The sequence below is a fragment of the Streptomyces sp. NPDC091416 genome (assembly GCF_044756845.1).
GTDB lineage: Bacteria > Actinomycetota > Actinomycetes > Streptomycetales > Streptomycetaceae > Streptomyces.
In genome coordinates this window covers 1-57,671 of record NZ_JBIVTU010000002.1, presented here as the reverse complement: position 1 = coordinate 57,671, position 57,671 = coordinate 1, and the positions used below count along the sequence as shown (strand labels likewise).

At 72.0% G+C, this 57,671-nt stretch carries 39 protein-coding genes and 1 other RNA gene (1 of these 40 running past the window's edge); 17 read left to right on the top strand and 23 right to left on the bottom strand.

The window, feature by feature from the left end:
• From ACIQMX_RS07210 to ACIQMX_RS07190, 5 genes are all read right to left on the bottom strand, one after another.
• Positions 1-717, bottom strand: partial view of an N-acetylmuramoyl-L-alanine amidase gene (locus tag ACIQMX_RS07210; protein ID WP_402475655.1) — the 5' portion only. Its footprint begins 231 nt before the window's first position; the window shows 717 of its 948 coding nt (coding positions 1-717); its start codon is at positions 715-717; its stop codon lies off the left edge, out of view.
• Between the two features lie 145 nt (positions 718-862).
• Positions 863-1,549, bottom strand: a complete 687-nt coding sequence (locus ACIQMX_RS07205) for a class I SAM-dependent methyltransferase (protein WP_402475653.1) — start codon at positions 1,547-1,549, stop codon at positions 863-865.
• A 57-nt stretch (positions 1,550-1,606) separates the two neighbouring features.
• Entirely contained in the window at positions 1,607-2,938 is a 1,332-nt protein-coding gene (locus ACIQMX_RS07200) for a M20/M25/M40 family metallo-hydrolase (protein WP_363074701.1), read from the bottom strand.
• Positions 2,935-4,332, bottom strand: coding sequence for a cytosine permease (locus ACIQMX_RS07195; protein WP_363074703.1), 1,398 nt, complete (start codon positions 4,330-4,332; stop codon positions 2,935-2,937). The genes ACIQMX_RS07200 and ACIQMX_RS07195 overlap by 4 nt, the downstream gene beginning before the upstream one ends.
• Positions 4,332-5,285 carry a DUF1177 domain-containing protein gene (locus ACIQMX_RS07190; RefSeq protein WP_363074705.1) on the bottom strand — a complete coding sequence of 318 codons (954 nt, stop codon included), beginning with the start codon at positions 5,283-5,285 and terminating at the stop codon, positions 4,332-4,334. The genes ACIQMX_RS07195 and ACIQMX_RS07190 overlap by 1 nt, the downstream gene beginning before the upstream one ends.
• A gap of 152 nt (positions 5,286-5,437) precedes the next feature.
• On the opposite strand from ACIQMX_RS07190, the gene ACIQMX_RS07185 reads away from it, so the two are divergent.
• Together ACIQMX_RS07185 and pepE are read left to right on the top strand one after the other, a co-directional pair.
• A complete protein-coding gene (locus ACIQMX_RS07185) occupies positions 5,438-6,265 on the top strand; it encodes an IclR family transcriptional regulator (protein WP_363074707.1) in 828 nt (275 codons plus the stop codon).
• Positions 6,266-6,364: 99 nt separating this feature from the next.
• Positions 6,365-7,093, top strand: coding sequence for a dipeptidase PepE (gene pepE, locus ACIQMX_RS07180; protein WP_402475651.1), 729 nt, complete (start codon positions 6,365-6,367; stop codon positions 7,091-7,093).
• On the opposite strand, the gene ACIQMX_RS07175 is transcribed toward pepE, so the two are convergent.
• A complete protein-coding gene (locus tag ACIQMX_RS07175) occupies positions 7,056-8,861 on the bottom strand; it encodes an MFS transporter (RefSeq protein ID WP_363074709.1) in 1,806 nt (601 codons plus the stop codon). The two genes, pepE and ACIQMX_RS07175, sit on opposite strands and share 38 nt — an antisense overlap.
• A gap of 251 nt (positions 8,862-9,112) precedes the next feature.
• Between ACIQMX_RS07175 and ACIQMX_RS07170 the strand changes: the two genes are divergently transcribed.
• The 3 genes from ACIQMX_RS07170 (at position 9,113) to ACIQMX_RS07160 (ending at position 14,069) form a co-directional block, all read left to right on the top strand.
• Positions 9,113-11,341: an acyl-CoA dehydrogenase gene (locus ACIQMX_RS07170; protein WP_402475649.1), complete on the top strand. Its 2,229-nt coding sequence runs from the start codon at positions 9,113-9,115 to the stop codon at positions 11,339-11,341.
• Between the two features lie 12 nt (positions 11,342-11,353).
• Positions 11,354-12,550 (top strand): lipid-transfer protein, encoded by a 1,197-nt coding sequence (locus tag ACIQMX_RS07165; protein WP_363074713.1) that lies wholly within the window; start codon positions 11,354-11,356, stop codon positions 12,548-12,550.
• Positions 12,551-12,638: 88 nt separating this feature from the next.
• The gene (locus tag ACIQMX_RS07160) at positions 12,639-14,069 is read left to right on the top strand and encodes an MFS transporter (RefSeq protein ID WP_402475647.1); all 1,431 of its coding nucleotides are present in this window, start codon (positions 12,639-12,641) and stop codon (positions 14,067-14,069) included.
• A gap of 16 nt (positions 14,070-14,085) precedes the next feature.
• On the opposite strand, the gene ACIQMX_RS07155 is transcribed toward ACIQMX_RS07160, so the two are convergent.
• The 8 genes from ACIQMX_RS07155 to ACIQMX_RS07120 all read right to left on the bottom strand — a co-directional run bounded on the left by ACIQMX_RS07155 (position 14,086) and on the right by ACIQMX_RS07120 (position 24,590).
• Positions 14,086-17,439, bottom strand: a complete 3,354-nt coding sequence (locus ACIQMX_RS07155; RefSeq protein ID WP_402475645.1) for an SAV_2336 N-terminal domain-related protein — start codon at positions 17,437-17,439, stop codon at positions 14,086-14,088.
• Positions 17,440-17,441: 2 nt separating this feature from the next.
• Entirely contained in the window at positions 17,442-18,392 is a 951-nt protein-coding gene (locus tag ACIQMX_RS07150; protein WP_363074719.1) for an ATP-binding protein, read from the bottom strand.
• Positions 18,389-20,554, bottom strand: coding sequence for a trypsin-like peptidase domain-containing protein (locus ACIQMX_RS07145; protein WP_402475644.1), 2,166 nt, complete (start codon positions 20,552-20,554; stop codon positions 18,389-18,391). Before ACIQMX_RS07145 ends, ACIQMX_RS07150 begins: the two co-directional genes overlap by 4 nt.
• 3 nt (positions 20,555-20,557) lie before the next feature.
• Entirely contained in the window at positions 20,558-20,971 is a 414-nt protein-coding gene (locus ACIQMX_RS07140; RefSeq protein ID WP_363074723.1) for a CU044_2847 family protein, read from the bottom strand.
• Positions 20,972-21,101: 130 nt separating this feature from the next.
• Complete coding sequence (locus ACIQMX_RS07135) at positions 21,102-21,734, bottom strand: response regulator transcription factor (RefSeq protein WP_148017812.1); 633 nt, start codon at positions 21,732-21,734, stop codon at positions 21,102-21,104.
• 5 nt (positions 21,735-21,739) lie between these two features.
• Entirely contained in the window at positions 21,740-22,942 is a 1,203-nt protein-coding gene (locus tag ACIQMX_RS07130; RefSeq protein WP_402475643.1) for a sensor histidine kinase, read from the bottom strand.
• Between the two features lie 11 nt (positions 22,943-22,953).
• On the bottom strand, positions 22,954-23,676 hold the full coding sequence (locus tag ACIQMX_RS07125; RefSeq protein WP_363074727.1) for an ABC transporter permease: 723 nt from the start codon (positions 23,674-23,676) through the stop codon (positions 22,954-22,956).
• Positions 23,676-24,590, bottom strand: a complete 915-nt coding sequence (locus ACIQMX_RS07120) for an ABC transporter ATP-binding protein (RefSeq protein WP_402476461.1) — start codon at positions 24,588-24,590, stop codon at positions 23,676-23,678. The genes ACIQMX_RS07125 and ACIQMX_RS07120 overlap by 1 nt, the downstream gene beginning before the upstream one ends.
• Positions 24,591-24,905: 315 nt before the next feature.
• On the opposite strand from ACIQMX_RS07120, the gene ACIQMX_RS07115 reads away from it, so the two are divergent.
• Genes ACIQMX_RS07115 through ACIQMX_RS07105 form a run of 3 tightly spaced genes read left to right on the top strand, consistent with a single transcriptional unit; the run spans position 24,906 to position 27,902 of the window.
• Positions 24,906-25,778, top strand: a complete 873-nt coding sequence (locus tag ACIQMX_RS07115) for a MaoC/PaaZ C-terminal domain-containing protein (protein WP_363074729.1) — start codon at positions 24,906-24,908, stop codon at positions 25,776-25,778.
• Positions 25,779-25,834: 56 nt separating this feature from the next.
• Positions 25,835-26,911, top strand: coding sequence for a Zn-dependent alcohol dehydrogenase (locus ACIQMX_RS07110; RefSeq protein ID WP_219575768.1), 1,077 nt, complete (start codon positions 25,835-25,837; stop codon positions 26,909-26,911).
• A gap of 49 nt (positions 26,912-26,960) precedes the next feature.
• The gene (locus ACIQMX_RS07105; RefSeq protein WP_402475642.1) at positions 26,961-27,902 is read left to right on the top strand and encodes a 3-oxoacyl-ACP reductase; all 942 of its coding nucleotides are present in this window, start codon (positions 26,961-26,963) and stop codon (positions 27,900-27,902) included.
• A gap of 390 nt (positions 27,903-28,292) precedes the next feature.
• Here the strand turns inward: ACIQMX_RS07105 and ACIQMX_RS07100 are convergent, their stop codons facing one another.
• Positions 28,293-29,594 (bottom strand): hypothetical protein, encoded by a 1,302-nt coding sequence (locus ACIQMX_RS07100; protein ID WP_402475641.1) that lies wholly within the window; start codon positions 29,592-29,594, stop codon positions 28,293-28,295.
• Between the two features lie 197 nt (positions 29,595-29,791).
• Here ACIQMX_RS07100 and ACIQMX_RS07095 point away from each other — a divergent pair, with 197 nt between their 5' ends.
• The 4 genes from ACIQMX_RS07095 (at position 29,792) to ACIQMX_RS07080 (ending at position 33,860) form a co-directional block, all read left to right on the top strand.
• Positions 29,792-30,826: an iron-siderophore ABC transporter substrate-binding protein gene (locus tag ACIQMX_RS07095; RefSeq protein WP_363074735.1), complete on the top strand. Its 1,035-nt coding sequence runs from the start codon at positions 29,792-29,794 to the stop codon at positions 30,824-30,826.
• Between the two features lie 207 nt (positions 30,827-31,033).
• Positions 31,034-31,870 (top strand): Nif3-like dinuclear metal center hexameric protein, encoded by an 837-nt coding sequence (locus ACIQMX_RS07090; protein WP_402475639.1) that lies wholly within the window; start codon positions 31,034-31,036, stop codon positions 31,868-31,870.
• The gene (locus ACIQMX_RS07085; RefSeq protein ID WP_402476459.1) at positions 31,867-32,610 is read left to right on the top strand and encodes a zinc ribbon domain-containing protein; all 744 of its coding nucleotides are present in this window, start codon (positions 31,867-31,869) and stop codon (positions 32,608-32,610) included. The genes ACIQMX_RS07090 and ACIQMX_RS07085 overlap by 4 nt, the downstream gene beginning before the upstream one ends.
• The gene (locus ACIQMX_RS07080; protein WP_402475638.1) at positions 32,610-33,860 is read left to right on the top strand and encodes a bifunctional RNase H/acid phosphatase; all 1,251 of its coding nucleotides are present in this window, start codon (positions 32,610-32,612) and stop codon (positions 33,858-33,860) included. The genes ACIQMX_RS07085 and ACIQMX_RS07080 overlap by 1 nt, the downstream gene beginning before the upstream one ends.
• A gap of 190 nt (positions 33,861-34,050) precedes the next feature.
• On the opposite strand, the gene eda is transcribed toward ACIQMX_RS07080, so the two are convergent.
• Together eda and yaaA are read right to left on the bottom strand one after the other, a co-directional pair.
• Positions 34,051-34,671 carry a bifunctional 4-hydroxy-2-oxoglutarate aldolase/2-dehydro-3-deoxy-phosphogluconate aldolase gene (gene eda / locus ACIQMX_RS07075; protein WP_402475637.1) on the bottom strand — a complete coding sequence of 207 codons (621 nt, stop codon included), beginning with the start codon at positions 34,669-34,671 and terminating at the stop codon, positions 34,051-34,053.
• A gap of 72 nt (positions 34,672-34,743) precedes the next feature.
• A complete protein-coding gene (yaaA, locus tag ACIQMX_RS07070; protein WP_363074743.1) occupies positions 34,744-35,544 on the bottom strand; it encodes a peroxide stress protein YaaA in 801 nt (266 codons plus the stop codon).
• A gap of 170 nt (positions 35,545-35,714) precedes the next feature.
• On the opposite strand from yaaA, the gene ACIQMX_RS07065 reads away from it, so the two are divergent.
• Positions 35,715-37,136, top strand: a complete 1,422-nt coding sequence (locus ACIQMX_RS07065; protein WP_402476456.1) for an RNB domain-containing ribonuclease — start codon at positions 35,715-35,717, stop codon at positions 37,134-37,136.
• On the opposite strand, the gene ACIQMX_RS07060 is transcribed toward ACIQMX_RS07065, so the two are convergent.
• Positions 37,087-37,950, bottom strand: a complete 864-nt coding sequence (locus tag ACIQMX_RS07060; protein WP_402475636.1) for a hypothetical protein — start codon at positions 37,948-37,950, stop codon at positions 37,087-37,089. The genes ACIQMX_RS07065 and ACIQMX_RS07060 overlap by 50 nt on opposite strands.
• Positions 37,947-38,690, bottom strand: coding sequence for a MerR family transcriptional regulator (locus tag ACIQMX_RS07055; RefSeq protein ID WP_402475634.1), 744 nt, complete (start codon positions 38,688-38,690; stop codon positions 37,947-37,949). The genes ACIQMX_RS07060 and ACIQMX_RS07055 overlap by 4 nt, the downstream gene beginning before the upstream one ends.
• Before the next feature lie 132 nt (positions 38,691-38,822).
• On the opposite strand from ACIQMX_RS07055, the gene ACIQMX_RS07050 reads away from it, so the two are divergent.
• The 3 genes from ACIQMX_RS07050 (at position 38,823) to rnpB (ending at position 40,499) form a co-directional block, all read left to right on the top strand.
• Positions 38,823-39,350: a TetR/AcrR family transcriptional regulator gene (locus tag ACIQMX_RS07050; protein WP_402475632.1), complete on the top strand. Its 528-nt coding sequence runs from the start codon at positions 38,823-38,825 to the stop codon at positions 39,348-39,350.
• A gap of 115 nt (positions 39,351-39,465) precedes the next feature.
• Positions 39,466-40,035: a Uma2 family endonuclease gene (locus ACIQMX_RS07045; protein ID WP_363074769.1), complete on the top strand. Its 570-nt coding sequence runs from the start codon at positions 39,466-39,468 to the stop codon at positions 40,033-40,035.
• Between the two features lie 62 nt (positions 40,036-40,097).
• An RNA gene (gene rnpB / locus ACIQMX_RS07040) (RNase P RNA component class A) lies at positions 40,098-40,499 on the top strand.
• A gap of 572 nt (positions 40,500-41,071) precedes the next feature.
• Here rnpB and ACIQMX_RS07035 read toward each other — a convergent pair.
• The 4 genes from ACIQMX_RS07035 to ACIQMX_RS07020 form a co-directional block, all read right to left on the bottom strand.
• The gene (locus ACIQMX_RS07035) at positions 41,072-42,109 is read right to left on the bottom strand and encodes an ArsR/SmtB family transcription factor (RefSeq protein ID WP_402475630.1); all 1,038 of its coding nucleotides are present in this window, start codon (positions 42,107-42,109) and stop codon (positions 41,072-41,074) included.
• A 305-nt stretch (positions 42,110-42,414) separates the two neighbouring features.
• Complete coding sequence (locus tag ACIQMX_RS07030) at positions 42,415-43,218, bottom strand: ABC transporter (protein ID WP_363074755.1); 804 nt, start codon at positions 43,216-43,218, stop codon at positions 42,415-42,417.
• Positions 43,219-43,236: 18 nt separating this feature from the next.
• Positions 43,237-44,205: an ABC transporter ATP-binding protein gene (locus tag ACIQMX_RS07025; RefSeq protein ID WP_363074757.1), complete on the bottom strand. Its 969-nt coding sequence runs from the start codon at positions 44,203-44,205 to the stop codon at positions 43,237-43,239.
• 470 nt (positions 44,206-44,675) lie between these two features.
• Positions 44,676-57,521 carry an amino acid adenylation domain-containing protein gene (locus ACIQMX_RS07020; RefSeq protein WP_402476452.1) on the bottom strand — a complete coding sequence of 4,282 codons (12,846 nt, stop codon included), beginning with the start codon at positions 57,519-57,521 and terminating at the stop codon, positions 44,676-44,678.
• Between ACIQMX_RS07020 and ACIQMX_RS07015 the strand changes: the two genes are divergently transcribed.
• A partial coding sequence (locus ACIQMX_RS07015) for a hypothetical protein (protein WP_402476533.1) occupies positions 57,475-57,671 on the top strand: 197 nt, incomplete at its 3' end. The two genes, ACIQMX_RS07020 and ACIQMX_RS07015, sit on opposite strands and share 47 nt — an antisense overlap.

Here is a 57,671-nt window from a genome sequence, read left to right as displayed (position 1 = left end):
CCCGGCGATCCGGGTGCCCAGATCGCGCGAGGGACCCACGATCTTCGAGGTGTCCGCGCCACCGCCGCGCACGGATGCGGGGAGAATCACATGGAAGCCGCGGTTCCCCGCCGCCGAACCGTCCGCGTGGACGGAGACGACCGCGTCGGCCCCGGCCTTGTTGCCGATCCGGGCCCGCTCGTCGACACAGGGCCCGAACGCCCGGTCGTCGTCGTACGTCAGGACCACCTTCGCGCCCTGAGCCTGGAGCAGGGCCCGCAGCCGGTGCGAGACGTCGAGCGTGAACCGGGCTTCCGCGTAACCGGAGTTGGTGGACGTGCCGGTGGTGTCGCATTCCTTGTGCGTGGTGCCGATGTCCACCTGGCGGTTGATCTCGGCGGTGTGGAGGTGGTTGTTCGGATTGTGCCCCGGATCGATGACGACCGTCTTCCCGGACAGCGGCCCGGATGAGGCCGCCGGCGTGGACGGCGAGGGCGATGCGGGCTTCCTCGACGGGGCCGGGCTCGTCCGCGCCGGTGACGGCGTCGCCGGGGAGGCCGCGGCGGACGCGGTCGCCGAGGAGGGGACCGGGGCGCCGCCCTGCCCGGGCTGCGCCTGCGCGCCGCTCTCGCCGCCGCAGCCGGAGACGCCGATGCCCAGACACAGCACGGTCAGCGCCGCCGCGGCGGCCGGCCCGGGACGGCGGGGGGTGGGGGGAGCACTCTCGTCGTGACGCACCCGGCGATGCTATCCGGGAGCCCGCGCGGTGTCCGGGGCGCTCGGATTCCCGTTCCGGCGCGCTCGGTGGGCCTGCCGCGGTGTGCGGAGCGCCCGGATGCCCGCCGCGGCGCGCTCGGCGAGCCTGCCGGGCGGTCCGGAGCGCTCAGATTCCGGCCCCGGTCCGTCGCAGCACCCGGAGCGAGTCCGTGACGGAGATCTCGGTGAACGCCCCCGACGCCAGCGCCCGCAGATACACCCGGTACGGGGCCTGGCCACCGTGCGCCGGGTCCGGGAACACGTCGTGGATCACCAGCAGCCCGCCCTCGGCGACCTGCGGGGCCCAGCCCTCGTAGTCGCCGTTCGCGTGCTCGTCCGTGTGGCCGCCGTCGATGAAGACCAGGCCGAGCCGGCCGCCCCAGACGGCCGCGACCTGCGGGGAGCGCCCGACGAGCGCCACCACGTGGTCCTCCAGACCGGCCGCGTGCAGCGTCCGGCGGAACGTGGGCAGCGTGTCCATCCGGCCCACCTCGGGGTCCACCACCGTCGGGTCGTGGTACTCCCAGCCGGGCTGCTGCTCCTCGCTGCCCCGGTGGTGGTCGACGGTGAGCGCCGTCACGCCCGCCGCGCGCGCCGCGTCGGCGAGCAGGATGGTGGAGCGCCCGCAGTACGTGCCCACCTCCAGCAGCGGCAGACCGAGCGCGGCCGCCTCGGCGGCGGCGGCGTACAGCGCGAGTCCCTCGACCACCGGCATGAAGCCCTTGGCGGCCTGGAACGCGGCGAGAATCTCCGGCTTGGGCTCGGCGGCCACGGGTTCCTCCTGGTGGGACGGGTCGTTTCGACGGCGCCCCATCGTGCCGCACACCCCCGTCGACGTGGTCGGCGGGGGTGTGCGGTGAGGGACGACGGTTCAGCAGCTCTGCCAGAGCCGGGTCATGACGCGGACCCCGAAGCGCAGGCCCTCCAGCGGGACGCGCTCGTCCACGCCGTGGAAGAGCCGGCCGTAGTCCAGGTCGTGCGGCAGCTTCAGGCCCTTGAAGCCGAAGCAGCGGATGCCCAGGTGCGTGAAGGCCTTGGCGTCCGTGCCGCCGGGGTTGCAGTACGGCACCGGGTGGCCGTCCGGGTCCTCGGCGCGTACCGCGTCGCACATGGCGTCGACGAGCGGGCCGTCGAACGTGGTCTCCATCGCGATGTCGTGGTTGACCCACTCCCGGCTGACCGAGGGCAGCAGCAGCCTGTCGATCGTGTCGATCAGCTCCTGCTCGTGGCCGGGCAGGAAGCGGCCGTCGACGCGGGCGGTCGCCTTCCCCGGGATCACGTTGGTCTGGTAGCCGGCGTTGAACATGGTGGGGTTCGCCGAGTTGCGGAGGACCACCTGCATGAAGTCGGAGACCGGGCCGAGCTTCGCGAGGCTGCCCTCGATGTCGTTCTCGTCGAACTCCACGCCGTAGAGGCGGGCGGCCTCCTCCAGCAGCGCGCGGACCGGCTCGATCAGCCGGATCGGGAAGGTCTCGCGGCCGATCCGGGTCAGCGACTCGGCGAGGTCGGTGACCGCGTTCTCGTCGTTGGGGGACGAGCCGTGGCCCGCCCGGCCGGTCGCGGTGAGCTCCATCCAGGCCATGCCGCGCTGGGCGTTCTCGATCGGGTAGAGGCGACGGGTGTCGTCGAGGGCGAAGGAGAACCCGCCGCCCTCCCCGATCGCCTCGGTGACCCCGGCGAACAGGTCCGGGCGGTGCTCGACCAGCCAGTGGGCGCCGAACTTGCCGCCCGCCTCCTCGTCGGCGAGGAAGGCCAGGACGAGGTCCCGGGAGGGCTGCGTGCCGGTGCGGGCGAAGTGGCGGGCGGTGGCCAGCATGACGGCCACCGTGTCCTTCATGTCGATCGCGCCGCGGCCCCAGAGGTAGCCGTCCCGGATCTCGCCGGAGAACGGCGGAACCTGCCACTCGGAGGCGTCCGCCGGGACCACGTCCAGATGGCCGTGGACCATGAGGGCGCCGCGCTCCGGATCGCGGCCCGCGATCCGGGCGATGACGCTGGCGCGGCCCGGCGCCGACTCGATGAGCTCCGAGGCGATGCCGGCCTCGGCGAGGCGGCCCACCACCCACTCGGCGCTCGCGCGCTCGTTGCTCGTGGGGTTGGAGGTGTCGAAGCGGATCAGCTCGGCGCAGAGGTCGATGACTTCCGCCTGGGCCTCGTCGGAGGCGGGGACCAGGGGTGCGGCGGGGCCGGGGACGGTGCTCATGCTGCTCCCACGGAGGTGGTGGTGCGGGCGGCGGGGGCGGCGGCGGCCTCGCCGTCCTCGTCGTCCAGGGTGGAGGTGCCGTACGGCTTCACCCAGCCCAGCAGGCCGAGGACGCTGTACAGGACGAACGCGGTGGCCAGCGAGTTCAGGGCCGGGATGCCGCCGTCGTAGAACTTGCCGACGCAGAAGGCCACGATCCAGATGACGATCGACATCGGGACCCAGGTCGGCGAGGTCTTCGGCAGGGTCTCGGACTCGCGGGTGTCGTCCAGCGGCTTGCGCATCTTCTTCACGACCCAGTACTCGGCCACGATGATGCCGCCGATCGGCGGGATCGCGACGCCGAGGATCGTGAGGAACTCGGTGAAGTGGGTCATGATCCCGACCGCGGACAGGAGCGTGCCCGCGATGCCGAGGACGATCGTGACGGCGCCGCGGTGGACGCGCTTGCCGAAGACGACCTGGAAGAAGTTGACGACGCCGAGCGAGGAGCCGTACAGGTTCCAGTCGTTGATCTTGGCGGTGGACATCAGGACCACGATCACGCCGAAGGCACCGGAGGTGGAGAGCACGATGTGCGAGACCTCGTTGCTCTTGACCAGGTGGCCGAGCAGCACACCGGTCAGGCCGACGATGTACTCGGACAGGATCATCGACGAGGCGCTCTGCAGGAAGACGTGCGAGCCCCGCTTGTTGTAGCGGGTCATCTCCGGGGAGACGATCGCGCCCGTCATGTAGCCACCCGCGATGGCGGTGGCGGCGACGGCCAGCGGAATCGTTTCGCCCGGCGGCGGCGAGTGGATCAGGTCGCTGAACGAGTGGTCGTTGAGCGTGGTGACGACGGACCAGGCGACCATCGCGAAGAAGAGCGGGGTGACGACCTTCGCGAAGTTCGCCATGTACTTGAAGCCGAAGATCACCAGGGCGGTGATGGCGATCCCGGCGAACACGCACCACATCCAGGACGGCCCGCCGACCAGCGCCGAGACGCTGTTGCCGAAGATCGTGTTCTGGACGCCGAACCAGCCGACGAGGCTGACCGCGATCACGAAGCTGACCAGTGCGGAGCCGTTGCGGCCGAAGCCCACCCAGCGGGTCAGCATCGGGGTCGCGAGACCCTCGCGCATGCCGGCCAGGCCGATCGCGAAGATCACGATCTCCAGGATCACCGCACCGAGCGTGAAGGCGAGGAAGGCGTCGCCGAAGGTCATGCCGACGCCGATGGTGGCGCCCAGCGTGAACTGCGAGATCGAACCGGACTGGGCCAGCCACTGGAGCAGCATGGACCAGAAGCCGAACCGCTTGTCGCGCGGGACGCGCGAGAGCGAGTAGTCGTCGCTGCCGATGGCCTTGGTCTCGTGGACCACGGCGTCGGCCTGCGGGGCGGCTGCCATCAGGACTCCTGGGGGGTGCGGCCGAAGGTCTGCAGGTGAGCCAGCGACCCGTAGCGGTTGACGAGGTTGTCGAACTCCACCGCGTCGTGGAAGTCCAGGTGGCCGCCGCCGTAGGCCTTGGCGACCTCCACGGCGTAGCGGGCGGCGGACGCGATGTCGCTCTCGTGACTCGCGCCGGTACCGCAGCCCGGCACCGCGGCGGCCGACGTGATGGCCAGGCCGATGACGGGAGCGGCCGTCGCGGTGGCGGGCTGGAGGATCGAATTGATGTGGTGTGCCCCATTACCGTACGGGGTGATGTCCTGAGTGGTCACGGGGTACGTGACCAACGGCTCACCGGTCACCACGGCCAGCAGCTCGCCCAGCTGCTCGCTGACGCGGAGCACCCAGCCCTCTTTGACGGTGGGCGACAGGGCGAGGCCCTTGTGGTTGATGATCCGGTTGCCCTTGGTGGTGTCGATGGAGAGCACGGCCTCCATCTCATCGGTCACCTCGTGCCGGTTCATGGTGGCGATGTCCACGGGCGAGCCCATGAACGGTACCGGGTCGTGCGGCTCGGTCGGCGCGTCCGGGCAGATGTGGGTGGCGACGATCACATCGCCGGGCAGCACATCGCCGCGGCGGCGCATGTCGAGCAGCTTGGCGGCGGTGGCGACGGCCGAGACCGCACCGTCGGCGTCGGAGACCAGGCCGGTCACCTCGGGCCGGGCACCGATGCCGCCGAGCCGGCCGACGACGCCCAGGGTGCGGGCGTCGCCTCCGGCCGTACGTCCCCGGGAGCCGGGGATGCGGACCATCACGAAGTCCGTCGAGCCCCGCTCACCGGCGACCGTGGTGACCTCCGCGGACGAGCCCTCGGCCCCAGCCACGGAGTCGAGGTACTCGACGACCGTCTTGCCACTGGCCTGGGGATCGTCGAGGAGGTCGACGATGTCCAGTACGTACTTCAACATGGGGGGCCTTTCTCGCGCATCCATCACACCCGTCCGGCGCCCGGCAGGGTGTGGGACGCCGGACGGGGTGCTGAGAGCAGATTCGGGATCGGATAGCGTTGAGCGCAACCATTTCCCGTTATTTGCAACTCAGGTCTGAATGGTGAGATCACATGGCGGACTTCGATCTGGACCGGCGCACCCCCGCCGGGGCTCTGCAAACCGTCGACCGGGCGCTCCTCGTGCTGCTCGCGTTCGAGCGCACCCGGCCCGACTGGGGCGTCACCGAGGTCGCCGAGGAGTTCGGCTGGGACACCTCGGTGGCCCAGCGGCTGCTCGCCACCCTCGCGGGGCGCGGCTTCCTGGTCTCCGACCCGGCCACCCGCCGCTACCGCATCGGCCCGGCCGTGCTGCGCCTGGGCAGGCTCTGGGAGCGTTCCGGATCACTGGAGCTGCTGGCCGGGCCGGTCCTGGAGGAGCTGCGCCGGGTCACCGGCGACACCGTGCTGTTCTGCCTGCCGGACAGTTTCCACATGCGGTGCGTGGCCGCCGAGGAGGGCGAGGCCGGACCGCTGCGCTACTACCCGCTGGTCGGTGAGCTCTACCCGGCGCACGCCGGGGCCACATCCAAGTCGTTCTACGCCTACCTGCCGGACGAGCAGCGCCACCGGCTCTTCCGGGGACGCCCGATGGCCCGGTTCACCGACCGGACCGTCACCGATCCGGACCTGCTGGAGGAGGAGCTCCTGAAGGTCCGCGCCCAGGGGTACGCCTGGACGGTCGGCGAGTACGACGCCGGCATCGCGACCGTGGCCGTACCGGTCTTCCTCGGCCGTGAACCGTACGGAAGCCTCAGTCTGGGCGGCGCGAAGGAGCGGTTCGAAGGGGCGCCGGAGAACCGTCTCGACGCGCTGCGGCAGGCGGCCGACCTGCTGGAGAAGCGCCTGACCCACCCACCGCAGCGCCCGAAGCCCAGGGCCCGCCGGACCCGTTCCGCCTGATCCGGGATCAGGCCGCCGCCCTCACGCTGTCCGGCGACGGCCGGCCCGGTCGCGCCGGCACGACCCGATCCGAAGAGACCGAACCACAAGAGGAACCCCGTGAATCTGCTCCTGCTCTCCAACTCCACCCAGCACGGCCGCGGTTACCTGGAACACGCCCTCGACACGGTCGCCGCCTTCCTGCCCTCCGGCGCCCGGCTGGCCTTCGTTCCCTACGCGCTGGCCGACTACACCACGTACACCGCACGCGTCCGGGACGCCCTGGAGCCGGCCGGTATCAGCGTGCGCGGCGTCCACGAGAACGCCGACCCCGTCGCCGAACTCGCCGCGTCCGACGCCGTGTTCATCGGCGGCGGCAACTCCTTCCGGCTGCTGAGCGCGCTCTACCGGACCGGTCTGCGGGACGCCGTCATCGAGGCGGTGCGCGAAGGACTCCCGTACATGGGGGCCAGTGCGGGGACGAACATGGCGGCGCCCACCCTCCGCACGACCAACGACATGCCCATCGTGCAGCCGCCGTCCTTCGAGACGCTGGGCCTGGTCCCGTTCCAGATCAACCCGCACTACCTGGACCCGGACCCGGCCAGCACCCACAAGGGCGAGACCCGTGAGGAGCGGCTCACCGAGTTCCTGGAGGAGAACGACGTCCCCGTGCTCGGCCTCCGCGAGGGCTCATGGCTGCGGGTCGACGGGCGGCAGGCCCGGGTCCAGGGCGCCCGTCCCGCCCGGCTGTTCACCCGCGGCGCGCAGCCGCAGGAGCTCCCGGCGGGGACGGACGTCTCTCATCTGCTCACGACCGCGCCGCGGTTCGACGCTCCGGTGCGCTGAGCGTCAGCACCAGATCGGTCTCGGTCCGGGGCCCGTCCGCCGAGTACGACGCGGGGCGGGCCCGCGGCGCGTATCCGGTGGCCGAACCGGCCAGGACGAAGCTGCCGGTGCCGGGGGCGGCGAGCGCGTAGCGGCCCTGCGCGTCCGTGGTGGTCAGCCCGGCCTGCCGGCCGTGCCGGTCGATCAGGGTGACGTTGGCCCCGGCCACCGGAGTCCCGTCCGCCTCCCGTACCCGGCCGCGGAAGCCGTCGGGGCCCGGGTGCGGCACGGCGGGCAGCGGCTCACCGGCCTCGCGCGCGGCGTCATCGGCCGCGCTGCTCGCCAGCAGCACCGGCGCGGAGATCTTGCGCGGTGACGGCAGGAACGCCGCCAGGACGAGACCGACCAGCACCGCTCCCGTAGCGATCATGAACGAGGTCCGGAACCCCTCCATGCTGGGCACCGAGACCGGTCCCATCCGCACCGAGGTGTTCGCCAGCACCATGCCGATCACCGCGCTCGACACCGAGGTGCCGATCGAGCGCATCAGGGTGTTCAGACCGTTGGCCGCGCCCGTCTCCGAGGCGTCGACCGCCCCGATGATCAGCGCGGGCAGCGAGGAGTACGCGAGTCCGATGCCGGCCCCGAGCAGGACCGCGATCACGATGGTCTGCCAGGCGGCGCTCATCAGGCCGAGCCCGGCCCCGTAGCCGACCGCGATGACCAGCATGCCGAGCATCAGCGTCGTCCTGGGGCCGTACCGGGCCGAGAGTCGGGCGTACAGCGGGGCGACGAACATCATCGTCAGGCCGAGCGGGGCGACGCACAGGCCGGCGACGACCATGGACTGGCCGAGGCCGTATCCGGTGGACGTGGGCAGCTGGAGCAGCTGCGGCAGGACCAGTGAGACGGCGTAGAACGCGACCCCGACCATGATCGAGGCGAGGTTGGTGAGCAGTACCTCGCGGCGGGCGGTGGTCCGCAGATCGACCAGCGGCGCCTCGCTCCGCAGCTCGAAGACGCCCCAGCCCACGAGGACCACCAGGGCGGCGGCGATCAGGCCGAGCGTGGTGCCCGAGGTCCAGCCCCAGTCGCTGCCCTTCGTGATCGGCAGCAGCAGGAGGACCAGGCCGAGCGAGAGGCCGAGCGCGCCGGTGACGTCGAACCGTCCGGGGGCGCGCAGCGAGGTCTCCGGCACCGCCAGCACGGTCAGGCCCATGGCGAGCACGCCGAGACCGGCCGAGCCGAAGAAGAGGGTGTGCCAGTCGGCGTGCTGGGCGACCAGCGCGGCGGCGGGCAGTGCGAGACCGCCGCCCACCCCGATCGAGGAGCTCATCAGGGCCATCGCCGAGCCGAGCTTCTCGCGCGGCAGCTCGTCCCGCATGATGCCGATGCCCAGCGGGATGGCGCCCATGGCGAAGCCCTGGAGCGCACGTCCCACGATCATGATCACGAGGTCGTCGGTGAACGCGCATATCAGCGAGCCGACCACCATCACGGCGAGGCTGGCCAGCAGCATCCTCCGCTTGCCGTTGAGGTCTCCGAGCCGCCCCATGATCGGGGTGGCGACGGCCCCGGCGAGCAGGGTCGCCGTCATCACCCAGGTCGCGTTGGACGGGTCGGTGTCGAGAAGGGCGGGCAGGTCCTTGATGACGGGGACGAGCAGGGTCTGCATCACTGCGACGGTGATGCCCGCGAAGGCGAGTACGGGGACGATCCCGCGCCCCGCCTTCGGTGTCCGTGGATCAGGAAGCTCCGCGGCGGGCTTCTCGTGCGTCGTCTGTGGCATGCGTGCGGCCTCCGGGCGGCAGGAGAGGGAGGGGCGGGGTCGGCGGGTGCGGTCACTGCGGCGGACAGCGCTGACCGCCAAGTACGTGCAGGGTGAAACCTTCCGGACGTCCGAGGTATTCCGGTGAATAGGGCAAGAACAGGTCAAGACGGTCCGCCCGGTTCCAACTGGCCGTCGATCTGACCTTCCGTCAGATTGGAACGTGTTCTACTCTTGCGCCGTTCCAGTGGCTGCGACCGGCGAGGATCCGCATGGGCATCGGAATCACCGAAGAACACAGGGAGCTCGCACGGGCCGTGCGGGGATGGCTGGCACGCGCCGTACCGCCCGGGGAGATCCGCAAGCTCCTGGACGCGGAAGCAGCCCCCGGCGAACGCCCCGCGTACTGGGACGGCCTCACGGAGCAGGGGCTGCCCGGCATCCATCTGCCCGAGGCGTACGGGGGCGGGGGCGGCGACCTCCTGGACCTGGCGGTCGTCCTCGAAGAGGCGGGCCGCGCCGCACTGCCGGGCCCGTACCTGGCGAGCGCCCTCGCCTCGGCCGTCCTGCACGAGGTGGTCCTGCGCGAGGCCGGCGCGCGCGACCCCGAGGTGCACGAGCCCGCCCTGCCCCCGCCGGGCGCCGGCGGCCTCGTACGAGACCTGGCGGCCGGTACCCGCATCGGGGCCGTCGCGCTCGGCCCCGGCACGCTCACCGCCGTCGAGCGCGAGGACGGCCACCTCCTGGACGGCGAGCTCCCGCCGGTGCTCTCCGGCGCCGAGGCCGACCTGCTCCTGCTCCCGGCCGCCACGGCCACCGGCCCCCGCTGGTTCGCCGTGGACGCCGACGCCGAGGGACTCACCGTGCGCCCGCACCGCAGCGCCGACCCCACCCGGCCCACCGCCGCGGTCCGCGCCGACGGCGTCCTGGTTCCCTCCGCGCGTGTCCTGAGCACCGATTCCGGGCTCGTCCGCGACCTCGCCGCCGTCCTCCTCGCCGCCGAGGCCTGCGGCACCGCCGCCCGCTCCCTGGACACGGCCACCGAGCACGCCAAGGTCCGCGAACAGTTCGGCCGCCCCATCGGGCAGTTCCAGGGCGTCAAGCATCTGTGCGCCGACATGCTCGTGCGCGTCGAACAGGCCCGCGCCCTGGTCTGGGACGCCGCCCGCGCGGCCGGTGAACCGGAGGAGACCCGCGGCCTGGTCGCCGCGCTCGCCGCCGCGACCGCCCTGGATGCCGCGTACGGCTGCGCCAAGGACGCCGTACAGATCCTCGGCGGCATCGGCTTCACCTGGGAGCACGACGCCCATCTGTATCTGCGCCGCGCCCTGGTCGCGCGGCAGCTGCTGGGCGCCGGGGACGACCACCGTCAGCGAGCCGTCCGCCTGGCCACCGGCGGGGCACGCCGCGAACTCGCCCTGGAACTCCCGCCGCAGGCGGCCGCGCACCGCTCGGCGGCCCACGACGCCGTCGCCGCCGCCCGCGGCCTCGACCCGCGAGCGGCCCGCCGCGCCCTCGCCCCCACCGGCTACGCGGCCCCGCATCTGCCCGCACCCCACGGGCTGGGCGCCGGCCCCGTACAACAGCTGGCCATCCAACAGGAGTTGCGGGACCAGGGCGTGGATCTGAGCGGCCTGGGCATCGCCACCTGGGTGGTGCCCTCCCTCATCGCGCACGGGACGCCCGAACAGCAGGACCGCTACCTCCTGCCCACCCTGAGCGGCGACCTCCTGTGGTGCCAGCTGTTCTCCGAACCCGGCGCAGGATCCGACCTCGCCTCGCTGCGGACCCGGGCCGAACGGACCCCCGAGGGCTGGCGGATCAACGGCCAGAAGGTGTGGACGAGCGCCGCCCAGTGGGCCGACCACGGGATCCTGCTCGCCAGGACCGACCCGGACGCCCCCAAGCACCAGGGGCTCGGCTACTTCCTCGTGGACATGAAGAACACCGAGGGCATCGACATCCGCCCGCTGAAGGAGATCACCGGCGACTCCCTCTTCAACGAGGTGTACTTCGACGACGTCCTGCTGCCCGAGGACGCACTCGTCGGCGAGCCGGGAGGCGGCTGGCAGGTCGCCCGCAACACCCTGGGCAACGAACGCGTCCACATGGCCGACCAGGTGGCCTTCGACACCGGCCTGGAAGCCCTGATCGGCCGCGCCGAAGGACTCGACGGCGCCTGCCGGGCCCGGATCGGGGCGCTGGCCGCCGAGGCGCACGCGCTGGCCTGCATCACGCTGCGCACCACGCTCCAGCAGGTCTCCGGACTGGAGCCCGGCGCGGGAGCCTCCGTGCGCAAGCTCGTCCAGACCGTCCACCAGCAGAAGGTCGCCGAACTCGCCCTCGAACTCCTCGGGCCGGACGGGGCGGTGTGCGAAGGACCGGGTGAGCGGGCGGTGCACGGCTTCCTGATGTCCCGCTGCCTCACCATCGCGGGCGGCACCACACAGGTTCAGCTGAACGTCGTCGCCGAGCGCATCCTCGGCCTCCCGAGGGACTGAGAGGAAACGATCATGAAGGCCTACATCGTCGGCGTCGGCATGACGAAGTTCGAGAAGCCCGAGACCCGGGACTGGCAGTACTGGGACATGGTCAAGGAAGCCGGGACCGCGGCGCTCGCCGATGGATCGGTCACGTACGAGGGCATCGAGCAGGCAGTCGTCGGCTACTGCTTCCAGGCCTCCACCGCCGGGCAGCGCGCCGTCTACGAACTCGGCCTGACCGGCATCCCCGTCTACAACGTCAACAACAACTGCGCCACCGGCTCCACCGCCCTGATGGCGGCCCGCCAGTTCGTCGAGGGCGGCGGCAGCGACTGCGTCCTGGCACTCGGCTTCGAGAAGATGGCGCGCGGATCGCTCGGCGGCGGCGGAGCCGACGGTGGCGCGGGCGACTTCAAGACATCCCCGGTCGCCCGGCACTACGGCATCATGGCCGCCGCCCACGGCTTCGAGATGACCCCGCCCACCGCGCAGATCTTCGGCAACGCCGCCCGGGAGCACATGGAGCGGTACGGCACCACAGAAGCTCAGCTCGCCGCGGTCGCCGCCAAGAACCACCGCCACTCGGCGGGCAACCCGTACGCCCAGTTCCAGGACCCGTACTCGGTCGACGAGGTCCTTGCCGCCAAGCCCATCCACCGCCCCCTCACCCGGCTCCAGTGCTCCCCGACCTCCGACGGAGCCGCGGCGGCCGTCGTCGTCTCCGAGCGCTTCGTCGAGCGGCACGGCCTCGGCGACCGGGCCGTCGAGATCGCCGCCCAGGCCATGACGACCGACACCGGGGCCTCCTTCGCCTCCGGGACCTGCATCGACGCGGTCGGCCTTCCCATGTCGCGGGAGGCGGCACGGCAGGTGTACGAGAGCGCCGGCATCGGCGCCGACGACCTCGACGTCATCGAGCTCCACGACTGCTTCTCCATCAACGAACTGCTCACCTACGAGGCGCTCGGGCTGTGCGGCGAGGGCGAGTCGGGGGCGCTCGTCGAGTCCGGCGCCACCACCCACGGCGGCCGCTGGGTGGTCAACCCGTCGGGCGGCCTGATCTCCAAGGGGCATCCGCTCGGCGCCACCGGAATCGCCCAGGCCGCCGAACTCACCTGGCAGCTGCGGGGAGAAGCGGGGCCCCGTCAGGTGCCGGACGCCCGGACCGGGCTCGCCCACAACATCGGGCTGGGCGGAGCGGCGGTCGTGACCCTGCTGCGGCGCTGAGGCCGTACCGGGACCCGGGTCCTACGCCGATGGTCCGGGTCCGGCACGGTCCGGAAACCGATGTACGGGGTGTGGAGCGGCTGCGAGTATGACGCTCATGGTTGACGTCTCGACGCCCACACGCCGTGGCAGCGGTACCCGGACCCGTACCTGGGCGGTCGTGCTCGCCGCCTGCACGGGGCAGTTCCTCGTCGTGCTCGACGTGTCCGTCGTCAACGTGGCCCTGCCGTCCATGCGCGCCGACCTGGGGCTGAGCGCCGCGGGCCTCCAGTGGGTGCTCAACGCCTACTCGATCGCCTTCGCCGGATTCATGCTGCTCGGCGGCCGGGCCGCCGACCTCTACGGCCGCAAGCGGATGTTCCTCGTCGGCCTCGGCCTGTTCACCGCGGCCTCGCTCGCCGGCGGACTCGCCCAGGAAGGCTGGCAGTTGCTCGCCGCCCGGGCCGCCCAGGGGCTCGGCGCGGCCGTGCTGGCCCCCGCGACCCTCACCCTGCTCACCGCCGCCGTCCCCGAAGGACCCGCCCGGACCAGGGCCATCGGCACCTGGATGGCCGTCGGCGCGGGCGGCGGCGCGGCCGGCGGACTGATCGGCGGAGTGCTCACGGACACCCTGTCCTGGCGGTGGGTCCTGCTCATCAACGTGCCCATCGGGGTGCTCGTCCTGATCGGCGCCGCGCTCCGCCTCGCCGAGGGCCGGGCCGGCGAGCGCAGCCGGATCGACCTCCTGGGCGCGGTACTCGTCACGGCGGGCCTGGCCTCGGTCGCGTACGGCATCGTGCAGACCGAGGAGTCGGGCTGGACGGCCGCGGCGACCCTCGTACCGCTGCTCGGCGGACTCGTGCTGCTCGCGCTGTTCGTCCTGGTGGAGTCCCGGACGGCGAAGCCGCTGATGCCGCTGCGCGTACTGGCGGCGCGGGCGGTGGCGTCGGCGAACGTGGCGATGCTCGTGATCGGCTCGGCCACGTTCTCCATGTGGTACTTCATGACCGTGTACGCGCAGAACGTGCTGGAGTACACCGCGCTGGAGGCCGGACTCGCGCTGATGCCCACCTCCGTGGCCATCGTGGTCGGCTCCAAGTGCGCTCCGCGGCTGATGGCACGCACCGGCGCGAAGAACCTGGCCCTGATCGGCACGGCGATGGCCGCCGCGGGCTTCGGCTGGCAGTCGACGATGACGGCCGACGGCTCCTACCTCACGGCGGTCTGTCTGCCCGGCGTCCTGATGATGGCCGGCACGGGCCTCGCGGCCACCCCACTCGCCGCCCTCGCCACCTCGGGCGCGGCCCCGGGTGAGGCGGGCCTGGTCTCCGGCCTCGTCAACACCTCCCGCACGATGGGCGGCGCCCTCGGCCTGGCCGTGCTCTCCACGGTCGCCGCGGCCCGCACGGACGGCTCCACGGACCCGGTGGAACTGACGGCCGGCTACGCGCTGGCCTTCCGGACGGCGGGCGGGGTGCTGCTCGGAGGACTGCTGCTGATGGTCCTCTGGCTGCCGCGCCACGGATCGGCGAAGCGCTGAGGCCCGGCGGGGACGGTCAGGACACCGACTCCGCCACGGGAGGCAGCACCAGCTCCGCGAGGTTCAGGAAGGCCTCCGTGGTGGCCGGCCGCAGACGGCCCAGATTCCAGGTGGACGACTGGAGCGCGGCATCGAACGGGACGGGCACCACATGGGCCGGGTCGATCCGCAGACGGTCGGCCAGGCCGGCGGGAAGCCGCCGTCTTCTGCGGTTGTCGACCTCGGACACCACCACGACCGCCCGGTCCGCCAGACCGGCACGCCCCGTCTCCCTCATGCCCGCCAGCGCGTGCACCGCCGCCTCCAGGGACACCTCGGTGGTGCTGGAGCAGACGATCAGGGTGTCGGTGTTGTCGAGGAGCACGTCCGCCGGCTGGTTCAGGTGCAGCGGGGCCCAGTCGCTCAGCACGAAGGAGTAGTACGGCGCGGTCCGGGCCAGCACCTGCAGGTAGTCCTGCGCGTGCCGGGGGTTCGGACTGATGTGGCCTCGGTGATGAGCGACCACCTCCAGGCCCGAGGGCAGCCGTGTCGTACAGGCGCGGATGTCCTCGTACGAGGCGGAGTGCGGCAGCTCCGCCACGTTGCGCAGGACCGCCCGGTTGCGGTGCGCGAGGAACGGGTCGAGGGCCCCCACGGACAGGGCGGCGTCCAGAGCGAGGACGGGCTCGCCCCGCACCGCGGCCAGCAGGCTGCCGAGCACCATGGTCGTCGTGGCCCGGCCGCTGTAGTGGTAGGGGCCCACCAGGGCCAGCCGTCGGCCGTGCGCCATCGGGACCCGCAGACGCTCCAGCTGGTCCTCCGCCGTCCGGCGGGCGGACCCGAACCGGGCAAGGCGCGGCCAGGATCCGCCGGACGGGGATGCCTCGCTGCGCGGTGGCAGGTCGAGCGGAGCGGGCGTCAGACGACGGACAGGGGCAGCCGGCGGCAGGGGCGCCGTCACGGCATCCTCCCGCTGGGGACGCGTCCGGGCGATGTAGGTGCCGAGGACCTCGGCGACCTCGCTCGCGCTGGGACGCCGGGCCGGGACGGCGTCGAGGCAGCGGAGCACGAGCCGGCGCAGCTGCTCCCAGGTGTCGCCCTGCCACCGGTGCATCCCCTCCGGCATGTTCGGCATCTCCCAGCCGGCCTTGCTGCTGATGAGCTGGAGGAGCCCGCCGAGGGAACGCACGTTGTCCTCGCGGGTCGGCACGGGGCCCGGCTCCAGGTACTCCCCGTCCACGGCACAGTCCGAGAGGTTGGTCAGCACGACCGTGCGGCGCAGCACGAAGACCCCGTCGGCACTGAAGTCCGCCGGAACCAGTCCGTTGATGTGGCAGAGGGCCAGCGCGTTCGCCAGGTGGAAGGAGACGAGGAGCCCGCGCAGGGTGTCGAACGGGGCCACGGACTCCGTGAGCGCCTGGCTGAAGATCTCGTCCAGCCGCAGGGGCTGGGTGTCCCGGGCGGACGGCTCCGCGATGGTGGTCATGGCCAGCCACGGTGTGGAGCCCAGGGTTCCGGTGGCGAGCAGGGTGGGCGCGTACTGCCCCTGGAGCCGCGTCAGGGCCTCCGCCTCCACCTCGATGAGCCGGCCGGTCTCCGGCGGCAGATCGGGGCGCGGGACACGCACGGCCGCTTCGTTGTGCTGGGTGTCGAAGCCCTGGTACACCACCGTGCGGCGTCCTCGGCGGCGGCCGTGGAGCACGAATTCGCCGATCCGCTCGGGATCCTCGGGAAGCAGCGAGCCCCAGCTGTCGGCATCGGGAACCGCCTGTTCGGGGCCCGGGCCGATACCGGCCGACGGCTTGTCGAACGACACCCCGAACCGCGTGAGCAGCCGCCGCTCCACACTGGTGAACGGCTGGTGCGAGCCGGGGAGCTGGGCGGGGCCGTCGGGGTGGGACAGCCATGCGGGGAAGTCGGGTGAGTGGCCCGCCAGTTCATCGAGGCGGCGGCCGATCCGGCGGCTCGTCCGCAGGAGCTCGGCCGGCGGAATCGCGTCGAGCAGCACGGCCTTGGACTCCTCGGAGAAGTCGAAGACCCGGTGCTTCGCCGGCAGCGGACCCGGGACCGGAGCAGGGTGGGGCCGCAGGAGACCGCCGAGGAAGACCTCGGCGAGATGAGACGTGCCCGCCCGCCACGGCACCGCGGTCTGCACCAGCCGCATCACCGGAACCGACAGCGGCGAGACCGCGGCGAGATGGGCCGCGAGACGGTATGCCTCCGGAGTGGCCGCGTCCCGGAAGTGCTGGGTACTGCCCGCAGCCCGGGCCGGTGCCACCGCCTCGTACGGTCCCGGGCGGATCAGCAGGGGCAGCTCGGTGGTCGTGCCGGGCGAAGCGAGCAGCCGTGCCCAGTCACCCAGCGACGCGGGATCCGGCGCCAGCACCGGTACCGGTACGCCCTCGAACCGGGCGATGCCCGGCGGCAGCACCGGATCGACGATCCGCCAGGAGGAGTTGGCACCCCCGATCCGCCGGGTGGTGGCCTGCCAGAGCTCGGCGGAGATTCCGGACGCCTCCCACATCTGCGAAGGCAGTGTGTGCAGTACCGCGACGGGGCCGCGGGCGGCCCGCTCCGCCAGCAGGTCGTGCATGGCGCCGGACCGCCACGCCGCGCCCATCCCGTCGCTGACCACCAGCAGCAGGGTCCGGCCCGAGGGGTCGTTCACCGTGCTCAGCGGCAGCCCGGGCCCGTCGGGCCGGAACGGCCGCGCGTGCAAGGCCGGCCGCGCACCCGTGGTGTCCAGCCCCAGGACGCGGGTGGTGGAGAAGGCGCCCAGACGCTCCAGCAGGGTGCGCAGTTCCGCCCCGAGCCGGTGCCACAACAGCATGGACAGGCCGTCGTCGACGAGCAGAACCAGATTCAGCCAGCGTTCCCGCACCGGGCGCTGCACCACGTCGACCAGTCCGGTCTGCGCGAACTCGGCGGCGGTGAGCTCCTCGTCGATCTCCGTGCGGTGGCGACTGTCCCGGCGACGGCGCAACGGCCGCAGCGCGCGCCCGAGTTCGAGCTCGTCGGCGAGAGCCTTCTCCTCGGGAACCCGTACCGGCATGGCCTTGCGGGGACTGCGGCCGGTGTGCGTGGGAGACGGCTCCGGCACGGGAGGGGGCTGCCTGGCCGCCGCGTACAGGGACGGGGCTGTCAGGTCGGGCAGATCCCCGTCGTCGGGTTCCGGTCCGGGCCGCTTGAGGGACACCCGGTCCGGTTCGGGGCCGGGGCCGGCGGTGGGCGGGCCCGTCTCGGGCCGCTCCCGGTGAAGGGGTGCGCCGGGGCCGGCGGGCAGACTGCGGGCCAGCCACAGCACGTCCAGGAGCTGATCCGCGTCCAGCTCGTGGCCGCAGGCCGACAGCACCCGCAGCGCCTCGGCCAGCCGTGCCCCGCCGCCGGCCATGGTCACATCGCCCCGGTCAGCTGATGGAGTACGGCGTCCAGCAGGCCCTCCGCGTCCAGATCGACCCCGCCGGTGCGCAGGAACACGGCATTGAGGAGCTGGTCGGTGGCCAGCTCTCCCGGGGCCCGGCGACGCAGAAACGTCTCGATGAGGTCGTCGGCCGCGTCGAGTGCCGTCTCCCCGAGGTGGGCGGCGACGATGGCCCGCAAGCGCTCCTCGTCGGGCACGGGCAGGTCGAGCCGTACGCAGCGGCGCAGGAACGCGGGCGGGAAGTCGCGCTCACCGTTGCTGGTGATGACGACGACCGGGAACTCCGCACACTGGACGACACCTTGGTGGACCTGGACCGTCCCCCGGTGGTCGAGGGTCTGCACCTCCACATCGGCCATGTCCTCGGGGAGCCGCGTCAGTTCCGGAATGTCGTAGACGCCCTCCTCGAAGACCGTCAGCAGATCGTTGGGCAGGTCGACGTCGCCCTTGTCCATCTCGTCGATGAGCAGCGCCCGTGGAGTGGCGGACGGCACCAGGGCGGTGCCGAGCGGGCCCAGCCGCACGAACGTGCCGATCGACGGCTCGCGTTCGCCCCGGTCCCGGCTCAGCGTCGTCTCGCGCAGCCGGCCGATGGCGTCGTACTGGTAGAGGGCGTCCTTCACCGTGGAACGGCTGTTGACCGGCCAGCGCAGCAACTCGCCCAGCCGGAGCTCGTGGGCGACCGCGTGGGCGAGCGAGGACTTCCCGGTGCCGGCGGGGCCGGTGACCAGGAGCGGGCGGCGCAGATGCAGCGCCGCGTTCACGATGTTCGCGTGCTGTTCCTCGATCACGTAGGGCATGCCGGGACGGGCCGCCCGGCCCGGAGTGAATCGGCGCCAGGGCGGGGCCGGAGGCAGGGACACGGCCCGGGGTTCCCCGTCGCCGCGGAAGAGGCGCCAGTCGGCCTCTGGAGCGGATGTCATGCGCTCTCCTGTGGTTCGGTCAGGTGCAGCCGGGGCACGGTGCGGTCGGCGTCTGCCCAGGCGAGGACCGGACGGCCGGGAAACTCGGGCGGGCTCGCCTGGGCGTTCGCCCGGTAGTCGCGTACGCCGTCGGGCAACTCCCGGGTGGCGACGGCCGCCATGTGCTGCGCGAGGTGCGAGGCCCCGTCCCGGCCGCGGTCCCACACCACTACAGGAATACCCAGAGCCAGACACGTCTGCACGATGCCGTCCCGCGGCCCGGGCGGTACGTCCACACAGACGCGCACCGTGTCGAGTTGGTTGACCAGTTTGAAATAGAGGGCATCGGGATCCAACGACTCCGAGACGACCAGCGTCTTCCCGGAATCCAGCCGGCTCCACCGGCGGCGCCAGTGCGGAATGAACCTCCTGTGCCGGCGCAGGAGTTCGGGGCAGTGCACGACCAGGGGGAACTCCACGCCGAGCACACCCGGCACGATCTCGCCGGGATCGTGCGCCGCCCACTCGTCGACCGGGAGGTTGAGGCTTGCCCGGTCGACGAGTACCTCGACCAGGGGCGGCCGCTCGTCGTCGGCCGGCGGTGTCAGCGAGTCGAGGACCCGAAGCACCTCACGCGCCCCGTCCGTCGCCGAATAGGACACGAGACTGTCCGTGGAGACCTGGCGCGGCCCGGCGCCCTCGTCGCACCAGATCCGCAGCCGGTGCCGGCCCCGCTCGACACTCGTCACCTGGACCAGGACCCGCATGCGCGCGGAGCGGTCACGAACCGAGCGCCCCCAGGCCTGGGCATCCGACCGGCGCTCGCCCAGGGCCGGCCGGGCTATCCCGAGGCGCTGGGCGACCCCGTCGGCCCACATGCGCAGTTCCGCCCGCTTCGCCGGCGGACAGAGCACGCCGACGTACTCCAGGACCCGCAGCAGCGCCGGGACGCGGCGTTCCCCGTTCATGGAGTGACCGTCCCCGGGCAGTGCCTCAAGACGGTTCAAAAGCGCGTCCAGGGACTCCCCGCCGGGGAACGCCGGCACGTGGGGCACGGCGGCCCGGGCGGCCTCGGGAATCCGTGCCAGCACGTCGCGCTCCGTGGCCCGCAGATGCCCGAGGAGTGCCTTGTACTCCTGCGGCGTCAGCATCCGGGGGGTGTCGGAGAGGGAACCCGCGGCCAGCACCCGGTCGGCACGTGCCGGGTCGCTGGAGCGCCGCATGATCCCCGAGAAGGCGGCCAGGGCCCGTGGGTGAGTGAGGAGGAACAGGGCGAACTCCCCGGGTTCGGGCGGGGTGACGTCGCTTCCCCACCCCACACCGCAGGCCTGGGCCAGCCGTTTGGCGCAGTCCGAGCGCTCACTCGGCGAGTACAGCATGTCCCCGACCGCCTCGGTCAGCAGGAGGAGCGCCGGATCCTCGGGTTCCGGAGACTGCGGAGGCAGGACCCCGTGCAGGCCCACGGCGTCCAGTTCGCCTCTGACGCGCTGCCAGGGGATCGCCCAGCTGCGCCGTACGAGATGCTGCGGGCTGTGCGGAAGGAGCAGCCCGGTGGCCCCGTCCCGGGGCGGCATGAAATGCGCCACGACCAGTCCGACGACTGCCCGTTCACGTCGGCACCACAGCGGACCACCGCTGTATCCCGGGCCGACCGCCATGCCGGCCGGATCGCCGTCCAGATAGCCCAGCGAGGTGTGGAGCGAGACGACGGTGAGCCGGGCCAGCGTCGAGTCCTCGCCGCTGCCGTGCCAGGCGCTCAGTTCCTGGTCGGTCGACATGTCGGCCCGGTCGGGCGCTGCGGGCAGGCCACCGGCCGGTCCGTCGACGCGTAACACGGCCAGGTCACCGAGCCACTCGTTGTCCCCCTCGACCACCGCACCGCCGTCCCTGGCCCGAGGAGCGACCCAGTGGAGCAGGCGCGCGGAGTACTTCTCCGAGCTGGTGCAGCGGTCCGCGTACACATCGCGCACCACGACCGGTATCTCCTCCAGCCTCGGGGGCCTGGCTTCGAACATCGGTCGTCCGAGCGCGTCATTGACGACGTGTGCGCAGGTCAGGAGCGTATCGGGGCCAAGGACGAAGCCCGCGCCGGCCAGACCTCCGTCATCGGCCCGCCGCACCGTCACCACGAGGCGGGACGGATCGTCGTGGTGCGCACCGCCCGTTGTCCCGAACCACCCCATGCGTCACTCGGAGGCCGACGGCGTGTCGGCCCCCCGGGACGGAACCGGCCGCCAGCTGGCGGTGACCGTGAGGTGGGCCTGGCCGTTGCCGCCCACGATCCCCAGCTTGAGGTCCTGCCCGACCTGGACGCCGAATGTCACGCTCAGCTCCGTGGGCGGCTCCGGTGTGGCCACCACGGCGTCATGGACCTCCTGGAGCAGCGGGCCGACGGGCTTCAGCGCGCCCCGCAGGGCACCGACCGCGAAACTGGCGACGGACCGGCCCCCGGCGGCCACGGGCACGGCCCGCCCCATGCCCTCGGGAAGGTCGCCGTCCCGCTGCTGCGCGGGCGTCGCAGGAGCCGTTCCGGGCACGGGCGTGAGCAGGAAGCGGACGGGCGTGCCGTCGTCGAGTTCGATGTCAGGTGTAGTGGACACGATCACATTGTCACCGGATCAGGGGTACTGAAACGCCCGCCCGGCCAACTCGGTTACGAGATCGACGCATTGGGCCGGACTCCGCGCCCCGGCCGGCGAGGTGCCGCGGCGCCGGACGCCGGTACGGTCCTCAGAGCCACCCCTGCTGCCGGGCCGCCCGGACCGCCTCCATCCGGTTGCGGGTGCCCGTCTTCCCGATCGCGGCGGACAGGTAGTTGCGGACGGTCGACTCCGACAGGTGCAGCTTCACCGCGATGTCCGCGACCGTCGCCCCGTCCACCGAGGCGACCAGCGCATCCCGTTCCCGAGCGGTCAGCGGACTCGGGCCGGCACTCAGCGCGGCGGCGGCCAGGGCCGGGTCGATGACGGTCTCCCCGGTCAGCACCCGGCGGATCGCCGACGCGAGCTCCTCGACCGGGCCGTCCTTCACCAGGAACCCCGCCGCCCCCGCCTCCATCGCGCGCCGCAGATAGCCGGGCCGCCCGAACGTGGTGAGGATCAGCACCCGGCAGTCCGGAACCTCCTCGCGCAGATCGGCGGCCGCGTCCAGCCCGCTGCGGCCCGGGAGCTCGATGTCCAGGAGCGCCACATCGGGCCGCGACGTCAGCGCTGCGGGCACGATCTCGTCGCCCGCGCCCACCTGGGCGACCACCTCGATGTCGGGCTCAAGACCGAGCAGCAGGGCGAGCGCACCGCGCATCATGCCCTGGTCCTCGGCGAGCAGTACCCGTACGGACTTGGTCGGCCGGTGATCCTGCGGCATCTCGTTCACGGCCCCAGGGTAGGGGCGGTACCCGCGCCGCCGTCCGCTTCCTCCGGCGCGTCCGCCGGAAGCTCCGCCGTGACCACGAAGCCGCCCGCCGCGCCGGGGCCCGCCTCCAGGGTGCCGCCGGACACCGCGAGGCGTTCGGTGAGGCCCTTCAGGCCGGTGCCGCCGATGCCGGGGGTGGGCGGGGCGGCCGGGGTCCGGCCGTCGTCGGTGACCGTGAGGCGGACCCGGCCGGACGTGCCCTCGACGACGAACGCGCACGCGGTCGCGGTGGAGTGGCGGACGACGTTGGTGACGGCCTCCCGCACCACCCAGCCCAGCAGCGCCTCCGTCTGCGGTGCGAGCGGGGGGCCCGAGCGGCGGACCGAGGGTTCGATCCCGGCGGCGGTCAGCGCGGATCCGGCCCGGTCGAGTTCGGTGGCGAGGCTGCCCTCGCGGTAGCCCGTGACCGCCTCGCGGATCTCGGTGAGCGCCTGCCGGCCGACGGACTCGATGTCGGCGACCTGTGAGAGCGCCGCGTCCATGTCGCGCGGCGCGAGCCGGCGTGCCGCCTCCGACTTGACGACGATCACCGAGAGCGTGTGGCCCAGCAGGTCGTGCAGATCGCGGGAGAAGCGCAGCCGTTCCTTCTCGACGGCCGTACGGGCCAGTTCCTGCCGGGTGGAGCGCAGCTCCATCACCGTCTCCGACAGGGTGAGGATCGCGGCTGTCACCGCACCCGAGATGAACGTCCCGTAGCCCAGGGTCCACGGCGTCGACGTGCTGTCGTCGCGCCACACCGCGATCAGGCAGGCCGACACGGCGAGGCCGAGCAGCCCGGCGGCGAGCCAGCGGTGGCGCAGGATGGTGCCGCACGCCAGCGAGAGCAGCGGGAAGAAGAGCAGCCAGCTGCCGCCGTACCCGATCGCCAGTCCGAAGGTGATGGCGGCCATCGCGCCCAGCAGGACGTACGACACCGGGCTCTCGCGCTTCTCCTTGACGAAGCCCCGGAACACCACCGAGATGTAGAGGGAGTTGAAGGCGAGCAGCCCGATCCCGCCGATCCACGGGTTGGGGGTCTCGCCCTGGAACAGGTTGGAGAAGGAGCCCAGACCCATCAGCAGCCAGGGCAGCAGGGCGTACGGTCCCGGCGGGCCGGGGCGGCGCCCCTCCCTCCGCAGTCGGCGCCGTTCCCTCCGGGCCGCTCTTCCGTTCCTGGACATGTTCACTCCCGTCACACGGTCCTCGCGGACCGACGGTACGAGATCACGGCGTACGTGCCGAACAGCAGGAGCCACCCCGCGAGCACGCCGACCGTCGTGGCGCCGGGCGCATGGCCGTCCGTGGCCGCCCAGCCCAGGTCGGCGAAGCGGTTGGCGGGGGTGAACCTGCCGACGGAGCGCAGCCACTGCGGAAGCAGTTCCAGCGGGAACCACAGCCCGCCGACGACCCCGAAGCCCATCAGGCACGCGACGTTGACGACCCCGGTGCCCTGGGGAGTGAGCCGGAAGCCGTTGCCCAGGCCGAGCAGCGTGAAGGGCAGGGCGCCGGTCCAGAGCAGCAGGACGAGTGCGGCCCACTGCCAGGCGGCCAGCCGTACCCCGTTGACCAGTCCGCCGGCCAGCAGCACCGTCAGGATCGTCGGCAGCACGGTCACCGAACCGCTGATCGCCCGGCCCACGACCGCGTGCGTGGGGGACAGCGGGGTGATCCGCAACTGCTGGAGCCAGCCCAGGGACTTGTCGGAGGCGACCCCCGTACCGATCGACATGGCGGAGCCGAGTGCTCCGTACGCGGCCATGCCGACCATGGAGGCGGTCTTCCAGCCGTCGACCCCGTCGCCGCCGCCGATGTTCGTGAAGATCAGATACATCATCACGGGCATTCCGGTGCCGAGGACCAGGAAGGTGACGTCGCGCAGGGTGCGGCGGGTTTCGAGCACGATGTAGCGGTACATCAGACGGTCTCCTTCGCGGAACGGGGGACGCCGGCGGCCGGCGCGGTGAGGGAGAGGAAGGCGGCCTCCAGCGTCGCCGGGGAGACCTGGAGGCCGCGGACCAGGCCGAGCCGGGCGAGTTCCACCACGGTGGCGTCCGAGTCGTCCGTGTGCAGCACCGTCCGGTCGCCGGTCACCTCGACCGTCACGACTCCGGGCAGCAGCTCCAGGCCCTCGGTGGAGCGGCCCGCCAGATCGAAGGAGACCTGGCTGTGGCCCGCCGCGGCCTTGATCGCCTCACCGCTGCCGTCCGCGACGATCCGGCCGCGGTCGACGACGACGATCCGGTCGGCGTTCTCGTCCGCCTCCTCCAGGTAGTGGGTGGAGAAGAGCACGGTGTTGCCGCGCCGGGCGTAGGCCCGCATGGACTCCCAGAACGCGTGCCGCCCCTCCACGTCCAGGGCGGCGGTCGGCTCGTCCAGCACGATCAGCTCCGGATTCCCGGCCAGTGCGACGGCGAACCGGACCCGCTGTGTCTGACCGCCGGACAGCTTGTCGACGCGCCGGTTCGCGTACTCCGTCACGCCCGCCAGCGCCAGCGCCTCGGTGACCGGCAGCGGCTTCGGGTAGGTGGACGCGACGAACGTGATGAGCTCGCGCACGGTCACCCGCTGGATGGGTTGTCCTTCCTGGAGCATGGCACCGACCAGGCCCGCCCGTACGGCCTGTTCGGGCGTGCGTCCCAGCACCCGCACCGTGCCGGCGTCCGGCTCGTTCAGCCCGAGCAGCAGGCTGATCGCGGTGGACTTTCCGGCGCCGTTGCGCCCGAGCAGGGCGACGGTCTCGCCCCGCCCGACGGTCAGCCCGAGCCCGTCCACGGCCCGCACCTGCCGGCCGGCCCTGCCGAAGGTCTTCACGGCGCCGGTGAAGACCACCGCTGCCCCGTTCCCCGTTGTCTGCGTCATGCATACGACGCTACGGAGCCCGGACCCGCCCCGGCAGAGGCTGATGTACGCACTCCGCGATGACAAATGTCATTGCCGTGGCAGAGGCCGAAAGGACTGCCGCCCATGCGATCTGACGAGACGTCAGCAGTCTTCACAAGTGCTGGGAGCTGCGTTATACATAGGGCCAACCGGCTAGAACGCGTTCTAGAACGGGCGTGGTCTCCGGTCCCCGCACGACCTCGGTGCGGCCGACGGTGCGGACGGCCGCACCGAGGTCTTTCACCGTCGAGGAGCAGCTTCCCCATGCCCATTGATGCCGAAAAAGCTCTCGCTGCCGAACCCCGGACCAGCCGCATCGGCTGGGACCACAAGGACGTCCAGCTCTACCACCTGGGGATCGGGGCCGGCGCCCGCCCCGATCTGGCCGACCCCGCCGTCGACCCCGGAGAGCTGAGCTACACGCTGGAGTCCCGGCTCCAGGTCCTGCCCTCCTTCGCCACGGTCGCGGGCGCCGGCACGGCCATGGCGGGCGGCCTCGCCATGCCCGGTGTCGACGTCGACCTGGCGGCCGTGCTGCACGGCGGGCAGAGCGTACGTGTGCACCGGCCGATCCCGGCGAAGGGCAGCGCCGTGACGACCACGAAGGTCGCCGCGGTGTACGACAAGGTCAAGGCGGCCGTGCTGGTGCTGCGTACCGAGGCGGCCGACGAGGACGGGCCGCTGTGGACCAGCGACTCCCAGATCTTCGTGCGCGGCGAGGGCGGATTCGGCGGCGAGCGCGGCCCGTCCGAGCGGACTGCCTATCCCGCCATCGCGGGCAACCACCTGGTGACCCGGCCGGTCCGGCCCGACCAGGCACTGCTCTACCGCCTCTCCGGGGACTGGAACCCGCTCCACGCCGATCCCGAGTTCGCCGCGCTGGCCGGCTTCGACCGGCCGATCCTGCACGGCCTGTGCACCTACGGCATGACGCTCAAGGCCGTCACCGACACGGTGCTCGGCGGCGACGCGACCCGTATCCGCTCCTACCGCACCCGGTTCACCGGGGTCGTCTTCCCCGGCGAGACCCTCCGCATCGAGATGTGGACCGCGCCGAACGAGGTACGCGTCGAGGTGAGGGCTGCGGAACGGGACGACGCCGTGGTCCTGGGGGACACCTTCGTCGAGCATTCCTGAACCCGAATCCGAACCGAAATCCCAGAGCACCACAGGCCCGTGAGGGGAGCCGCACCATGCGCGCAGCCGTACTGCACGAGATCGGCCAGGACAAACTCGAAGTACTCGACGACGTCGAGGCGGTGGGCTTCGGCCCCGGCAAGGTGAAGCTGCGGGTCCGGGCCACCGGGCTGTGCCACTCCGACATCTCCGCGATGAGCGGGGTGCTGCCGCAGCCCGCCCCGTTCATCCCGGGCCACGAGGGCGCCGGCGAGGTCATCGACGTCGGTGACGGGGTGACCGGGCTGGGCGTGGGCGACCGGGTGCTGGTCTGCTGGCTGCCGGCCTGCGGCGCCTGTCCGTCCTGCAAGCGCGGCCAGACCCACCTCTGCCTCGCCGGATTCATGAACGCGGGCACGCCCAACTTCAAGCGTCCGGGCGGAGACGTCTTCGGTTTCGCCGGCACCGGCACCTTCACCGAGGAGGTCGTCGTCGGCGCGGGCTGCGCGGTGCCGATCCCCGACGACGTACCGTTCGAGATCGCCGCGCTCATCGGCTGCGGGGTCACCACCGGCCTCGGCGCCGCCATCAACACCGCCCAGGTGGAGGCCGGTTCGTCGGTCGCCGTGATCGGCTGCGGCGGCGTCGGCATCTCCACCATCCAGGGGGCCCGGGTGCAGGGCGCCGCCCAGATCGTCGCCGTGGACCCGGTGGCCTCCCGGCGCGAGGCGGCGCTGCGGTTCGGCGCGACCGAGGCCGTCTCGCCCGACGAGTTCGCCGACGCCAAGCAGCGGATCACCGCGGGCGAGGGCTTCGACTACGTCTTCGAGGTCGTCGGCAAGTCCGCCACGGCCCGCACCGCGTACGAGCAGACCCGGCGCGGCGGCACCCTCTGCATCGTCGGCGCGGGCGCCATGGACGACAACTTCCAGGTCAACATGTTCGAGCTGTTCTTCGACGAGAAGCGGATCCTGCCCTCCATGTACGGGGGCGGGGACGTGCTCCGGTCGTACGAGCGGGCCATCGCGCTCTGGCGGGCCGGCCGTATCGACCTGGAGTCGATGATCACCCACCGGGTACGGCTCGACGGCATCAACGACGCCCTCGACCAGATGCGGACCGGCGAGTCGCTGCGTACCTGCATCGAGCTCTGACACCCCGCGCCACCGTCCCGCCCCCCTCCCGAGAGGACCCCGAGAACCGATGTCACTTCCCCTGGACGGACTGTCCGCGATCGTCACCGGCGCAGGCCGCGGCCTGGGACGGGCCGAAGCGCTGGAACTGGCGCGACTCGGCGCGGCTGTCGTCGTCAACGACTACGGGCAGCCCGGCCGCGACGGTTCGGGCGAGGCGTCCGCCGCGCCCGCCGAGGAGGTCGCCGAGGAGATCCGCGCGGCCGGCGGCCGGGCGGTCGCCCATCTCGGCGACGTCTCCGACCACGAGCAGGCCCGCGCCCTGGTCGAGCTGGCCGTCAGCACGTACGGCAAGCTCGACATCCTGGTCAACAACGCGGGCATCCTGCGCGACCGGATGATCTTCTCGATGACCGAGGACGAGTGGGACTCGGTCCTGCGGGTGCATCTCAAGGGCCACTTCAACACCACGCACTTCGCCGCCGCCCACTGGCGGTCGAGGTCCAAGGAGTCCGGCGGCCCGGTCTACGGCCGGATCGTCAACACCTCCTCGGAGGCGTTCCTGGCCGGCTCGGCGGGCCAGCCCAACTACGCGGCGGCCAAGGGCGGCATCGTCGGCCTGACCACCTCCACCGCGCTGGCCCTGGCCAAGTACGGCGTCACCGCCAACGCCATCTGCCCGCGCGCCCGGACCCGGATGACCGAGGACGTCTTCGCGGGCTTCCAGGAACCGCAGGACGGGCGGCTCGACGCGCTCGCACCCGAGCACGTCTCGCCCCTCGTCGGCTATCTGGCCTCCCCGGCGGCCGCCAAGGTCAACGGGCAACTGCTCGTCGTGCACGGCGGAATGGTCGCGATCGTCGAACGCCCCCGGGTTGCGGCGAAGTTCGACTCGTCGAAGGAGACGTTCTCCTTCGACGAACTGGACGAGCTGATCTCCCCGTACTACGAGGACCGGCCGCCGAACGAGACGTTCGCGGCGGCGGAGGTGCTCGGGCTCAAGCGAGGCTGACCGCCGGGCGGACGCGCACGGAGGAGGGCCCCCGCAGCCGGCCGGCTGCGGGGGCCCTCCTCTCCCTCGTCGGAATTCCTGGGCGGTCAGGCCGCCCTGTTGCCACCTTCGGCGGGGCGGCGATGGCGGCCGTGCGGTTGAGCCGCCGAATCGTCCGTCGCCACACCCCCTCGGTGCTTTCCGGAGCCGCCGGCTTCGGCCCGTTGCGCGTCCGCCCCCGGCGGACGCGTCTGGGTCGTGTCGGATCGCGCCTCAGACATCTGGGAAGTCACCCCGTTGTGATCGCTTACGTGCTGTACGTGCTGGTCTCCGGGGCCCTCGCGCCACCGCCCGGGAACGGTCACCGTCGGCGACCGCGCTGCGCGATTGCGTGAGATCCCCGGCTCAACTCTAGTCAGGTGCCGTACGCCCGGTGAGAGGCGCCTGCGCCAGTGGGACGGGTCTGCACACAGGAAGAGGCGCCATCGCGGCGGAGGGTTGCGTACCGCTTTCCGCGCAGCCTGCCGGGGCCGCTTCGGCGGACCTCTCCAGGTCGGAGGGGGCCGTCAGGAGCGCCACCGCGCACGCCGTGTCCCCGTTGGCGTACGGCAGCCCCAGTACGCCGTCGCGCGACCAGGATCCGCTGCCTGCCAGCCAGCCCTCGGGCGCGGCGAGCTGGTGCAGCCGACGGCCCGACGGTCGCCAGACGCCGGCCCAGCTGCCCGCCGCCCCGTCGATCCGCAGGGCCACCGCGCAGCTCTCCGGCATCAGCATCTGCCCCGGCTGCACGGCGAACGGCGTCACGACGACATCCGGCAGCCGCAGGCACTCCGGGAAGCGCACCGGCAGGCAGCTGCCCAGCACCCCCCAGCCGAGCCGGTCGTGCCCCGGCGCGTCGGAACGGATCAGCAGCAGACCGCTGTCCGGATCGGCGAGCAGCAGCCGGTCGTTGCTGTCCGGTGCGATCTGGAGCAGGGGCGTCATCTCGGCGTCCCGCCCCAGGTCCACCGCGACCGCCTTCACCGGGCCGCCGCCCGCCGGTTCCCGGTCCAGGGCCAGCAGCCGGCCCGCCCGGTCCAGCCAGACCCCGCCGGAGCAGCGTCCCGGCAGGTCCGCCAGGTGTTCCGGGCCGAACGCGCCACCCGCCACCCGCCAGAGCCCGGTGGAGTACGTACCCGTGGACAGGGCGTACGCGCTGACGCCGTCCGGTGAGGGCGGCAGCAGGGTCAGCTCGGCGCGTTCGACGGCGCCCAGCGGGAGTTCACCGGTGCCGGGCCCGGTCGGGTAGAGCAGCGAGAAGGTGTGGTGGTCCGCGGCGCGGCGCCGGATCAGGACCCGGCCGTCGGCGAGCGGCAGCACCTGCGAGTCCGCCTCCTCGGGCCGGTCCAGCGGGAGCGGTACGGCATACGGCTCGGGGCCGTCCAGCGTCCAGCGCTCCGCGTACCAGGCGGTCTCCGTGCCGGTGGCGGCGGAACGGGCGGTGGTGAGCCGTGCCGCGTAGGCGCCGTCGGCCGTGAGCGTCAGTGCGGGTGCGGCGGGTGCGGGCAAAACCGTTTCGCCAGGGGCCGGCCCCAGCGGCTCCGGCGGCGTTGCCGAGCCCTCGGCCGGCTCCGGTGCCTCCCCGGCTCCGTCCGGCTCGTCGGACTCCGGCTCCACCGTCTCGCCGGTTCCGGCCGCCTCAGCGGCCTCGTCCTCGATGGCACAGGCAGTCATCGACGCATCACCTCCGGCAACCGAAGCTAGTTTTCGCACTTGCTGCCGAACAACACGAGCTTCAGCACTTCACACATAAGGGTGGTGATGCCCGGATTCACCTGAGAGGACAGGGGTGGCTGTGCTGCGAATGAGGACGGTGTCTAAGGTTAGGCATTCCTAAGTGTTACCTGTGTGAATTTCGACTGGAGCAAGTGATGTCCCTTCGTCGCCGCGGCACTGCCGCAGTCGGCCTGGCCGTAGTGGCCGCCCTCTCCTTGTCGGCCTGCGGGAGCGGGGACGACGAGTCCGGCACGTCCGAGGCCGGCGGCGACAAGAAGGCCGCGGTCGCGACCGGCGGCAAGGACTTCGGCGACGCGGCGGAGAAGACCGCCGGGTACGGCACCGACGCCCCGGCGGGCACGTTCCCCCGTACGGTCACGCACGCCATGGGCAAGACCGAGCTCAAGGCGGCCCCGAAGCGGGTCGTCGTGCTCGACGTCGGCGAGTTCGACAACGTCGTCTCGCTGGGTGTGAAGCCGGTGGGCTACGCCCCCTCCGAAGGTGACGCGGCGATCCCGTCGTACCTGAAGAAGGACGCGGGCGACCCCAAGAACGTCGGCACGATCAACAACCTCAACCTTGAGGCGATCGCCGGTCTCAAGCCGGACCTGATCCTCGGCAGCCAGCTGCGCGCCGCGGACAAGTACGACGAGCTGTCCAAGATCGCGCCGACCGTGTTCTCCATCCGCCCGGGCTTCACCTGGAAGGAGAACTACCTCCTCAACGCCGCGGCGCTCGACAAGACCGCCAAGGCGAAGTCGGCGCTCGGCGCCTACGAGGCGAACGCGAAGAAGCTCGGCGAGGACATCGGTCCGAAGAAGCCGGTCATCTCCATGGTCCGCTACCTGCCGGACAAGATCCGCCTCTACGCCAAGGCCTCCTTCATCGGCACCATCCTCGACGACGCCGGCCTGCCGCGGCCCAAGAACCAGCAGATCGACGAACTCGCCGCGGAGATCAGCCCGGAGAAGATCGACGAGGCGGACGCCGACTGGATCTTCACCGGTGTGTACGGCGACGTGAAGGCCACCAAGCGCGACACCACGCAGGCCAACCCGCTGTGGAAGAACCTGAAGGCCGTCAAGGAGGGCCGGGCCAAGAACGTCTCCGACGAGACCTGGTACCTCGGCCTCGGCGTCACGGCCGCGAACCTGGTCCTCGACGACCTGCGCGCGGACCTCGTCAAGTAGCGAGGGCGCGGACCCGGTCGGGCGAGTCGCCGCGGCGCGGACCCGGTCGGACGCCGCGGCGGCGCGGCCCCGGGCGGGTGCGGACCTCGCCGCATCGCGCCGGTGCGGACCGGGTGAAGTAACGATTCATGACCGGCCGGCGTCCCGAGGGCGCGGGTCCGACCGGCCATGGGATGTGGGGCACGGAGGCCAGGTAGCCTTTCCTCCGTGCCCCGTCTGTCTGAAGTCATCGCCGAGCTCGACGCCCTGTGGCCGCCCGGGCGGGCCGAAGGATGGGACGCGGTCGGCACCGTCTGCGGCGATCCGGACGCCGGGGTCGACCGGGTGCTCTTCGCCGTCGACCCCGTACAGGAGATCGCGGACGAGGCGATGAAGCTCGGCGCCCAGCTGATCGTCACCCACCACCCGCTCTACCTGCGCGGTACGACGACGGTCGCGGCCGGCACCTTCAAGGGCCGGGTCGTGCACACCCTCATCAAGCACGACATCGCCCTGCACGTGGCCCACACCAACGCGGACTCCGCGGACCCCGGCGTCTCCGACGCCCTGGCCGGCGCCCTCGACCTGCGCGTCGAGCGGCCCCTCGTCCCGGACCCCACCGACCCCGCCGGCCGCCGCGGCCTCGGCCGGATCTGCACGCTCGACCACCCCGAGACCCTCGGCGCCTTCGCCGCCCGCGCCGCGGCCCGGCTGCCCGCCACCGCGCAGGGCATCCGCCTGGCGGGCGACCCCGAGGCCCTCGTGCGGACCGTCGCGGTGAGCGGCGGATCGGGCGACAGCCTCTTCGACGCGGTGCGCGCCGCGGGCGTGGACGCCTTCCTCACCGCGGACCTGCGCCACCACCCGGCCTCCGAGGCTGTCCAGCACTCGCCGCTCGGCCTGGTCGATGCCGCACACTGGGCCACCGAGTGGCCGTGGTGCGAACAGGCCGCCGCACAGCTCGACGCGATTTCCGACCGCCACGGATGGGACCTGCGGGTCCATGTCTCGAAGCAGGTCACCGACCCCTGGACCACCCACCACTCTTCTGGAGCCCCCAACTGAACGCCGCGCCCGCCGACCAGATCCGACTCCTCGACGTCCAGGCCCTCGACCAGCGCCTGTCCCAGCTCGCACACCGGCGCAACTCCCTGCCCGAGCACGCCGAGATCGAGTCGCTCACGGCCGACCTCGCCCAGCTCCGTGACCTCCTCGTCGCCTCGACGACCGAGGAGAGCGACACCGCCCGCGAGCAGACCAAGGCGGAGCACGACGTCGACCAGGTGCGCCAGCGCGCCGCCCGCGACCAGCAGCGCCTGGACTCCGGCGCGATCACCTCGCCCAAGGACCTGGAGAGCCTCCAGCGCGAGATCGTCTCCCTCGCCAAGCGCCAGGGCGACCTGGAGGACGTCGTCCTCGAGGTCATGGAGCGCCGTGAGTCCGCCCAGGAGCGGGTCGCCGAGCTGACCGACCGGGTCTCCGCCGTCCAGGCCAAGGTCGACGACGCCACCGCCCGCCGGGACGCCGCGACCCAGGAGCTCGACGCGGAGGCCGCGACGGTCACCAAGGAGCGCGAGGTCGTCGCCGGCTCCGTGCCCGCGGACCTGCTCAAGCTGTACGACAAGCTCCGCTCCCAGCAGGGTGGTGTCGGCGCCGCCCGCCTCTACCAGCGCCGCTGCGAGGGCTGCCGTCTCGAACTCAACATCACCGAGGTCAACGACGTGAAGGCCGCGTCCCCCGACACGGTGCTGCGCTGCGAGAACTGCCACCGCATCCTGGTCCGCACCGCCGACTCGGGTCTGTAATGACGCGGCCGCGCCGGTTCGTCGTCGAGGCCGACGGCGGTTCCCGGGGCAACCCGGGGCCCGCCGGTTACGGCGCGGTCGTCATCGACCCGGCGACGGGGGAGACCCTGGCCGAGGCCGCCGAGTACATCGGCGTCGCGACGAACAACGTCGCCGAGTACAAGGGCCTCATCGCCGGACTCCGCGCCGTGCGCGCGCTGCTGCCGGACGGGCCCGCAGACGACGGGCCGCAGGTCCGGGTCCGGATGGACTCCAAGCTGGTCGTGGAACAGATGTCGGGACGCTGGAAGATCAAGCACCCCGACATGAAGCCGCTCGCGGCCGAGGCCGCACGCATCCTGCCCGCCTCCGCCGTCACCTACGAGTGGATCCCGCGCGAGAAGAACAAGCACGCGGACCGGCTCGCCAACGAGGCGATGGACGCGGGCAAGCGCGGCCGTCAGTGGGAACCGTCCGCCTCGACGGCCGGCCTCGACACCCCGAGGGCCTCGGTGACCGCCGCCCTGCCGCCGGTCTCCGGACCGCCCGGCGACGCGGCGGCCGGTGCGGCCAGGGCCCGGGCGGCGCTGAACCGCCCCGCCGCCCCCGCCACCCCACAGGTCGGCTGGGGCGCCGCCCCGGACCTCGGCGCGCCCGCCACCTTCGTGCTGCTCCGCCACGGCGAGACCGCCCTCACGCCCCAGAAGCGGTTCTCCGGAAGCGGCGGCACCGACCCCGAGCTCTCCGCCGTCGGCCGCGGACAGGCGGAGCACGCCGCCGAGGCCTTCGCCGCCCGGGGCACGGTCCAGGAGATCGTCAGCTCCCCGCTGCGCCGCTGCCGCGAGACGGCCGGCGCCGTCGCGGCCCGGCTGGGTCTGGAGGTCCGGATCGAGGAAGGACTGCGCGAGACGGACTTCGGGGCCTGGGAGGGCCTGACGTTCGGTGAGGTCAGGGAGCGGTACGGCGCCGATCTGGACGCCTGGCTCGCCTCCGCGAAGGCCGCCCCCACCGGAGGCGGCGAGAGCTTCGCCGAGGTCGCCCGCCGCGTCGCCGCCACCCGCGACCGCCTCGTCAGCCGCTACGCCGGCCGTACGGTCCTCGTGGTCACGCACGTCACGCCCATCAAGACCCTGGTCCGGCTGGCGCTGGGCGCACCGCCGGAGTCGCTGTTCCGGATGGAACTCTCGGCGGCCTCCGTGTCGGCCGTGGCCTACTACGCGGACGGCAACGCCTCCGTACGGCTGCTGAACGACACGTCCCACCTGCGGTAGGTCTCTCCGGCCCCGGGACGGCGCTCGGCCCCATCGGCGGGGGGAGGCCGATGGGGCCGAGGTGGTTCCGGCAGGCCGGGGGATTGCCTGTCGGAACCCGGGTCACCCGGAGTCCGGGTCACGTGTCCCTGAGGGTCTCGTGCCCCGGACTCCGGGGAGCATGCATGGGAAACCGCGCGACTTTTGCGGCTCAGCCGCGCAGCGACGCCGCCTCGGCGGCCAGACGTTCCACCCGTGCCCAGTCACGCGCCGCCACCGCGTCGCCGGGGACCATCCAGCTGCCGCCCACACAGCCGACGTTCGGCAGGGCCAGGTAGGCGGGTGCCGAGGCGAGGGAGATGCCGCCGGTCGGGCAGAACCGGGCCTGGGGGAGCGGGGCGGACAGGGCCTTCAGGTACGCCGTTCCGCCCGCCGCCTCCGCCGGGAAGAACTTCATGTCGGTGACCCCGCGCTCCAGCAGCGCGACCACCTCGGACGTCGTCGAGACGCCCGGCAGGAACGGCACCCCCGACGCCTTCATCGCGTCCAGCACCGCGTCCGTCCAGCCGGGGCTCACCAGGAACCGGGCTCCCGCGGCCACGGTGTCCGAGACGTTCCGCGCCGAGATCACCGTGCCGGCGCCGACCACCGCGTCCGGAACCTCCGACGCGATCGCCCTGATCGCGTCCAGGGCGGCTGCGGTCCGCAGCGTCACCTCGATCGCCGGAAGCCCGCCCGCGACCAGGGCCCGGGCGAGCGGCACCGCGTCGGCGGCGTCCTCCACCACGACGACGGGCATGACGGGGGCAAGGTCCAGTACGGAGGAGGTCATGCCCTCATCCTGCACCGGAGCCGCATCGTACGCAACGAGCGTTGCGCATGGTGCAACGCCAGTTCCGTCGGGTCAGTGGATCTCCGTCACCACCACGTCGAGCTCCCAGGTCCGCCCGGACCGCGCGGGTGCCTCGGCCTCCACCACGTAACCCAGGTCCCGCAGGGCCGTCACCAGCTCCGCCGGACCCTTGGGCCGGGCCCCGGCCAGCAGCAGATCGCGGACCATCCGCCCCTTCGTCGCCTTGTTGAAGTGGCTGACCACCGACCGCTTCTCCACACCGTCCACCAGCTGGGAGTGCAGCACCCGCACACTCGCCGTGCGCTCCGCCACCGCACCCTTCGGCTTCCACGCCGCGGTGTACGCGGACGACCGCAGGTCCAGCACCAGGCCGTCCCCGGCCGCCTCCGGCATGACCTCCGCCATCGGCTCGCGCCAGAACGCGCCGAGCGCGCCCAGCCCCGGCAGCTTCACGCCCATCGCGCAGCGGTACGGCGGAATCCGGTCGCCCACCCGCACCGCACCCCACAGCCCGGAGAACACCAGCAGCGACCTCCCGGCCCGGCGCCGGGCCGCCGTGTCCAGGGACGCCAGGTCCAGCGCGTCGTACAGCACCCCCGTGTAGAGCTCGCCGGCCGGACGCGCACCCGCGGTCCGCAGTCCGACGTTCTTCGCGACCTCGCCCCGCAGGCCCTCGCTGAGCCCCAGCACCACGCGGGCCTTCTCCTCGTCCGCCGCGCACAGCTCCACCAGCCCGTCCAGCACGGCGGCCCGCGCCCCGGCCAGACCCGGCAGCGAGAGCGACTCGGGCTTCAGCGGTGCTCCGCGCCCCGAGGCGGCCTTTCCTTCGGAGGGCGGCAACAGCACGAGCACGGCGGTTCTCCTTCGTACGTACGGAAAAGAGGCCCCGGCCCACGCACGCAACCTGGTGGCAACCCCTCCACGCCAGCGTACGGGGAACCGGCGCCCGCCCCCGTGCCACCCGGGATGCCGCCCGCCCCGCCCCGCCATACGCTCGGTCCATGCCCCGCCGCCAGCTCCACATGACCGGCGCAGCCGACACCCCGCTGCGGGCGGCCCTGCACGCGCTGCGCACCGAACTCGGACTCCCCGACGGTTTCCCGGCCGACGTGCTCGCCGAAGCGGCCGACGCGGTGCGCCACCCGGCGGTCTCCGCGCACGAGGACGCCACGGACCTGCCGTTCCTCACGATCGACCCGCCCGCCTCCATGGACCTCGACCAGGCGATGCACCTGGAACGCCGCCGCCACGGGTTCCGCGTCCACTACGCCATTGCCGACGTCGCCGCGTTCGTCCGCCCCGGAGGCGCGCTCGACGCCGAGGCCCACCGCCGGGTGACCACGCTCTACTTCCCCGACGGCAGGGTGCCGCTCCACCCCGAATCGCTCTCCGAGGGCGCCGCCAGTCTGCTGCCCGGCGAGACGCGGCCCGCCGTGCTCTGGGAGATCGACCTCGACGCCGAGGGCCGCACCGAGACCACCCGGGTACGCCGGGCCCTCGTCCGCAGCCGCGACAGACTCGACTACGCCGGCGTGCAGCGGCAGATCGACGCCGGTACCGCCGAGGAGCCGCTCGCCCTGCTCAGGGACATCGGGACGCTGCGCGAGGAACAGGAGATCGCCCGCGGCGGGATCTCGCTGGACGTGCCCGAACAGGAGATCGTCGAGCGCGACGGGACGTACGGCCTCGACTACCGGGCCCCGCTGCCCGCCGACGGCTGGAACGCGCAGATCTCCCTGCTCACCGGCATGGCCGCGGCCCGCCTGATGAAGGAATCCGGCACCGGCATCCTGCGTACGCTCCCGGTCGCCCCCGACGGCGCGGTGGCCCGCCTGCGCCGCTCGGCCGAGGCCCTGCGCATCGACTGGCCGCACCACGTCCCGTACGCGCAGGTCGTCCGCTCGCTCGACCCGAGGAGGGCGAACCACGCCGCCTTCCTCCAGGACTGCACCACACTGCTGCGCGGCGCCGGCTACACCGTGTTCGACAACGGCGAACTGCCCACCCCGGCCGTGCACGCCGCCGTCGCCGACCTCTACACCCACTGCACCGCGCCGCTGCGCCGGCTCGTCGACCGGTACGCGTCCGAACTCTGCGTCGCGGCCGCCGCCGACCGGGATCCGCCCGAGTGGGTCCTGAGCGCACTGCCCGTCCTGCCGGGGGAGATGGCGGACGGGACCCGGCGCGCCAACACGGTGGAGCGCGAGTGCGTCGACCTCGTCGAGGCGGCGCTGCTCAAGGACCGGGTCGGTACGGTCTTCGACGCGTACGTCGTGGACGTGAAGGAACAGGAGCCGACCACCGGCACCGTCCACATCGACGACCCCGCGATCATCGCCCGGATCGAGGGCGGCACCGCCGAGCTCCCGCTGGGGGAGCGGCTGCGGGTACGGCTCACCCAGGCGGATCCGGGATCGTCGAAGGTGCTGTTCGCGCCCGCGTGAGCGCGGCCACGACGGCGCGCGGATCATCGGCGTGGAACCGGACCGCGACCGCCCGCCCGCGCCGCCCGAGCGGTCGTACGAAACCCAGCGGCGCGCTCAGCTCGACCGTCACGGTCGTCTGGCCGCCGACCGCGAGATCGAGCACCCCGTCCGGGCCCTGCTGGACCAGCCTTCCCTGAGGGAAGCGCCGTTCGACCCGCGCGACGGAGATCGCGCCGGCCGGTACCCGCAGATCGAACAGCGCCCCGTAGCGGACGCGCAGCGAACCGTCCGGTCCCACGACGTGCGGGCGGGTCACACAGGCGGCGTGCAGGGCGAGCACCAGCAGCACCCCGTACACGTCCAGGACGAGCAGGATCCGGTGGACGACCGGCCAGGGAACCAGCAGCGCCAGCATCACCGTCTCCACCACCGAGACGAAGACCAGGCCGTACATCATCGCCGTCTGCGGCCCCGTGTACGGGACAGGCAGCGCGCCCTCCGGCACGCCGTGGCGCCGCCGCAGCACCCACAGCCCCAGACTGTGCAGGGCCCGCAGCTCATGGGCGACGAGCCGCCGCACCGGCGCGGGCACCACGGTCCGCAACGCCCCGGCCGCCGCCGCCCGCCGGCCCGCCCCCGTCCGTCTTCCGGCCCGCCACAACCGGCCCAGGACGACGGCCTCCAGGACCACGCCCAGCAGAACCGCCGCCTCCGCACCGGCCCACAGGGCTCCGGGTATCCGCACCCCGGCCACCAGACACACGCCGAACGCGAGTTCGGCGGGCAGCACGGTCAGGGCCACGACCCGCGCACCCCTCACGCCTCTCGTCACCGCGCTCCTCCTTTCATCCGGTCCGCCAGCGCCACCATCACCAGGCGCACGACCTCGGCCTGAGCGGGCGGGTAGTCCGCCAGCAGGGCCTCCCCGAAACCCGGCATGGCCGGTCCGTCGTCAGGGACCGCCGCCAGCACCTCGTCCGGAACGAGGGCCGCCATCCGGGCGGCCAGCGGCGCGACACGCGGATCGTCCGGGGGCGCCCCGTCGAGTGCGTCGAGCTCCTCGTACAGCGCGAGCACCACCGGATCACCGGCCAGCTTCCGCAGCACGGCGTAGACCTCGCTGCCGCCGCCGCCCGCCGCGTCCAGCAGCGCCAGATGCTCCCGGTCCCTGGCGGCGGTGGGCGAGTCGGTCACGGGCCCGGCGGCCAGCAGCTCGGCCAGGGCCGGCGACACGGGCTCCACCCCGGTCAGCGGTCCCTCCAGCAACTGGGCCAGGCGCAGCCGCCGCTCCCCGATCTCCCGTTCCTGCCGCGCCAGATCGTCGTCCAGCTCACGCAGTACGTCCCCGAGCGGCCGCCCGGCGTCACCGGCGAGGACCTCCCGCACCTCGTCCAGACCGAGCCCCAGTTCGGTGAGCCGCCGGATCCGGGCGAGCAGCACGGCGTCGCGCACGCCGTACGAGCGGTAGCCGTTCGGCCGACGGGCGGGCTCGGCCAGCAGACCGATCCGGTGGTAGTGCCGCACGGCCCTGGGGGTGAGCCCGATGAGCGCGGCGATCTCTCCGATGCGCATGGGGCCAGTAGAAACCCTGACGCTGCGGCAAGGTCAAGGCGCCGGGCCCCGGAGCGCCGGCGGGCGCGCGCCATCTCGTACGATCGCGCCTTCGGCCCCGCATCCCGAGCCTGCAGGAAGAGAACGCCCGACATGACCGATCCCGCGGCCCGGCCTGCCACCGACCGCGCCCGCCAGATCCTCGCGGCGGCGCGCACCCTGCTGGAGCGGGAGGGCCCGGACGCTCTGACGATGCGCCGCCTCGCCGGACGCGTGGGCATCACGGCGCCGTCGCTCTACAAGCACTTCCCGGACAAGTCCTCCGTGGTGCACGCCCTGGCCGACGCGATGCTCCGGGAGACCGCCGACGTGCTCGAAGCGGCCGAGTCCGCGGCCCCCGGCTCCTTCCCCGCCCTGGCCACCGCCTACCGCACCCACGCCCTGGCCCACCCCCACCTCTACCGCCTCACCACCGGCCACCCTCTCCCGCGGGGCCTGGAGGAGCGTGCCGCGGCCCCGCTCCTGCGCGCCCTGGCCGGCGACGAGGGACGGGCCAGGGCGGCCTGGGCCTTCGCCCACGGGATGGTCGTGATGGAGCTCAACGGCCGCTTCCCCACGGACGCCGACGTCGCGGCGGCCTGGGCGGCGGGCATCGAGGCCTTCGCTTCGGTCCGCCTCTGACAACCGCGTGCGGTCCTGTGCCACGATCGAGGGAAACACTCCCATCTCACGGACGGCGGATTCCCCGATGTCCCACTCTGGCGAGCGACCGAGGAAGGGGCGTGACATGTCTGCCATGCCGCACGAACCGCTCTCGCAGGCGGAGGTCCTGCTGGAGGGCTTCCTGGCGCTGGACACGCCGGAGGGCTTCCGGGCCGAGCTGATCGAGGGGGAGATTGTCGTGACGCCGCCGCCGGACGGGGATCATGAGGACTACATCAGCCTGATTCTTGAGCAGGTGATCACCCGTTCCCGCACCAAGATGCAGTTCTCCGGGAACAAGGGGCTGAAGCTGCGCAGTGGCGGGGGGTGCCCCAGGAACCACGTCATCCCCGACGGCACCTTCGCCCCCACCGAACTGCGCCTGTACCGCGGCGCGGATCCCTGGATGCCGTGCGAGGGAGTGGCCCTGGTGGTCGAGGTCACCTCGTCCAAGCCGGCCGCCGACCGCACGGGCAAGCGGCACTGCTACGCCCGGGGACCCGTCCCCCTCTACCTCCTGGTGGACCGTGAGCAGTCCTCGGTGACCCTGTTCAGTGACCCGCAGGGGGACGACTACCGCCAGCACTGCACGATTCCGTTCGGCAAGTCGATCCGCCTCCCGGCACCCTTCGCGCTCGATCTGGAGACCGGGGCGTTCATCTGAGCCGTCCACCGGCCCTGTAGGGCCCGCCCCGCCCGGCCGGGTAGCATGGTCGGCACGGCAGACGAGCCGGGCGGACGGCCGCGTGAGGATCTTCGGATCCTCCCGAGGAACGTCCGGGCTCCACAGGGCAGGGTGATGGCTAACGGCCACCCGGGGTGACCCGCGGGACAGTGCCACAGAAAACAGACCGCCTGGGACTCCGGTCCCCGGTAAGGGTGAAACGGTGGTGTAAGAGACCACCAGCGCCTGAGGCGACTCAGGCGGCTAGGTAAACCCCACCCGGAGCAAGGTCAAGAGGAACCGTCGCAAGACGGTTCTGCGCGAACGTTCGAGGGCGGCCCGCCCGAGTTCGCGGGTAGACCGCACGAGACCGGCAGCAATGCCGGTCCTAGATGGATGGCCGTCTCCCCGGCCGCCGCGAGGCGACCGGGCGACAGAACCCGGCGTACAGCCCGACTCGTCTGCCGCTACCTCCCGCGGCTCCGCCCTGCCGGCACGGCTGCACCCCTTGGTTGCGCGGCGCTGCCGCTGCCCCGTGGTTGAAGGCGGACCCGGGGCTGCGCGCCGCCGGGGTCGGTCGCCTCCGGCGGCCTGCGGTGGGCGGGATGCCGCCGACACCTCGACTTCACATCGCGGCTCCCGGGCGGGGCACCCCATCACGCTCGCTCCACGCGCTCACGTCACGCAGGGCTGCCCTCCGCTCTCCGACGAACAGACAGGTCACGGCGCGAGCGCTCCCTTGCCGAGGAAACCGGCGTACGGCCTGAATCGTCCGCCATTACCGGCGGATTTCCTCCGAAAGGGTTGCTGTTCCGTGGGAAGTCGTATACCGGGCGCCCCCACCGGAGTGGTTTTGCAAGCCGGCGCGGTGAAGATGAACCGGACCTGCTCCTCCGATTTCAAGCCTTTCGCGTCCCGCCACGCCAAGCGTGACCGATTCGGAACGTACCAACTGCTGCGGTCTGCCGGGATATCGGGTAACGACCCACCGTTGAACCGCGCCCGCCGAGTAACGGATCGAGCGTCAGTTCAATTGTCACGCCACGATCTTGGAGCCTCTGGCCATACTTCCCGACGCTCCGTCAGCATTCGGAATGCCACGTCTGGATACTCCGAACTCCCGCCGCGTGCCGGACAGCGGCCGGTTCGGCTTGGGGGTCGGCTTGGCCAGGAGCCGGGGTTCCGGGGCGGCGTCCGGCAGCCCGCTGACCGACTCCACCGCCGCCGGCTGGGACCTGCCGTTGAGCACGGCCTGGCCCAGTGCGGTGATGCGGTGGTTCATGGTGTTGCGGTGCCGCTCGGAGCGGATCAGGCCGGACTTGCGCAGCACGCTGGTGTGCTGACTGACGGAGGCGGCCGACGTGCCGACCTGCTGCGCCAGCTCGCTGGTGGTGCCGCCCGTCATCGCCAGGCGCAGGAGCTGCGCCCTGGTGCGTCCCATGAGCGCGTCCAGCGCCTCGCCGTCCTTGGCCTGGGGGCTCCAAAGGGCCCGGGAGGTCTCGGGGTCCGGCTGGGCGGAGAAGACGAGGACCGGGCGTCCGTCGGTGCCCTTGACATTGCGGAGCAGCGCCCCGGGACGGGCTCCGAGAAACAAAGAGGGAGCAAGGAGGAGTCCCTTGCCCTCAAGTTCTATGTCGGCGTCCTCGGTGGCCGGTAGTTCAAGAATTCGGCCGGAGATGCGGACGTCCGGGTGCAGAGAATTCAGGAGATATTCACCTCCGTCGGTCTGTGCTTTCATTCGTGCTTCGCGCTGCAGAGTCAAATGCGTCAGGATCTGCTGCCAATAGGGAGCTATCGACATGTGCGCAAAGGAATCCATGGCGGCCCGGATTTCGCGTCTGCTCGGGCCGGTCGATGGATTCCGTTCACCCGGAGCCTTGTCGCGCTCGGGGCCGAGAAGCCATGTGAGATCGGAAGCGCGCCGCAACATCTGGACATCACGGGTCAGTTCGTCGCTGGATCCGATCCTCCGTGCCAGCTGGTTCCGCCATTCCTTGAACTCAGGCTCAGCCTTTCCCCCTACATGATGGATGGAGAATATGGCTTCGGACAATGGGCCCAAAGTCGCCATCATGTGTATATTACCGATATCCCCATGACTCAAATGGATACGCAACATGTCATGCCCCCGGCAAGATCATCGTCTACGATGCCCTAATTCATCCAACTCGGCTTCGGATTGCAGCCAAGCCATGGCTGAAAACTCGAAACCGGCTTCAAAATAGCAAGCCTGAATCGGTTCCGCACAGCGAGATGCTTGCTTTAGCCGGGAGTGAAAGAGATTGCCTGGGGGGTGGTGTTCATGATATGAGAGACGTGCAATGTAATACGGGAATAAAGATGGCGATGGCCGCCGGGGGAACAGCCACCGCCATCAGCTCAGGCGTCCCGCTTGTGCAGGACGACGTACCCGGCGACCACTGCGGCGCCCGTCCAGACCAGGACCACCAGCAGTGCGCCCATCCGGCCGTAGGGCTCGGCGTCCCCGTCCATCAGGTGCTGACCCGCGATGGAGGGAAGGTAGTCCAGGATCTTCTTGGTGAAGTCGCTGCTGGAGAGGGCCAGTGCGCCCGGCAGGCCGGCCAGGACCATGAAGACGGTCGTCAGCGTGCCCACGGCGCTGCGCATGGCCGCTCCGACACCGATGGCGAAGACACCCATCAGCGCGATGTACACACCGGTCGCCAGGATGGTCGGGACGGCCTTGCCGAGGTTGGTGTCGGCGTACTCGAACAGCAGCGGCGTGGTGGTGGCGGTACCCACGGCGGCGATCAGCGTGCCGGCCACGAACATGACGGGCGCGATCACCGCGATCTTGGAGAACAGCATCCGGCCGCGCTGCGGCACGCACTGCAGCGTCGAACGGATGCTGCCCGTGGAGTACTCGGCCGTGATCGCCAGCATGGCCAGAGCGATGACCGCGAACTGGACCATGTTGATCGCCAGAACCGGCGGGTGGGCGATCGGGATGTCGGTGGTGTCGCCGTCGCTGCGGTAACTGTTCGCGATGCTCGTGCCGAGGGCCGGCGCGAAGACGGCCATGAGGGCGAAGGAACCGGCCAGGCACCACCAGGTGGCCTTGACCGACCACAGCTTGGTCCACTCCGAGGCGATCGCGCCGATGGTCTTGCCCCGGCCGTGCGAGGCCGTGCCCGAGGCCGTGCTCGATGCTGTGGTGTTCATGGTTGCGCTCGACATGACTCAGGCCTCGACTTCCTGCTGCTGGCCCTGCTGCGGGGCGACCCCCGCGGTCACGGGCTTCGACGACTTGTACTCGATGCTGCTGGCCGTCATCTCCATGTACGCCTGCTCCAACGAGGCCTCGACCACCCGGAGTTCGTGCAGCCTGAGGTTCATCTGGAACGCGATGTCGCCGATGGCCTCCACCGACGAACCGGACACCAGGAGCTCGTGCTCCGAGTCCCGCTGGACCTCCAGGGCCAGCTCGTCGAGGCGTGCGACGAGGTCGTCCATGCCCCGGCTGTCGGGCGTCCGGACCCGGACGGCGGTCAGCGAACTGCGGGCGATGACCTGGTCGATCGTGTCGTTGGCGAGGAGCTTGCCCTTGCCGATCACCACCAGGTGGTCGGCCGTCAGCTGCATCTCGCTCATGAGGTGGCTCGACACGAAGACGGTCCGGCCCTCCGCGGCGAGCGAACGCATCAACTCCCGCACCCAGCGGACCCCGTCAGGGTCGAGACCGTTCACCGGCTCGTCGAAGAGCAGGGTCTGCGGATCGCCGAGCAGCGCGCTCGCGATGCCCAGACGCTGTCCCATGCCCAGCGAGAAGGACCCGGCCTTCTTCTTGGCCACCTTCTCCAGGCCGACGGTCTCCAGGACCTCCTCGACCCGCTTGCGCGGAATGCCGTTGCTGCGCGCCATCGCCAGCAGGTGGCTGTAGGCGCTGCGCCCCGGGTGGAGTGCCTTCGCCTCGAGGAGGGCCCCGACCTCACGCAGCGGGTGAGTGAGCTCCGCATAGCGCTTGCCGTTGATCAGGGCCTCGCCGGCGGTCGGCCGGTCCAGACCCATGATCATGCGCATGGTGGTCGACTTGCCTGCGCCGTTCGGGCCGAGGAATCCCGTGACCTTGCCCGAAGCGATCTCCAGATCCAGGTGGTCCACGGCCACTGCCGTGTCGTAGCGCTTGGTGACTCCACGCAGTGTGATCATTGCCCGTCCGTCCTCAGAGGTCCTTGCATGTCAACGACCGTACGGGGACCGCGCGGACGGGTCTTGTGCCGATCGGCACTGCGGCACTACGACTTTCGACAGAGAGGCCGACGGCGTGCCGCACGAGGCCCCGTGACGACGTTCCTGCGCAGGCCCCCGTGACGACGTTCCTGCGCAGGCCCCCGTGACGACGTTCCTGCATGGGGCCGTGTTCCTGCACAGGTCCGCGTACGACGCCCCTGCGTCAGGCCCGCGTACGACGTCGGCGCACGAGGCCCGCGTACGACGTCGGCCCGTGAGGTCATCCGGCGACGTCCCCGCACGAGGTCCGCGTACGACGCCCCGACGTGGAAAAGGGGGCGGGGACGGGCGCGGTGCCGGGCTGTCCCGTACACCGTGTCCGTCCCCGCCCCCGGGCCCCGCGCGCGACCGCGCGGGGCCTGCCGGCGGAGGCCGGGTCGAGGGCCTCGTCAGAGCAGGTCCTCGAACTCGTCGATCTCCTCCTGCGTGATCTCGGCCATCGCCACGTCGGACGGCGTCAGGCCGCCCGCCTCCGGCCGCTCGGCATGCTCCACCAGGGCCCGCAGAGCCTCGAACCACAGCCGGCCGAGCTCCTCCACGGACTCCTCGGCCAGGAGCCGCCGCGCCCACGTCCACGTCGCCACGAGGCACGGACCCTCCGACCCGTCCGCCGTGAACGAATTGAGCTCGACGACGTGGGCGAGCGGCGTGTCGGCCGCTTCTCCGGCAGGCCCTCGGACGCCGGGCTCCGGGCCCCACACCGACTCCCCGCCGGCGCCGTCCTCCGCCGTGAACCGGCCCAGGTAGTTGAACCCGAGCTGGGCGCGCGTGCCCGACGCCAGCCGCTGCGCGCTGCCCGGATCGAGGTAGCGCAGCAGCCCGTACCCGATTCCGCCGTCGGGCACGGCTCGCAGCTGCTCCTTGACCCGCTTCAGGACCGCACCCGCAGCCGGGCCGCCGGCCCGGGCGTCGTCGCCGTCGTACGACCCTGCGCCGATCCGTACCGGATACATGCTGGTGAACCAGCCGACCGTACGGGAGAGGTCCACACCGCCCACCGCGTCCTCCTCCCGGCCGTGGCCCTCCAGGTCCACCAGGAACGCCCGGCCCCGGCCCTGGTCGCGCCATTCCGAGAGCGCCCAGGCGAACGCCGCGAGGAGCACGTCGTTCACCCCGGCGTTGTAGACCGTCGGGACCGAGGTCAGCAGAGGCCCGGTCACCTCGGACGGCAGCCTCAGTTCGAGTTGCCGCGAGGTGTGATGGGTGTCCTGCTCCGGATCCAGTCCAGCCGAACCGAGCAGGGGTTCGGGGTCGGCGACCACGGAGGCCCACAGGTCCGTCTCCGCCACCCGTGCCGGCGCCACCGCCTCGTCCCGCAGCCGCTGCGACCAGCGACGCAGAGAGGTGCCGACCGGTGCGGGCTTCGGCTCCCGGCCGGCCACGGACGCCTCCCACGCCTCCACCAGATCGGGCAGCAGGATGCGCCACGAGACACCGTCCACCACCAGGTGGTTGACCACCAGGAGCAGCCGGCCCGGCACCTCGGGACCCCGGTCGAACCACACCACCTGAAGCATGATCCCGGCCGCCGGCGCCAGCCGGTCCGCCGCGGCGTCCGCCTCGATGACGTACACCGACTCCAGCCCCGCACCGTCCAGGCCCGCCGCATCCACCCGCCGGACCACCGACGTCGCGAGGACCGTCCCGGGCTCGGCGACGGCACAGTCCCAGGCGTCCGACACCGGGGCCGTACCGGCCGGTTCCGTGACCCGCATCCGGAGCGCGTCATGGTGGTCGAGCAGCGTCTGCACGGCGGCGTGGAGATGCGGCAGGCCGAGGCCGGCCGGCACCCGCAGCACCGTCGACTGGTTGAACCGGTCGATGGAGCCGCCGCGTTCGGCCAGCCAGTGCATGATCGGCGTCGCGGGCAGCGGACCCACCCCGGCACCGGCCTCCTCGGCCCGGACCGATTCGCTGCCGTCCGTCGCGACCTCGGCGAGGGCCGCCACCGTCTTCCGCTCGAAGACGTCCTTCGGCGAGATCACCAGACCCGCCTTCCGGGCCCGGCTGACCAGCTGGATCGACATGATGCTGTCGCCGCCCAGGTCGAAGAACCCGTCGTCGATGCTCACCTCGGCCACACCGAGCACCTCGGCGAACAGCCCGGACAGCAACTCCTCGTGCCCGGTCCGGGGCGCCCGTCCCGCCGGTGCCGCAGTGAACTCCGGCACCGGCAGCGCCTTGCGGTCCAGCTTGCCGATCGAGGTCAGCGGCAGCGCGTCGAGCTCCACGACAACCTGCGGAACCATGTAGTCGGGCAGCGTCCTCGCCAGCTGGGCGCGCAGCTCCTGTGGAGCGTACGAGGCCGCCGGCACGACGTACGCCACCAGGCGCTTGTCGCCCGGCCGGTCCTGCCGTACGACCACGGCGACCTGCTGCACCGACCCGCTCGCGGTGAACGCCGCCTCGATCTCGCTGAGTTCGATACGGAACCCGCGGACCTTGACCTGGCTGTCGGCCCGGCCGATGAACTCCACCAGACCGGCCCTGTTCCATCGGACCAGGTCACCCGTGCGGTACATACGGGTCCCCGGGGCGCCGAACGGGTCGGCGACGAAACCCTCCGCCGTCAGGTCCGGGCGGCCCCAGTACCCCCGGGCAAGACCGGCGCCCGCGATGTACAGCTCACCCGGCACACCCGGCGGGACCAGCCGCAGCGCCTCGTCCAGGACGTAGTGCCGCATGTTGTCCAGAGGACGCCCGATCGGCACGCCACCTCGTTGCCCGTCCACATCCGCCGCGCCGACCTCGTGACTGGTGGCGAACACCGTCGTCTCGGTAGGCCCGTACACGTGCACGACCTTGGTCGACGGGCAGTGCTCGAGCACCCTGCGCATCGCGGCGGGCGACGCCATGTCGCCGCCGGTCCATACCTGCCGGACGCTCGCCAGGCACTCGGGGTGTTCCTGCGCCAGGACCCCGAACAGGCCCGTGGTGAGGAAGAGCGCGGTGATCCCGTGGTCCACCACGAGCCGGCGCAGCGCCTCGATGTCGAGGTCCCCGGGCGGCGCGACCACGACCCGGCCACCGTTGAGGAGCGGCGCCCACAGCTCGAACGTCGAACCGTCCCAGGCGTGCGGCGAGTGCAGCGGCACCCGGTCCACCACACCGCCCAGCCAGCGCCGGTCGCGAGCGAGGTCCGCCACATCGGCGTGGGTCGCGGAGACACCCTTGGGCGTGCCCGTGGAGCCGGACGTGAACATGACGTACGCCAGCCGGTCCGGCTGGACGGCGAGCCCCGGATTGCCGTCCCGGTCCGGCCCGGCGGGCACCGGAGCGGAGTCCGGGACGAGCACCGAAGCGGTCCCCGCGACCTCCTGCGCCCGCGACCGCAGCGACTGATCGGTCAGCAGCACCGCCGCCTCGGTCTCGCCGAGGATCCAGCGCATCCTGCTGTCCGGATACGCCGTGCTCAGCGGCACGTAGACCCCGCCCGCCTTGGCCACCGCCAGCAGGGCGACGACCAGGTCGGCGGAGCGCTCCATGAGCACGCCCACCCGCGCCTCGGGGACCAGACTCGCCCCGAGGCGATGAGCGAGACGGTTGGCCCGCGCGTTCAGTTCGGCGTACGAGAGTGTGGTGCCGCCGAACACGACGGCGACCTCGTCCGGATGCAGCGCCGCCTGCGCCTCGAACAGTTCCGGCAGGGAGCCGGGCGGCAGTTCACGCCCGCTGTCGTTCCATTCGTCCAGCATGCGCCGCCGCTCGGACGTTCCGAGCACGATCGTCTCACCGACGGGACGCGTCGGGTCCGCGACCAGCGACTCAAGGACAGTGATCAGGCGCTCGGCGAGCGTCCGGACCGTCTCGTGGTCGAACAGGTCGCTGCTGTAGCCGATGTGGCCCGCATAGCCCCCACGGCCGGCCGCGCCTTCGCCGCCGGTGGCCTCGTCCTGGTCGGAGAACGAGAACAGCAGGTCGAACTTGGCCCCGTCGGTGGCAGTGCTCTCGGCCGACACGGTCAGGCCCGGCAGTTCCGCCGAGGCCGCGAGCGCCGCGCGGTCGTCATCGTTGTTCCAGCTCAGCACGGTCTGGAACAGCGGGTGGCGGGCTGCCGAGCGCTCGGGATTGAGCAGGTCCACGATCCGCTCGAAGGGCACGTCCTGATGCGCGTAGGCGGCGAGGTCGGTGCGCTGGACCCGTCCGAGGAGCTCGGCGAAGGTGGGGTCGCCGGAGAGGTCGGTGCGCAGGACGACGGTGTTGACGAAGAAGCCGACGAGGTCTTCGACGGCGTCGTCCGTGCGGCCCGCGACCGGCGAGCCGATCGGGATGTCGGTACCGGCACCGAGCCGCGACAGCAGCACGGCGAGTGCCGCCTGCACGACCATGAACGCGCTGGCCCGGTTGTCCCGCGCCACCGCCTCGACCCGCTCGCGCAGTTCCTTCGGCACGTCGAACCCGACAGTCCCGCCCCGGTGGGACGGCGTCGTCGGCCGAGGCCGGTCGGTGGGCAGTTCGAGCTCGGCCGGGAGATCGGCCAACGTGTTCTGCCAGTGGTCCAGTTGCCGCGAAAGGGCGCTCTGCGGGTCGTCCTCGGAGCCGAGGTGGGTGCGCTGCCAGAGGGTGAAGTCCGCGTACTGCACGGGCAGCGGGGCCCAGGCAGGGGCCCGGCCCTCGACCCGTGCCGCGTACGCCGACGTCAGATCCCGGGCCAGGGGCCCCATCGACCAGCCATCGCCCACGATGTGGTGCATCAGGAGAAGCAGCACGCGCTCACTGTTGCCCGTATCGAACAGCCATGCCCTGAAGGGAAGTTCACCGGAGAGATCGAAACCGTGCCGGGCGGCCGCCGCGATCGCGTCGTCCAGATCCGCCTCGGTCGTGGCCACCACTTCCAGCACGGGCCGGGCACGGTCCCCGTCGAGGATGACTTGGTGGGGGTCGGTGGTGTCGGTGTGCTGGGTGAAGAGGGTGCGGAGGGATTCGTGGCGTGTCACGACGTCGGTGAGTGCGGTGTGGAGTGCGGTGGTGTCGAGGGTGCCGGTGAGGCGGAGGGCGATGGGGATGTTGTAGAGGGAGCTGCCGGGTTCGTACTGGTGGAGGAACCAGAGCCGCTGCTGGGCGAACGACAGGGGGATGTGTGCGGGGCGGGGTCCTGCGGTGATCGCGGTGCGGGCGGTGGAAGCGCCGGTGAGGGCTTCGGCGAGGCCGAGGACGGTGGGGGTCTCGAAGAGCTGGCGTACGGAGAGCTCGGCGTCGAGCGCGGTGCGGATGCGGGAGACGAGGCGGGTGGCGAGCAGGGAGTGTCCGCCGAGGTCGAAGAAGCTGTCGTCGATCCCGACCCCGCCCCCGACCCCGGACAGGCCGAGGATGTCGGCGAACAGTCCGCAGAGGATTTCTTCCTGGGGGGTGCGGGGGGCGCGGCTCTGCGTGGTGGTGCTGAACTCGGGCTCGGGCAGGGCCTTGCGGTCGAGCTTGCCGTTCGCGGTGAGGGGGAGTGCGTCGAGGGTGACGAAGGCGGCGGGGACCATGTAGTCGGGGACGGCGCCGGCTACGTGGTTGCGGATGGTGGTCGTGTCGGGGGAGTTGCCGGTGAGGTAGGCGATGAGGCGGTCGTCGCGGACGATGACGGCTGCCTGGGCGATGCCGGTCAGGGTGGTGAGGACGGTTTCGATCTCGCCGAGTTCGATGCGGAAGCCGCGGATCTTGACCTGGTGGTCGGCGCGGCCGAGGTATTCGATCTCACCGTCGGTGCTCCAGCGGGCGAGGTCGCCGCTGCGGTACATGCGCGTCCCGGCCGCACCGAACGGATCCGCGACGAACCGCTCTGCGGACAGGGCGGGGCGGTTGAGGTAGCCGCGGGCCAGGCCCGCTCCCGCGACATACATTTCGCCGGGGACGCCGGGGGCGGTGGGCTGGAGTGCGCTGTCCAGGATGTAGAGCCGCAGGTCGGGGATGGGCCCGCCGATCAGGGACCTCTGGGACCCGGTGCCCGGGGTGAGGGGGCGGTGGGTGACATGGACGGTGGTCTCGGTGATGCCGTACATGTTGACCAGGCGCGGGCTGTTCTGGGGGTGGCGGTGGTACCAGTCGGTCAGCCGTCCCGGATCCAGCGCCTCCCCGCCGAAGACCACATACTCCAGAGCGAGACGCCGGCTGAGTTCGGGGTTTTCGGCGTCGGCCTGGATGAGCTGGTAGAACGCCGAGGGCGTCTGGTTCAGGACGGTGACGCGTTCCTGGACCAGGAGGTCCAGGAACTGCTCCGGGCTGCGGCTGACCGTATGCGGAACGACGACGAGACGCCCGCCGTGCAGCAGAGGACCCCACAGCTCCCACACGGAGAAGTCGAAGGCGTAGGAGTGGAACATCGTCCACACCTGCTCCGGCCCGAACCCGAACCACTGGTCCGTGGCCGTGAACAGACGAACGACCTGCTCATGCGCGACAACAACACCCTTGGGCCGCCCCGTAGAACCAGACGTATAGATGACATACGCCGGATGCTGAGGCAGCAGAGGCGAGACTCGCTCGTCCTGCGTCAGGTCACCATCCGGGCGCCCGGCAAGATCCGCGATGGTGCCGGGGGCGTCGAGCAGCAGCCAGCCCTCCCCGTTCAGGTCATCGGAGACCTGGGTGGTGGCGATGACCAGGGCAGGGTTCGCGTCGTCCAGCAGGTAGGCGATCCGGTCCGCCGGATAGGACGGGTCGACCGGCACATACGCCGCGCCCGCCTTCAGCACACCCAGCAACGCCACGATCATCTCCGCCGAGCGCGGCAGGGCCACCGCGACCAGCGACTCCGGGCCCACCCCCCGGTCCACGAGCACCCGTGCCAGACGGTTCGCCGCCGCGTTCAGCTCCCCGTACGACAACGACACCCCCTCACACGACACCGCAACACCTGCACCGCAGGCGGCCTGCGCCTCGAAGGCCTCCACCAGCGAAACCCTGTCACCGGCCGGCACCTCAGTAGTCGCGGTCCATGCCTCGACCACCGCGTCCCGCTCGTCACCGGACAGAACCGGCACCGCTCCGATGCCGCGTCCCGGCTCCGCGAGCAGCCCTTCCAGCACCCGGACGAACCGCTCGCCCCACACCACCGCCGAGGACCGGTCGAACAGGTCCGTGTTGAACTCCAGCGCGCCCCGCAGGCCCGCGGCACCGCCATCGGTGCCACGTACCCCGGACAGGTGGAAGACCAGGTCGAACTTGGCCGCACCCGTCGCGGCCTCCTCCGGCGCCACGCTCAGATGGGGCAACTGCTCGACCGTGTCGAGGGCGGCCTTCTGTTCGTCGTTGTTCCACTCCAGGACGGTCTGGAACAGCGGATGGCGTGACATCGAGCGCTCGGGGTTGAGTACCTCCACCAGTCGTTCGAAGGGGACGTCCTGGTGTGCGTACGCGGCGAGGTCGGTCTCCCGGACGCGGGCGAGGAGTTCGGAGAACGTCGGGTTCCCGGACAGGTCGTTGCGCAGGACCAGGGTGTTCACGAAGAACCCGACCAGGTCCTCCAGCGCGTCATCCGTGCGACCCGCCACCGGCGAGCCGATCGGAACGTCCTCACCTGCCCCCAACCGGAACAACAGCACCGCCAACGCGGCCTGCACCACCATGAACGGACTCGCCTGATGCTCCCGGGCCACCTCCTCCACCCGCCGGTGCAGTTCGGCGGAGGTCTCCAGCGGGACCGAGTCGCCCCGGTAGGTCGCCTGCGCGGGGCGTGGACGGTCGGTGGGCAGCTCCAGCTCGGCGGGAAGTGCTGCCAATGTCTGCTGCCAGTACCGGAGTTGTTGGGTCAGTGCGCTGTCCGGGTCGTCCTCGGAGCCGAGGATGTCGCGCTGCCACAGGGTGAAGTCGGCGTACTGCACCGGCAGTGGTGCCCAGGCCGGTGCCCGGCCGGACGTCCGGGCCGCGTAGGCGGTGGTCAGATCGCGGGCCAGCGGGCCCATCGACCAGCCGTCGCCGGCGATGTGGTGGATCAGTACGAGGAGTACGTGCTCCTCGGGAGAGATCTCGAACAGCCAGGACTTCAGCGGCAGTTCGGTGGCAAGGTCGAAGCCGTGGCGTACCGCCTCGGCGATCCGGTCCGTGAGTTCGCTCTCCTCGACGCGGACGACGACCGGCTCCGGGTGTGCCGCGGCCGGTTCGAGTACCACCTGATGCGCGCCCGTGGACTCCTCGGCGAAGACCGTGCGCAGGCTTTCGTGCCGGCCCACGATGTCCGCCAGCGCGGCCCGCAGGGCCTCGCGGTCGAGTGTGCCGGTGAGGCGCAGCGCCGTGGGCAGGTTGTAGGTGGGGCTCGGTCCCTCGAACCGGTTGAGGAACCAGAGGCGCTGCTGGGCGAAGGACAGCGGGATCCGCTCGGGGCGCGACCGTGTGGTGAGGGCGGGGCGGGGGCCGTCCGCCGAACCGAGCGCGGCGGCCAGGCCGGCCACCGTCGGGGCCTCGAAGAGGCGGCGCACCGCGACCTCCACGCCGAGCGTGGCACGGACCCTGTTCATCAGCCGTGTCGCGAGCAGCGAGTGCCCACCGAGGTCGAAGAAGCTGTCGTCGATCCCTACCTCGGCCACGCCCAGCACTTCGGCGAACAGCGTGCAGAGGATGTCCTCCTGCGGAGAACGGGGCCTGCGGCCCGTCGTGCTGCCGGAGAGCTCCGGCGCGGGCAGGGCCTTGCGGTCCAGCTTGCCGTTCGCGGTGAGAGGCAGCGTGCCGACCTCCATGAACACGGACGGCACCATGTAGGCGGGCAGATGCTGGGCAAGACGCGTACGCAGCGCCTTGGGGTCGACCGCGGTCTGCGGGCGGGGTACGACGTAGGCGACCAGACGCCGGTCGCCGGGGCGGTCCTCCCGCACGATCACGGCGCTCTGTGCCACACCGGGGGAGTGGTCCAGCTCGGCCTGTACTTCGCCCAGTTCGATCCGGAAGCCACGGACCTTGACCTGGTCGTCCGCGCGGCCCGAGTAGGCGAGCTCTCCGCGGTCGGTCCACCGTGCGAGGTCGCCGGTGCGGTACATGCGGTCGCCGGGCGCGCCGTACGGATCCGCGACGAAGCGCTCCGCCGTCAGCCCGGGGCGGCCGAAGTAGCCGCGGGCCAGTCCGGGACCGGCGATGTACAGCTCGCCCTCGACGCCCCGGGGAGTCGGGCGCAGCGCCGAATCGAGCACGTAGGTACGCGTGTTCGCGATCGGCCGGCCGATCGGGGGCGCCGTGTTCCCGGTCAGCGGCTCACTCATCGTGGCGCAGACGGTCGCCTCGGTCGGCCCGTACGCGTTGAGCATGCGCCGGCCACGGGACCAGCGGTCGACCAGGTCGGCCGGGCAGCTCTCGCCCGCCACCGCAAGGGTCTGCACCGACGCCATGGCGTCGTCGGAGAGGGACGGCAGCGCGGACGGAGGCAGCGTCACATGGGTCACCCGCTGCTCGGCGAGCAGGGCTGCCAGCGGCGCGCCCGGCATGAGCCGTTCCTGTGGCGCCATCACCAGACAGGCGCCGGCCAGGAGTGCCATGCAGACCTCCGAGACCGCGGCGTCGAAGCTGGGTGAGGCGAACTGCAGGACACGGCTGTCCGGCTCGACGGCGAAGGCGTCGATCTGCGAGGCGGCCAGCCCCGGCAGCCCGGCGTGCGAGACCACGACACCCTTGGGCCTGCCGGTGGAGCCGGAGGTGTAGATGATGTAGGCCGGGTGCCGGGGCTCGGGCGAGGAACCCGTCGAACCGGCGCCGGAGGAACCGTGCCCGGAATGTGCGGCGGACGGCTCATGGGGTGCTTCCGCGTGCGTGGACAGCACGTGGGATGTGTCCGCGTGCGTGGGCGGCTCGTGCGGCGCGTCCGCGTCCATCAGGAGACGCGGAACGCCGGGGGATCCCAGCCGGCCGGTCAGCGCGCTCGTGGTGATCAGGAGCCCGGGCGCCGCGTCGTCGAGCACGTAGGCGATGCGGTCGACCGGATAGTCCGGGTCCACCGGGAGATAGGCGGCGCCGGACTTGAGGACGGCGAGCATCGCCACGACGAGTTCGGCGGAACGCGGCAGCGACACGGCCACCGCTTGCTCCGGCCCGAGCCCGGCGGACCGGAGCCGTTCCGCCAACCACGCCGACTGCTCGTCGAGTTGGGCGTAGGTCAGCACGTCGTCCTCGAAGGCGACTGCCTCCTCGTCGGGCGTGCGCAGCGCCTGGGCCCGGAACAGCTCCGGCAGGGTCGCCGCGGGCAGCTCGCGTGCGGGCCCGCTCCAGTCCGCGCCGAGCCGGTCCCGTTCGGCGGGAGTGAGTACCTCGATCCGGCCGAGCGGCGCGCCGGGCTGTTCGGCGATGCTCTCCAGGACCCGTACGAAACGCTCACCGATCGTCTGCGCGGCTGCCCGGTCGAACAGGTCGGGGCGGTGGTCGAGACGGAAGGAGAGCGCAGTGCCGGGCAGTGCCACCAGCGCGAGCGCGTAGTGCGTCGCGTCGTGGTTCGTGGCATCGGACAGACGCAGCCCCGAGGCTCCGGCGAGCTCGCCGAGAGCGGCGGCGTCGAGCGGATAGTTCTCGAAGACCATGGAGGTGTCGAAGAGCGCACCCATGCCCATCAGCTGCTGGATCGCGGCCAGACCGGTGTGCTGCTGCTCCAGAAGGGCCGCCTGGTCCCGCTGGATGCGACGCACGAAGTCGGCGACGCACTCGCCCGGGTTGATCCGGGCTCGCAGCGGCAGCGTGTTGATGAACAGGCCGACCATGTCCTCGACCCCGGCCAGGTCGGCGGGCCGGCCCGACACGGTGACGCCGAACACGACGTCGTCGCGCCCGGTGAGCTGCCCGACGACGATCGCCCACGCCGCCTCCACCAGCGTGTTCAGCGTGACACCGCACGACCGGGCCTGGCCGGCGAGCGCGGCGGTGGCCTGCTCGGAGAGGGCCAGTTCCACCCGCTCAGGAGCGGTCCCGGGACCCGGCTGCGGCGGTCCCGCAAGCGTCGGGCCTTCGAGACCGGACAGCGCCTCCCGCCATACGGCGTGCGAGGCCTCCTGGTCCTGAGCGGCCAGGACGCCCAGATAGTCACGGTAGGGGCGTACCCGGGGCAGTCGGTCGGCGCTCGCCGGCGCCGCGTAGAAGCCCAGCAGCTCTCGTACGAGAATCGGGAGCGACCAGCCGTCGAGCGCGATGTGATGGTTGGTCAGCACGAGCCGCCACCGGTCGGCGGCGAGCCGGATCAGGACGTAGCGCAGCAGCGGCGGCCGGGCGAGATCGAATCGCTCCCGGTACTCCTCTTCGAGGATCCCCGCCGCGTCCGCCGCGCGCTCCGGCTCCGGCAGGTGCGTCAGATCGACCTCGCGCCACGGCAGCGGCACATCGGCGACGACCACCTGCACCGGCCGGCCCGCCGCCGTCCTGCGGAACGAGGACCGCAGCGCCGTATGCCGGTCCAGGACCAGACGGGCCGCCGTCCGCAGCGCCGCCACATCGAGCGAACCCTCGATGTCGAAGGCCAACTGGGCGGTGTAGAGGTCGGGTTCGGAGTCGTCGTCGTACCCGCTGTGGAAGAACAGCCCCTCCTGGAGAGGCGACAACGGCAGTACGTCGACGAGTCGCGTTCCCTCCGAGAGGCTCGCCTCGTCGTCCGACGGCGCGCCATCAGCCCGTACCTCGGCCTCCAGCGCCTCGATCTCGGACTGCGTCACCTCCGCGAGCGGCACATCGGACGGGGTCAGTCCACCGGCTCCGGGGACCGCGCTGTGCCGGGCCAGCGCACCCAGTGCGTCGAACCAGCCTTCGGCGAGCTCCCGGACGCGTTCCTCGTCGAGCAGCTCGCCTGCCCAGGTCCAGGTCGCGACCAGTTCCGGCCCGTGCGGGCCGTCGTGGGTGGCCGCGTTGACCTCCACCGGGTGCGCCAGGGCCAGCGCAGGGTCCTCGGAGGCGCCGGTCAGCGGCGCCATCGTCCAGTCCGCGACACGGCTGTCCGCCGCGACCGCGCCCGGGGCGAACCTGCCGAGGTAGTTGAAGCCGAGCTGCGGGCGCGCGCCCGCCTCCAGCGCGGGTGCCGTCCTCGGGTTGAGGTGGCGCAACAGCCCGTACCCGATGCCCTTGTCCGGCACCGCCCGCAGTTGCTCCTTGACGCGCTTCAGTACGGCCCCGACATCCGGGCCGCCGGCCCGCGCACCCACGGTGTCGTACGGACCGGGGGCCAGCCGTACGGGATAGATGCTGGTGAACCACCCCACGGTGCGCGACACGTCGGCACCGGGAGCGATCTGCTCGGCCCGCCCGTGCCCTTCGAGGTCGACGAGCACCTCTGCGGCAGCCGGACTTCCGTGACGACGCCGCCATTCGGTGGCCGCCATCGCGAACCCGGCGAGCAGGACGTCGTCGATGCCCGCGTGGAACCGTGCGGTGGCCGCACCGATCAGGCTCTCCGTGACCGGGACGGGAAGCCGCAGCTCCAGGCTCCGCGCGGTGGCGAAGGTGTCACGTGCCGGATCGAGGGCACGGTCGGTGAGCAGCGGGTCTGGAGTCATGACCGCCGCCTGCCACAGGCCCTGCTCCTCCTCCCGTGCCGGCGCGAGCGCCGCCTCCGTGAGCTTCTGCGCCCAGCTGCGGAATGACGTGGCCACCGGCGGGAGTTCGGGCTCGCGTCCCTCGGACACGGCCTGCCAGGCCTCCTCCAGATCCTCCGCCAGGATGCGCCAGGACACCCCGTCGACGGCCAGGTGGTGCACCACCAGCAGCAGCCGGCCCTGCAGCCCTGCGCCCCGGTCGAACCACACGGCCCGCACCATGGCACCCTCGCGCGGGTCGAGACAGCGCCGGGCCGCCTCGCCCTCGGCGGACAGGGCAGCCCGCAGTGCGTCGTCGTCCAGCCGCGAGGCGTCCACCCGCCGCACACAGGAGTCCGCCGCCACCGTTCCCGGGGCCATGACCTCGAGGGACCAGCCTCCGGGCGTCCCGGCCGCGTGCATCCGCAGACGCAGCGCGTCATGGTGGTCGAGGAGCGCCCGGACGAGGGCACACAGACGCTGCTCGTCCAGCACGGAAGGCGTGTGCAGGACGACCGACTGGTTGAACTGGTCCACAGAGCCGCCGCGTTCGGCCAGCCAGTGCATGACGGGAGTGAGCGCCAGTTCACCTACCGCGGGAACGTCCTCGGGTGCCGCAGCCTCGTACCCACTCTCGCCGACGACCGCGGCCGCGAGGGCCTCGACCGTCTTGTGCTCGAAGACGTCACGGGCCGACAGGGTCAGACCGGCACGGCGCGCCCGGCTGACCAGTTGGATGGACATGATGCTGTCGCCGCCGAGGTCGAAGAAGCTGTCGTCGATCCCGACCTGGGGAACGCCGAGGACCTGGGCGAAGGTTGCGCAGAGCAGCTCCTCTTGGGGGGTGCGGGGGGCGCGGCTCTGGGTGGTGGTGGTGAACTCGGGGTCGGGCAGGGCTTTGCGGTCGAGCTTGCCGTTCGCGGTGAGGGGGAG

Excerpts from the sequence above, each read along its gene's own strand:
- ACIQMX_RS07190 (WP_363074705.1), bottom strand. The coding sequence starts at position 5,285 with ATGTTGAAGTACGTACTGGACATCGTCGACCTCCTCGACGATCCCCAG.
- ACIQMX_RS07030 (WP_363074755.1), bottom strand. The coding sequence starts at position 43,218 with ATGAACACCACAGCATCGAGCACGGCCTCGGGCACGGCCTCGCACGGC.
- ACIQMX_RS07150 (WP_363074719.1), bottom strand. The coding sequence starts at position 18,392 with ATGACATCCGCTCCAGAGGCCGACTGGCGCCTCTTCCGCGGCGACGGG.
- ACIQMX_RS07115 (WP_363074729.1), top strand. The coding sequence starts at position 24,906 with ATGCCCATTGATGCCGAAAAAGCTCTCGCTGCCGAACCCCGGACCAGC.
- ACIQMX_RS07195 (WP_363074703.1), bottom strand. The coding sequence starts at position 4,332 with ATGGCAGCCGCCCCGCAGGCCGACGCCGTGGTCCACGAGACCAAGGCC.
- ACIQMX_RS07065 (WP_402476456.1), top strand. The coding sequence starts at position 35,715 with ATGACCGGCGCAGCCGACACCCCGCTGCGGGCGGCCCTGCACGCGCTG.
- ACIQMX_RS07035 (WP_402475630.1), bottom strand. The coding sequence starts at position 42,109 with ATGATGGCGACTTTGGGCCCATTGTCCGAAGCCATATTCTCCATCCAT.
- eda (WP_402475637.1), bottom strand. The coding sequence starts at position 34,671 with ATGACCTCCTCCGTACTGGACCTTGCCCCCGTCATGCCCGTCGTCGTG.
- ACIQMX_RS07095 (WP_363074735.1), top strand. The coding sequence starts at position 29,792 with ATGTCCCTTCGTCGCCGCGGCACTGCCGCAGTCGGCCTGGCCGTAGTG.
- ACIQMX_RS07205 (WP_402475653.1), bottom strand. The coding sequence starts at position 1,549 with ATGGGGCGCCGTCGAAACGACCCGTCCCACCAGGAGGAACCCGTGGCC.
- ACIQMX_RS07175 (WP_363074709.1), bottom strand. The coding sequence starts at position 8,861 with ATGCCACAGACGACGCACGAGAAGCCCGCCGCGGAGCTTCCTGATCCA.
- ACIQMX_RS07055 (WP_402475634.1), bottom strand. The coding sequence starts at position 38,690 with ATGCGCATCGGAGAGATCGCCGCGCTCATCGGGCTCACCCCCAGGGCC.
- ACIQMX_RS07110 (WP_219575768.1), top strand. The coding sequence starts at position 25,835 with ATGCGCGCAGCCGTACTGCACGAGATCGGCCAGGACAAACTCGAAGTA.
- ACIQMX_RS07135 (WP_148017812.1), bottom strand. The coding sequence starts at position 21,734 with ATGCCGCAGGATCACCGGCCGACCAAGTCCGTACGGGTACTGCTCGCC.
- ACIQMX_RS07100 (WP_402475641.1), bottom strand. The coding sequence starts at position 29,594 with ATGACTGCCTGTGCCATCGAGGACGAGGCCGCTGAGGCGGCCGGAACC.
- ACIQMX_RS07125 (WP_363074727.1), bottom strand. The coding sequence starts at position 23,676 with ATGTACCGCTACATCGTGCTCGAAACCCGCCGCACCCTGCGCGACGTC.
- ACIQMX_RS07165 (WP_363074713.1), top strand. The coding sequence starts at position 11,354 with ATGAAGGCCTACATCGTCGGCGTCGGCATGACGAAGTTCGAGAAGCCC.
- ACIQMX_RS07170 (WP_402475649.1), top strand. The coding sequence starts at position 9,113 with ATGGGCATCGGAATCACCGAAGAACACAGGGAGCTCGCACGGGCCGTG.
- ACIQMX_RS07185 (WP_363074707.1), top strand. The coding sequence starts at position 5,438 with ATGGCGGACTTCGATCTGGACCGGCGCACCCCCGCCGGGGCTCTGCAA.
- ACIQMX_RS07025 (WP_363074757.1), bottom strand. The coding sequence starts at position 44,205 with ATGATCACACTGCGTGGAGTCACCAAGCGCTACGACACGGCAGTGGCC.
- ACIQMX_RS07145 (WP_402475644.1), bottom strand. The coding sequence starts at position 20,554 with ATGGGGTGGTTCGGGACAACGGGCGGTGCGCACCACGACGATCCGTCC.
- ACIQMX_RS07105 (WP_402475642.1), top strand. The coding sequence starts at position 26,961 with ATGTCACTTCCCCTGGACGGACTGTCCGCGATCGTCACCGGCGCAGGC.
- ACIQMX_RS07200 (WP_363074701.1), bottom strand. The coding sequence starts at position 2,938 with ATGAGCACCGTCCCCGGCCCCGCCGCACCCCTGGTCCCCGCCTCCGAC.
- ACIQMX_RS07160 (WP_402475647.1), top strand. The coding sequence starts at position 12,639 with ATGACGCTCATGGTTGACGTCTCGACGCCCACACGCCGTGGCAGCGGT.
- ACIQMX_RS07155 (WP_402475645.1), bottom strand. The coding sequence starts at position 17,439 with ATGGCCGGCGGCGGGGCACGGCTGGCCGAGGCGCTGCGGGTGCTGTCG.
- ACIQMX_RS07050 (WP_402475632.1), top strand. The coding sequence starts at position 38,823 with ATGACCGATCCCGCGGCCCGGCCTGCCACCGACCGCGCCCGCCAGATC.
- ACIQMX_RS07045 (WP_363074769.1), top strand. The coding sequence starts at position 39,466 with ATGCCGCACGAACCGCTCTCGCAGGCGGAGGTCCTGCTGGAGGGCTTC.
- ACIQMX_RS07130 (WP_402475643.1), bottom strand. The coding sequence starts at position 22,942 with ATGTCCAGGAACGGAAGAGCGGCCCGGAGGGAACGGCGCCGACTGCGG.
- ACIQMX_RS07080 (WP_402475638.1), top strand. The coding sequence starts at position 32,610 with ATGACGCGGCCGCGCCGGTTCGTCGTCGAGGCCGACGGCGGTTCCCGG.